We start from the raw sequence: 40,417 nt of genomic DNA on the forward strand, positions 1-40,417 counted from the left end.
GATCTGGCCCGGGCCCACCGGCTCGCCGGGCTGGACCAGTTCGCTGCCGGTGGAGAGCACCACCACGCGGGGCCGTGGCCGGACCCGGACAGTGCCCCGGCCGATGGCGGCCAGCAGGCCGAGCTGGGTCGGGCCGAGCACCGTACCGGCGGAGAGCACGGCGTCCCCGGTCGCGATGTCGCTGCCCCGGCGGCGGATGTGCGCGCCTTCGCCGACCGGACGGAGCACGCGCACCTCCTCGTTCCCGACCGGCGCGGACATGCTGTCGGCGGCCCGGCCCGATCCGGTGCCGCCGTCGGTCCACTCGACCGGGGCGACCGCCTCGGCACCGGGGGGCATCGGGGCGCCGGTCATGATCCGGGCGGCCTGCCCCGGACCGACCTTGGGCAATTCGCCCGCACCGGCCGCGATGTCGCCGACCACGGTGAGCACCGAGGGGTACTGCTCGGTGGCGCCGGTGGTGTCGGCGGTGCGCACGGCGTATCCGTCCATCGAGCTGTTGTCGAAGGGCGGCAGGTCGGTGGCGGCGACCACGTCCTCGGCGAGCGTGCAGCCCTGGGCGTCCAGCAACTGGAGCTCGATCGGGGGAAGCGGAGCCATCTCGCCGAGGATGTCGGCGAGGTGCTCGTCGACCGTCCACATCCGGGGCGAGGCCGGGGCCGGTGCCTCTCCGCAGCAGGGGTTGTCGCTGCTACCCACAGTCCCGGCAGTCATCGCCTCACGCTCGCCTTCTTCGCGGAAATCGCGGATCAGTCGCAGATCATTCGCAGACCGGATGCTGACCGCTGGTGGATCAGCTCTGCATCTCGGTGGCCACGAAGTCCCTGAGCCAGGACCGGAACTCCGGGCCGAGGTCCTCGCGCTCACACGCAAGTCGGACGATAGCGCGAAGGTAGTCCGCACGGTCGCCCGTGTCATAACGGCGGCCCTTGAAGATCACTCCGTGTACGGGACCACCGGTGGACGCGTCCCGGACGGCCAGCCCGCGCAGCGCGTCGGTCAGCTGGATCTCGCCGCCCCGGCCGGGCTTGGTCTCGCGCAGCACGTCGAAGATGGCCGGGTCGAGGATGTACCGGCCGATCACCGCATAGTTCGACGGGGCGTCAGCGGTGTCCGGCTTCTCCACCAGGTCGGTGACCCGGACGACGTCCTCACCGAAGCCGTTGGGCTTCACAGCGGCACAGCCGTACAGATGGATCTGCGAGGGATCCACCTCCATCAACGCGATCACCGAGCCGCCGAGCTCCTGCTGCACCTCGATCATCCGGGAGAGCAGCGGGTCGCGCGGGTCGATCAGGTCATCTCCGAGCAGAACGGCGAACGGCTGTCCCGCGACATGCTGTTCGGCAACCGCGACGGCGTGGCCGAGGCCCTTGGGATCGCCCTGCCGGACGTAGTGCATGTTGGCGAGACGGGCCGACTCCTGGACGCGACGCAGCTTGTCCCTGTCACCCTTGCGAGCGAGCAGCTCCTCCAGCTCGTACGCCCGGTCGAAGTGGTCCTCCAGGGCACGCTTGTTGCGTCCGGTGACCATCAGTATGTCGGAGAGCCCGGCGGCGGCGGCCTCTTCGACGACGTACTGGATGGCCGGCTTGTCGACGACCGGCAGCATCTCCTTCGGGGTCGCCTTGGTGGCCGGCAGGAAGCGGGTCCCCAGCCCGGCGGCAGGCACGACGGCCTTGGTGACGGTCATCCGGGGGTGCGTCTTCGTCATGCGTCGACCTTACTAAGGCAGGTTTCCACCAAGCTGAGATCCGGGTTAATCGACCATGAAACCCCGGACAGCCTTCAGATCCCGTCGTGCGCGGCGGCCACAGCGGCAGTGGCGTGGGCAGCACCGGTGGAGGCCGAGGGATCCGCCTCTCCGGTACAGGGCGACAGATTACCGGTGATTTCCGGTGCTTTATAACGATTCTCGCGATCACCTGCAGGGCTCACGGGCTCCACGGATCTCGTGTGGTCGACGGGGACCTCGTGGTCGAAGGAGCTCAAGTCGCCTGCGAGGCCTGGGAGCTTCGCGGGGCGTGCCGGTCCTGCGGTGCGCCAGCAGTCGCCGCCGGCCGCGCGGGCGCGGGCCAGCGCGCGATCGGCCGCGCGCAACAGGACGGCTGCGTGCGCGCCGTCGCCGGGCAGCACCGCGATGCCGATGGCGGCGGTCAGGCCGTTGCCGCCGACCGGCCGGCGCGGCTCAGGTCCTGCGGGTGACCAGTCCAGCAGCTGGTGGCGCCGCACCGACCAGCACAGCCGCTCGGCGACCTGCGCCGCTCCCTCGGCCCCGGTGTCCGGCAGGACGACCAGGAACTCCTCGCCGCCGTACCGGCCGAGCGTGTCCGAGCGGCGGATCTCCACGCTCAGGCGCTGCGCCAGGTCGCGCAGTATCGCGTTGCCCCGGCCGCGACCGTGCTCGGCGACCACCGTCTCGAAGCCCGCGATCTCCAGCATCAACAGGGCCAGCGGGCGCGGCTGCTCCCCCTCCTCGGCCCGGCGGGCCCGCTCCACCTCGCGGTCCAGGGTGAGTTGGAGGTGGCGGTAGTTCCAGACACCGGTCAACGGATCGCAGGAGGCGGTGCGTTGGAGTGTGTCCCGCTCGGCCTCGAGATCGGCGATCTGCTGCCGCAGCCCGGCCTCGCGGGCCACCGCGCTCGCGGCGGCCCGACGCAGCCTGAGCCCGGACAGCACGGCCGAGGCCAGCGCGGTGGTGCTCAGCCCGGCCAGGGCCTCGACCAGGAGCGGGGGGAACATCCATCGCCTTCCGCATGTCAGGCTCTCAACGCGGACCGACACAGGACAGACCCGTGGTGTCGGCGGGAGCGGAACCCAGGAGGATCCATTGCACAACGAGAAGACCGAGCTCAGGTCACGGTTGCTCGCGGACCGACGTGCGCTGTCGCCCGAATGGCGCGAAAGTGCCGCCGTCGCACTCTCCGGACACGCGGTGGAGCTGGCCGGGCCGGGGCAGACCGTTGCCGCGTACGTCTCGGTCGGCGCGGAGCCCGGGACGCGGCCACTGCTGGAGGCACTGCGGGCCCGGGGTGTCCGGGTCCTGCTGCCCGTACTGCTGCCCGACAACGACCTCGACTGGGCCGAGTACGAGGGCCCGGACCGTCTCGCCCCGGCGGGGCGCGGGCTGCTGGAGCCCACCGGACGGCGACTCGGCCCCGAGGCGGTCTGCGCGGCGGCGCTGGTACTGCTGCCCGGGCTCGCCGTGGACCGGCAGGGCCTGCGGCTCGGCCGGGGCGGCGGCTCGTACGACCGGGTCCTAGCCCGTCTGACCCGTGCTCAGGCCCGGCCCCTGCTGGCCACGCTGCTGTACGACACCGAGCTCCTCGACACGGTCCCCGCCGAGCCCCACGACCACCCGGTCCACGCGGCGGTCACCCCCTCCGCCGTCCACCACCTCAACCCGCGCTAGGGCCTGTCCGGCGGGCCGTTCCGCAATCGGGAAGTTCCTGAGGGGCGCGAGGCCCTGCTTGATCAACTGCGTGCGCGAACAGCCCTCTACGGAGCTGAACGGCCGATCACGAGCCCGAGCAACGGCAAGGGGCCGGCCCAAAAACCCGGGACCAGCCCCATCGAGCCCCCCGCGGGGGGGCTCAGCCCGCGCTCAGGACCAGCTTGTTCTTGGTCGCCTTCTCCACCGCGTCCGCCGACCAGGCCCAGGGCAGGAGTTCACCCTTGGCCCAGAGGTCGGTCTGGTCGTTGTAGTTGGGGTGGAAGGCGTGGCCCGAGGCGCCGCCGACGATGATCCAGCGGGAGGCGTCGAAGTCGCTCAGATCGACGACCATCCGCATCGAGGGGATCCAGTCCACCTTGTACCCCGCCGCCGCGTTCCATCCGGCCGCGTTCACGGCCGCGCTGCCGCCGGAGAGCTGGTACGGGCCGCGGTTGAGCAGCTTGTGGACCAGACCGGAGGCGATGGAGGAGTTGTCCGTGCCGAGCATCTGGTCCTTGAGGGTCAGGGTGTGCAGTCGGCCCCAGTTCCAGGTGGAGATGTCCTTGCCCATCTGGGCCGTGAGGTCCTGGCGGGCGTCCTTCATGGCCTCGGCGAGCAGGTTGTCGAGTCCGTGCTGCGGCAGGTGGTTGGAGTCGATGTAGTCCCACCAGCTGCTCTTGGGGTTGGCGAGCTGCTGCCTGACCACCTCGGTCCACCGGTCGCCGCCGTCGGGCTGGGCGTGGTCGGGGTCGCGGGTGCCGCACTCGGTGACGGCCTGCGGGGTGCCGCCGAGGGCGTCGTCGGGCAGGGTGCTGTCGCGCTTCTGGCGGACCAGCAGGCAGTCCCCCTGGGCCCGGAGGTCGGCCGGGAACTTCTGGCCGAAGGCGAGGGTGAGCAGCTGGCGCCAGACGCCGTTGTAGTACGCGGCGGCGGCGGAGTCCGCGTCCTGGCGGTAGTTCCAGGTCTTGAGCAGGTCCTGGGCCTCGCGGACGTACGGGTCGTTGATCTGGATCTTGAGCAGCATCGGGACGAGCGTCTTGGCCATCACGTTGGTGTTGTCCAGCTGCATCGACTGCATGTCGTCCGGCGAGATCTTGCCGCCGTTCTTGAGCTTGCTCTCGATCAGGTCGGTGATCTCCTTGGCCCGGGTGCCGTACTCCCAGTCCTTGGTGATCAGGTACGGGTACGAGGCGTCGGCCACGGCCTGGTTGGCGGTGACGATGTAGCCGCTCTTGGGGTTGTAGCTGTAGGGCAGGGACTTGAAGGGGACGTAGTCCTTCTTCCAGCCGTAGCTGGAGTCCCAGCCGGGGGCCGGGTAGCTGCCGTCGCCCTTGAGGCGCTGCGGGATCGCGCCGGGGGCCTGGTAGCCGATGTTGCCCTGGGTGTCGGCGTAGATGAGGTTCTGCGCGGGCACGGCGAAGTTGCTGGCGGCGTCCCGGAAGTCGTTCCAGTTGGCGGCGCGGTCGAACTTGAAGATGGCGTCCATGGTGTTGCCCGGGGTGAGGGCGGTCCACTGGAGGGCGACACCGTAGCCCTGGGCCCGGTCCGGGGCGGCGTTGCCCGCGGGGGCGTACTTGCCGACGTTCTGCTGCTCGGAGCTCTGGTCGGAGATCAGCGGGCCGCGGTTGGTGCTGCGGACGGTGATGGTGCGGTCCGCGCCCCCGGCGACCTTGATGGTCTCCTTGCGGGTCTGGAACTTCACGTCCTGGCCGTCGACCAGGTAGGTGTCGGGTCCGGTGACCTTCTCCAGGTAGAGGTCGGTGACGTCGGCGCGGAGGTTGGTGAAGCCCCAGGCGATGTTCTGGTTGTGGCCGATCACCACTCCGGGCATCCCGGCGAAGGTGAAGCCCGAGGTGTCGTACGAGCAGGTGGCGCTGACGGTCCGGCAGTGCAGGCCCATCTGGTACCAGACGGAGGGCAGGCCGGGGCCGAGGTGGGGGTCGTTGGCGAGCAACGGCTTGCCGCTGACGGTGTGGTCGCCGCTGACGACCCAGGAGTTGGAGCCGATCCCCTGGCCCTGCGGGCCGAGCAGCTGCGGCATCGCGGCCATCTTGGTGGAGATGTCGGTGAGCAGCGTGCTGGTGACGGCCCGGGCCTGGGCGGCGGGCGTCTGCGGGCCGACACCGTCGGCGGGCTTGTAGGTGCCGTCCGTCCCGACGGTACCGGTCTTCACGATGGTGCCGTTGCGGTCGTACGGGTACGCCGGGTAGAGCTGGGCGATCTGCTCGGACGTGAAGTCCTGGGAGAGCAGCGAGCGGTCGATCTCCTCCTGCAGGTTGCCGGAGAGGTTCCAGGCCATCGCCTTGAGCCAGGCCACCGAGTCGACCGGGTCCCACTGCTCGGGCTTGTAGCTGCCGTTGACCGTACCGAGCAGGGTGTACTCCAGCGAGGCCTGCTGGCCGCCGGGGTGCCCGGCGAGCCAGGCGTTGACCCCGTCCGAGTATGCCTTGAGGTTCTTCTTGGTGTCGGCGGAGAGCTTGGTGTCGTACTCCTGCTGCGCGACCTGGCGCCAGCCCATGGTGCGCAGGAAGGTGTCGGTCTCGACCTGGCCGGAGCCGAACATCTCGGAGAGCCGGCCGGAGGTGATGTGGCGTCGGACGTCCATTTCCCAGAACCGGTCCTGGGCCTGGACGTAGCCCTGGGCGCGGAACAGGTCCTCGGGCGTGTCGGCGTAGAGCTGCGGGATGCCGTTGGCGTCGCGCTTGACGTCGACGGGCGCGGACATGCCGGGCACGGAGACGCTGCCGGAGACGTCCGGGTAGGACGCACGGACGGCGTTGACCGCCCAGTAGCCGCCGCCGACGACGGCGGCGACGAGTAGCACAACCAGCACGAGCACGATCAGACGGGCGCGCCGGAACTTCTTCGAGCGGGGCATCTGGGTCCTTGGCTGGGGTGCGTTTACGGCCGTGACAGGTCACCACATTAGGGCGACTCAGGTGGCGGACATGCACTGGGGACGTCCACGGTGGGCTGAGGTGGACCCTATCCGGTCTCGATGGACGGAAGCCGACGATCAAAGAGCAGGTAAAATGTTAGACTGAGTAACAAGTCGTCGAACGAGCCATCAGTTCCGCCTTCACCGTGCGTTCTGCCCGCTCGTTCTGCCGTCTCACCGCCCCCGACCGCCCCATTGACGTGCCGAGGTGCCACTGCGTGACTGTCGACCACCTGAACCGCTTCCTGCTCGAGTTCTCCGTGATCCTTCTGGTCGCGGTGGTGGCCGTGCGAATCTCGACCCGATCAGGGCTTCCCAGCCTCCTGATCTACCTGGGTATCGGTGTCGCACTGGGCCAGAACGGCCTCGGCGTCACCTTCAACAACGCCTCGCTCACCCAGGTCCTCGGCTACGCGGCCCTGGTCGTGATCCTCGCCGAGGGTGGCCTGAAGACCAGCTGGGCGACGATAAGACCGGTCATGCCGGCCGCCTCGATGCTGGCCACCCTGGGCGTGGCGGTCAGCGTCTTCGTCACCGCCGCGGGCGCGCACTGGCTGGCCGGCTTCGACTGGCGGGTCTCGCTGCTGCTCGGCGCGATCGTCTCCTCCACCGACGCGGCGGCGGTCTTCTCGGTGCTGCGGATGGTGCCGCTGCCCTCCAGGCTGACCGGCCTGCTGGAGGCCGAGTCCGGCTTCAACGACGCCCCGGTGGTGATCCTGGTGGTCGCCTTCGCCACCACAGGGCCGCTGGACTCCTGGTACGTCCTGGTCGGCACGATCATCGCCGAGCTGGCCATCGGCGCCGCCGTCGGCCTGGCGGTCGGCAAGCTCGGCGCGTACGGGATCAAACACGTCGCGCTGCCCTCCTCCGGCCTCTACCCGATCGCCGTGATGTCGCTGGCCGTGGTGGCGTACGCGGGCGGCGCCCTGCTGCACGGCTCCGGCTTCCTGGCCGTCTACATCGCCTCGGTGATCCTCGGGAACGCCAAACTGCCGCACGGCCCGGCCGTCCGCGGCTTCGCGGACGGGCTGGCCTGGATCGGGCAGATCGGCATGTTCGTGGTGCTCGGCCTGCTCTGCAACCCCGACACCATGGGCTCGGCGATCATCCCCGCGCTGGTGATCGGCGCGGTGCTGGTCTTCCTGGCCAGGCCCGCCTCGGTCTTCGCCGCCCTGACGCCGTTCCGGCTGCCCTGGCGCGAGCAGGCCCTGCTGAGCTGGGCCGGGCTTCGCGGCGCGGTGCCCATCGTGCTGGCGACCATCCCGCTGGTGGCCGAGGTGCCGCAGGCGCAGGAGGTCTTCAACATCGTCTTCATCCTGGTCGTCGTCTTCACCCTGCTCCAGGGCCCGACCCTGCCGCTGGTCGCCCGCAGGCTGCGGATCTCCGAGGGCGCGATGGGCCAGGACCTGGGCATCGAGTCCGCGCCGTTGGAGCACCTGCACGGCCGGCTGCTCTCGGTCTCGCTCTCGGGGACGTCCAGGATGTCCGGCGTCGAGGTGGGCGAGCTGCGGCTGCCCGCCGGGGCGGCCGTCACCCTGGTGGTCCGCGACGGCACCAGCTTCGTCCCCGACAAGGCAACCGTGCTGCGGGCGGGCGACGAACTGCTGGTCGTCACCACCGAGGACGTCAGCGAGACTGCGGAGCGCAGGCTTCGGGCCGTCGACCGGGGCGGAAAGCTTGCCGGATGGCTGTACGGGCGCTAGATTCGTATGTTTTCCGCATCGTTCACCTTGTGTGGACCACGCGGACCGGGTCCGCAGTGCGTACTATGGACCGACATACCTGATTTCATCACCGAAAATCCGCAACATCTGTCTGATGCAGAGTTGGCGCGACCGCTCGGCGGCCGTGGTCCCTCCTCTGTCGGCCCGCTTCCAGTTCCACCGGCCGACGTGGACCCGGTATCTACCCCGGTCAACGCACGAGAGGACGACTCTCGGCGCTGCCGGGGCCACCCCATACCCGGCCGCGCTACCAGACAGCAGGAAGGACCGACCGTGACGGCCCGCCGAACGGTCGCAGAGCCCACTCCTACCCGCGTCGGCTACGGCACGCTGCTCCGCACCCCCGGAGCCTGGACCTTCCTGGTCCCCGCCTTCGCGGCCCGACTCCCCTACGCGATGCTCAGCGCGGCCGTCGTGCTGCTCATCCAGCACGAGTACAACTCGTACGGCACGGCCGGCCTGGTCGTGGCGTTCGCCGCGGCGACCCAGGCGCTGATCGGACCGCAGAGCGGCCGGCTGGCCGACCGGTCCGGCCAGGCCGTCGTGCTGATTCCCACCATCGCGGCGCACGCGGTCTCGGTGGCCGCGCTGATCGCGCTGGCGCTGAACCACGCGCCGGTCTGGACGCTCTACCTGGCAGCCGGCACCGCCGGTGCCAGCGTGCCGCAGATCGGCGCAATGGTCCGAGCCCGCTGGGTCGCCAAGTTCTCCGACTCGCCGCAGAAGCTGAACACCGCGTTCGCCTTCGAGTCCGTGACCGACGAGTTCACCTTCGCGATCGGCCCGGTGCTGGCCTCCGGCATCTCCGCCTTCGCCTCGCCCTCGGCCGCACTGATCACCGAGGCCGCGTTGACCGTGGTCGGCGGCCTCGCCTTCGCCGCGCAGCGCCGTACCGCGCCCGCGCTGCACCCGTACGTGCCCGGCACCAAGCAGGCCTCGGCGCTCTCCTCGCCCGGCGTCCGGCTGCTGGCGGGCTCCTTCCTGGGCGTCGGCTCCGTCTTCGGTGCCATGACGGTCTCGGTGACCGCCTACGCCACGGCCGAGGGCCAGTCCGGCCTCACCGGCGTGGTGTACGGGATCTTCGCAGGCGGCAGCATGCTGGCCGGTGTGCTGTACGGCATGATCTCCTGGCGGCGCTCGGTCAAGCAGCGGATGCTCGGCAGCTACACGCTGCTGGTGCTGGGCTGCTCGACGCTCTGGGCCATGCCCAACCTGACCACGCTGGCGATCGCCGGGCTGTTCTGCGGTCTGGCCATCGCACCGACCCTGATCAGCGGCTACACGCTGGTCGAGACCCTGGTCGCGGACGGCGCCAAGACCGAGGCGTTCACCTGGCTGACCGGGGCCATCGGGCTCGGCCTGGCGGCGGGTTCCATCGTGGCCGGGCTGCTGGTGGACCAGCACGGCGCCTGGGCCGGCTTCGTGGTGCCGGTCTTCGGGGCCGGGCTCGGCCTGATCGCACTGGTGTCGCTGCGGCGGCTGCTGACCGCGCCGAGCGCACCGAGTGTCGTCGTCGCCCACGGCGCGAGCCAGGTCCAGCTGGCCGGTGTGTCCAAGGGCTGAGATTCGAAGAGCAGTGCGCCGGGTGGGGGTATCTCACACGCGGTGGCGCTGGACTGATGCAGCGGAATGCCGCATCATTGACCGTCGTTAGCACTCATCAGGCGAGAGTGCCAGGGGGAAGTGCAGGAGGAAGAACAAGTGCCCACGTACCAGTACCAGTGCACCGAGTGCGGCAACGGCCTGGAGGCGGTGCAGAAGTTCACCGATGAGGCGCTGACCACGTGCCCCGACTGCCAGGGGAAGCTCCGCAAGGTCTTCTCGGCCGTGGGCGTGGTCTTCAAGGGCTCGGGTTTCTACCGCACCGACAGCCGCTCCTCGTCGAGCAGCTCGGTGAGCTCGTCCTCGACGGCGTCCTCGTCCCCGTCGCCCGCCGCGTCGGCTCCGGCCGCTTCGCCGGCTCCGGCGGCCAGCTCCAGCGCTGCGAGCTGACACGGACACTCGTTCGCACCTGTCGGCGCTCTGTTGACTCGTTGCTCTGTCGACTCGTTCGAAAGGCCCGGGTTCGGAAACGAACTCCGGGCCTTTCGCATGACCGCACCGGCCATTCGTATGACTGCACCACTCCCATGGGTGAACGGAGTTATCCACAGGGCCGGTTTATCCACAGGAATTCGCCGGGGGATTCCGTGCACTGCGGGGGCCGCGCACTCTGATGCGCATGACGACGTACCTGGAGCACCAGCCGCTGCACTCCCACTCCGGATCAATCGGCACCACCCCTGCGTCGGCCCCCTCGGCCGTACCGCCCCGGCGGACCGTCCCGGCCTTTCCCCCGATCCGGCGCGGAGGGGGCGGGCGACACCGGCTGCAACAGGCCGTCCGGCACCGACCCGGGATGCTGGCGACGGGGCTGCTGGCCGCCGCCACGGCCCTCACCGCCGGTCCGCTGCGCCCAGGTCCCCCGCCACCCGCCGCCCCCTCGGCGGCGGCCGGCCCGGCCACCACACCGCGCTGCACGGGCACGGCACCGCCCAGTGGATGAGCGCGCGGGAATGCGTCAGTGCGACGGCACGGAATTCAGCCGTGACCGAACGGCTGCACTGTCGTTCAGCGCGACATGAAGGGCTTCAAGGAATTCCTGCTCCGCGGCAATGTCATCGACCTCGCCGTCGCCGTCGTTATCGGCGCGGCCTTCACCAATATCGTCAACGCCTTCGTCAAGGGCGTTATCAATCCGATCATCGGAGTGTTCGGGACCAAGGACCTCGCGGCCTACGCCTCCTGCCTCAAGGGCCCCTGCACCATGGACGGGGCCGGGAATGTCACTTCCGGCATCTACATCCTGTGGGGGTTGGTGCTGGCGGCCCTCGTCCAGTTCCTGATCACGGCCGCCGTGGTCTACTTCGCGCTCATCGTCCCCATGAAGCGCTACATGGCCAGCCGCAAGACGGCTGCGGAGGCCACCGTCGAGGCCGAGGAGAAGGAGGTCGCGCTGCTCACCGAGATCCGCGACGCCCTGGTACGGCAGGGCTAGCGCCCCGGCCGCCAACCGATCCGATCAACCTCCGTGATGCGGCGGCCGCTGGCTCAGGTACCAGTCCAGGCCGCGCCCGCCACCCTCCGCCGCCTCCGGGCGCTCGCCCCAGCCCCGGTCCGTGTCATCGCCGGTCTGCCGTTCCAACGGGTCACCGAAGACCAGCTTCGCCTTCGGCCGGGTCGGCTCTTCCTGCTCGGCCATCTCTCCTGTGCTCCTTGCCAATTCCATCGTCAGCCGCATCAGCTGCATCGCCGACTCCTCCACCCCAGCCTAGGCAAGTCCTGGACCGTTCCGTACGGCCCGGCCACCGGCCCTCCGCTCCCGGACGGCGTCGGACCCCGGAGCGGCCGGTGGCCGGACCAGGGTCCTCGGCGGGGTGCGGGTGTCAGGCGGCCTCGAAGCCGGCGTGGTCGGCGATCTTCTTCAGTTCGGCCAGCGCGTGCTTCTCGATCTGCCGGATCCGCTCCCGGGTGAGCCCGTGCTGCTTGCCGACCTCCGTCAGCGTGCGCTCACGGCCGTCCTCCATGCCGTACCGGGAACGGATGATGGAGGCCGTCCGGTCGTCGAGCCGACCGATCAGATCGTCCAGCTCCTCCCGGCGGAGCATGACCATCACGGCGTCCTCCGGGGAGACCGCGCCCGTGTCCTCGACCAGGTCGCCGAACTGGGTCTCGCCCTCGTCGTCGACCGACATGTTGAGGCTGACCGGGTCACGGGCCCAGTCGAGCACGTCCTTGATCCGGTCCTCGGTGGTGTCCAGCTCGGCCGCGATCTCGGCCGGTTCCGGCTCCCGGCCCAGCTCCTTGGCCTTCTCGCGCTGCACCCGGCGGATCCGGCCCAGCTCCTCGACCAGGTGGACGGGCAGCCGGATGGTGCGCGACTGGTCGGCGATCGAGCGCGTGATCGCCTGGCGGATCCACCACGTCGCATAGGTGGAGAACTTGAACCCCTTCGCATAGTCGAACTTCTCGACCGCCCGGACCAGGCCGGCGTTGCCCTCCTGGATGAGGTCGAGCAGAGGCAGGCCGCTGCGCGGGTACCGCCGGGCGACCGCGACCACCAGACGGAGGTTCGAGCGGATGAAGACGTCCTTGGCGCGCTCGGCGTCCTCGGCTATCGCCTCCAGCTCATCGCGCTTGGTGCCCTTCGGAATGGCGTCATCGTCCAGCAGGTGCTGGGCGTAGACACCCGCCTCGATGCGCAGCGAGAGCTCGACCTCCTCGGCGGCATCGAGCAGAGGCGTCCTGGCGATCTCGTCGAGGTACATACCGACAAGGTCGCGGTCGGCCTCAAGGTTGTTCGGGCGAGCCGAGCGAGTCCGGTCGGCTTTGTCACGAACGACGGCACGAGTGGCCATGCTTGCTCCCTTGCTGCTGGTGCCGGTCTACCTGGTCTTCACCCCCGCCGGGGCGAGCCCGGGGACAAGAAGAAGCGGGCCTCCTGGAGGCTCACACGTAACGATCCAACGCACAGAATTCGGACAACATTCCCAACTCGGCCAGATTCGTCTTCGGATGCAGTATCCTGCGGAATTTTCCCCATGATCGCGCACATTGCGCGATCGAATGGAGACAGACTGTGGCGAAAACGTCCCGTCCGCCCGTTCACCGAATCAACGAACGAGAATCGACATCCGCAGCTTCTCCTCACAAAAGATGCCAAATCGCTATCCGCTCGGCACAGGCTCCGCCACCGCACCTGGGAAGGTGTCAGCCATGCACCTGACCACCGACGGCGTCCACGCCGCTCCCGCCCGGCGCCGCCGCGGCCGACTGCTCGAGTCGGCAGCCCTGGCCCTCGGCTGCGCCGCCCTGCTGGGAGTGCTGCTGGCCCTGGTGCAGGGCGGCTGGGGGCCGCTGTACCGCCTGGACCACGGGTGGATCGACGCGCTGCACGACTTCGCCCGCCGGCACACCGCGTGGACGGCGTCGATGCAGATGCTCGCCGACATCGGCGGCACCGTCACCATGCGCACCCTGCTGGGCCTGGCGGCCGTCTGGCTCTGGGTGATCGGCGCCCGGATGCTGGCCGGCTGGGCGATGGCCCAGATGCTGGTGGGCTGGCTGGTCGGCTGGGCCGGGAAGGCGCTGGTCGGTCGCGCCAGGCCGCTCTTCACGGATCCCGTCTCGCACGCGTCCGGCGCCTCCTTCCCGTCCGGGCACGCGCTGGCCTCCGCGATCACCTGCGCCGCACTGGTGATCCTGGTCTGGCCCCGCGCCAGCCGGGCCGGTCGGGCCACCGCCTGCACCGCCGCCGCACTCACCGTCCTGGCCATCGGCTGGACCAGGATCGCCCTCGGGGTGCACTGGCCCAGCGATGTGCTGGCCGGGTGGCTCACGGCCGGCCTCGTGGTCGGCGGAGTGACGGCCGCGGTCGAGCTGTGGCGGCCGGGCGCACTTAGCCGGGACGTACGCCGGGTCAACTGGCGGACGAGACCGAGAGTGCAGCGTGTCCTGGCGCCAGGCGCCACGGCGGGCGTACCCCGAGAGAGCGGATCCACCTCCGCTCCTGACGATCAGTGACAAAGATCACACCACACAGGAGTGGCCCCGGGGGAGGGATCAGGGCAGTGGCGCACCAGCGGAAGCTCTCCGTACAGGCACCAAAAAACCATTGCAAACTCGGGCATTCGTACCATACTGCCGCCCAGTTGGGCTCCGATCGGGATGGACGGCCACCTCGGAGAGATCTCCGGCACACGGCACCTGGCTCCCCACCGAGTGCCGAGTTAGGGCAGACTTCTCCGGTTGGGTGCACCTGCGCCCAGCCCGGGGGAACCAAGCACGACGGCGCGGACCAGGCCGGTCGTACGAGGCAACACCCGCTCCGTACACCAAGGGACCGCCGGACAGCGGTTGTGGAGGCCCCGCAACCGCACTGCCCAGGCACCGAGTGACGGGGGTCCGATGACCATGCACACGACGGGCGAGCCGTCCGGCTCGTACGGCGGCGACCCGCCCACCATGTCGCTGCGCCAGATTCCCGACCAGCCGTTCATGCCGTCGATGGACGCGCAGCAGCCGCAGTACGACTCGCAGCACGAATCGCCGTACGGTCCTCAGCCGACCATGCAGCTCGGCACCCAGCTGCCGCCGCCGCGTCAGCCGGCGGAGCAGCCTCCGGCGGAGGCCGAGGAGGCTCCGGCCGCCAAGGAGTCCTCGGCCGGCCGCAACGGCCTGATCATGGCCCTGGGCTCGCTCACCTCGCGTGCGCTCGGCTTCGTCCGGGCCGGTGTGATCGCCGCCGCGCTGGGCGTCGGCCCTCTCGCCGACGGCTACGCTGTCGCGACCCTGCTCCCCAACACCGTCTACCTGATGCTGATCGGCGGTGTGCTGAACTCGGTCTTTGTTCCCGAGCTGGTGCGCGCCGCGCAGACCCACAAGGACCGTGGCGTCGCCTACACCAACCGTCTGCTGACGGTCTGCGGCGTGGCGTTGATCGCCATCACCCTCGTCGCCTGGCTCTTCGCGCCACAGATCGTGGACTCCTACACCAACTACTCGCCGGAGCAGCACGTCCAGCGGGCACTGACCATCGCGCTGGCCCGGTACTGTCTGCCCGCCATCCTCTTCTACGGCGTCTTCGGCCTGCTCGGCCAGGTGCTCAACGCCCGCGACCGGTTCGGCGCGATGATGTGGGCGCCGGTGATGAACAACGTCGTGGTGATCGGCGTCTTCGGCCTCTACATCGCGATCTGCAAGCACGCGGAGTCGGCCGACCAGGTGAGCAGCGGCGCCACCATGCTGCTGGGCGCGGGCAGTGCATTCGGCATCCTGCTCCAGGCGCTCTCCCTGCTGCCCTCACTGCGGGCCTCCGGGTTCCGCTACCGGCCGCGCTTCGACTGGAGGGGCGCCGGCCTCACCACTCCGCTGCGGGCGGCGGGTTGGGCCCTGATGCTGGTCGTGGTCACCCAGCTGTCCTTCAACGCGATCACCAACATGGCGACCGGCGCCGGGTCCCAGGCCCACACCCTGGGCCTGAAGGAGGGCCTGGGCTACACCCCCTACAACAACGCCTACCTGCTGTTCGTCGTCCCGCAGGGGATCATCACGGTCTCGATGGTCACCGCGATCCTGCCGAGCATGTCCCGCGCGGTGAGCTCGTCGCGCTTCGAGGAGGTCGGCCGGGAGCTGGCCCAGACGCTCCGCAGCTCGGCGGGGATGATCATCCCCGCCACAGCGATCTTCCTCTCGCTGGCGAGCCCGATCATCGGCCTCGCCTACGGGCACGGCAGCGTCATCAAGGCCGCCGACGTCGAGGTCATGGCCGAGATGCTGATGGCCTTCGCGATCGGCCTGCCGTCCTTCTGCGCTCAGTACGCGCTGGCCCGTGGGTTCTACGCGATGAGCGACGCCAGGACCCCGTTCTGGCTGACCACGGTGATCGCGGGCAGCAATGTCGCGCTCTCCGCCGTCGCGTACTTCACGCTGTCCCCGCGCTGGATCATCGTCGGGATGGGTGTCGCACAGACCGTGGCCACCACCCTCGGCATGGTCATCACCGGGCGGGCCCTCGGGAAGCAGCTGCGGACCAAGGCAGCGGCCGCGCTGCCCTCCGACGCAACCCTGGAGATCGGCGGCGGGCGGCGCTCGCGCGGCCGCAGCGGGCTGGACGGCAGCCGGGTGGTCACCCTGCACCTGGCGCTGGCGCTGGCCTGCGCACCCGGTGCGCTGGCCGCGCACTGGCTGGCCGGGCAGTGCGCCGGTGCGCTCGGCAGTGGCATCGTCGGCAACTTCGTCGGGCTGTCCGCCGGTTCACTGGCCGTGCTGCTCTCGCTGTTCGTGCTGGCCAAGCCACTGGGCGCGGCCGAGGCGGTGGCTCCGCTGGCCCGCAAGCTGCGGATCCCGTACGCCGTCCCGGAGCCGGCCGCCTCCGGCGGCAAGCACCGCCGCTGAAGCACCGCCGCTGGTAGTACTACGGCCTGTCCCGGCCGGTCGCGGGTACGACGTCGGCGCTGCTCGGTCCGGGGTGCGAGTCGGCCGTGCAGGAGAGCGCTTCGGCGCCGGGCCCGGTGACCGGCCGGTCAGCCTGCGTCAGGCCGGCCGGTCACCCGGCGTCAAACCCGACGTCACCCGACGTCACCCGGCGTCACTCGACGTCGCCCGGGTCGAGCACCTCGCGCAGCAGCCCGCGAGGGAAGCCGCGGCGGCCGTACTCCCTCGGGTAGCCGATCGAGACCTCCTCGAAGCGGATGCCGTCGTACACCGTGGTCCGCGGGATGTGCAGATGTCCGTAGACCACGGCGGCGGCACGGAACCTGCGGTGCCAGTCGGCCGTCCGTTCGGTGCCGCACCACTGCGCGAACTCCGGGTAGTGCAGGATCGCGGTGTCCTCGCGGACCAGCGGGAAGTGGTTGACCAGGACGGTAGGCAGCGCCGGGTCCACGGCGGCCAGCCGCTGTTCGGTCAGGGGCACCCTGGCTTCGCACCAGGCCGCGGCGTCCGGGTAGGGGTCGGAGTGCAGCAGGAACTCGTCCGTGCACACCACACCCGACTCGTACGCCCGCTCCATCGCCTCCTTGCGGCTGAGCCCGGGTGCGCGGAACGAGTAGTCGTAGAGCACGAACAGCGGCGCGATCGCCACCGGCCCGCCCGCCCCCCGCCACACCGCGTACGGGTCCTCCGGCGTCAGCACGCCCAGGCTGCGGCAGAGTTCCACGAGATGGCGGTACCGCTCCTCACCGCGCAGCTGGACCGGGTCGCCGGGCGGCGTCCACAGCTCGTGGTTGCCGGGGGCCCAGATGACCTGCGCGAAGCGCTCCTTGAGCAGACCCAGCGCCCACTCGATCTGGCCGACCGTCTCGCTGACGTCACCGGCCACGATCAGCCAGTCGTCCGGCGACTGCGGCAGGAGTCGTTCCTCCAGGATGCGGCGGCTCTCCGCATAGTGGATGTGCAGGTCGGAGACCGCCAGCAGACGGCCGGGCCGTTCGGTGCTCTCGCTCATCGGGCAATCATCTCGCTCAGGGCGCATCGAGAAGTGATCTATCGGCAAACCGAGTTGAGTCGCGGTCGAGTCCTGCCGGGGCCGATCGGGCGTCGGCCCCGGCAGGGCGGTCGGACCAGGTGACTACATGTTGATCATGTGGCCGGCCAGGCCGTGGATGGCTTCCTTGACGGCCTCGCCCAGCGTCGGGTGCGCGTGGACGTTGCGGGCGATCTCGGTGACGGTGAGGTCCCACTGCTGAGCCAGGGTCAGCTCGGGCAGCAGCTCGGTGACCTCGGGGCCGATCATGTGAGCGCCGAGCAGCTCGCCGTACTTGGCGTCGCTGATGATCTTGACGAAGCCGACGGTGTCGCCCAGGCCGTGGGCCTTGCCGTTGGCCATGAAGGGGAACTTCGCGACCTTGACGTCGAAGCCCTGGTTGCGCGCCTGCTCCTCGGTCCAGCCGAAGCTGGCGATCTGGGGCTGGCTGTAGGTGGCACGCGGGATCATCACGTAGTCGAGCTCCATGGTCTCGGCGCCCGCGATGGTCTCGGCGGCGATGACACCCATCGACTCGGCGGCGTGGGCCAGCATCAGCTTGGCGGTCACGTCGCCGATCGCGAAGATGTGCGGCACCGAGGTGCGGCAGCGGCCGTCCACCTCGACGGCGCCGCGCTCGGTCAGCTTCACACCGGTGTTCTCCAGGCCGTAGCCGGTGACCCGGGGGGCGAAGCCGATCGCCTGCAGGACCTTGTCGGCCTCCAGGACGCGCTGCTCGCCGTTGGCGGTGACGGTGACCTTGACCTTCTCGCCCGAGTCGTCGATCGCGTCGACCCGGGTGGAGGTCAGCACCTCGATGCCCAGCCGCTTGTAGCGCTTGAACAGCTCGGCCGAGACCTCGGCGTCCTCCAGCGGCGCCATCCGGTCCAGGAACTCGACGATGGTGACCTTCACACCGTAGTTGTGCATCACGTACGCGAACTCGATGCCGATGGCACCGGCGCCCGCGATGATGACGCTCTCCGGCAGCTGGTCGGCGAGGATCTGCTCCTCGTAGCTCACCACGCGGGGGCTCAGCGAAGTGCCGGGGAGCAGCCGCGGGGTGGCGCCGGAGGCCAGGATGCAGTGGTCGAAGGTGACGGTCTGAACCGCACCGTCGGCGCCGGTCACCTGGAGGGTGTTGGCGTCCACGAACTGGCCCCGGCCCTCGAACTGGGCGATCTTGTTCTTCTTCATCAGGTAGTGGACGCCCTTGACCCGGCCGTCGGCGACCTGACGGCTGCGCTGGAACGCTTCCTTGTAGTCGAAGCTGATCCGGCCCTCGACCTGGATGCCGTAGGTCTTGGTCTCGTGCGTCAGGATGTGCGCGAGCTCGGCATTCCGCAGCAGCGCCTTCGACGGGATGCACCCGACGTTGAGGCACACACCGCCCCAGTAGCGCTCCTCCACGATGCCGACGCTCAGGCCGAGCTGCGCGCTGCGGATGGCAGCGACGTACCCGCCCGGGCCGGCTCCGAGGACAACGACATCAAAGTGGTTGGTCATGTTCGCCTTCGATTCGGTTGGTGACCGTGTCCTTGTGGACAGCCGGCTCCGGAGAGTCCGGCCATCCCCAAGCCTGTCCTATGCGGGCGCGGGCGGCATCGCAGCCCCCCGGTATCGCGGCCGCACCCGCCGCCCGACACCCGGACGGCAGGGGATCGGTGCAGGTCAGACGGCCACCGGTAGGGGTGTGCTCGGGCTGGTCCTCGGCCATCGGGTTGCCGAAGCTCAGCGGCCCCGACAGCACGTCCCGCCGGTAGTCGGGGCCCGCGTTGGACTGGTGGCGGGCCAGCCGGTGGTCTGCAGGCCGTCGCGGACCTCCCGATGGCCGGTGAGCAGCCAGGCGGCGGCGCCACTGGGTGTGCGGATCCGGTGGATCGGCGCGAGCGCGTTCAGTCCGGCGTACGCGCGGTAGGGGTCGGCGTGGAAGTCGTCGTCGAAGGGTGCCAGGAGGTTCTTCCCCTCCCGCTGCTCGGCCATCAGGAGCCTCTCGGGTGCCGGGGCAGGGCATCGTCGACCCCAGTCTGGGAAGGGCGCGTATCACCGGGGTATCCGAGGAGTGGTCGCGGCCGTTTCCCCCGTGGGAGATCTCACCGGGCACCCGACCGCGAGGCACCCGACCGCGAGGCACCCGACCGCGAGGCACCCGACCGCGAGGCACCCGGCCACAAGCTGCCCGGCCGCAGGGCATCTGACAGAGAAGTAGGAAGACCCTCGCCCGTCCCGTCCGCCCGTGGTCGGCTTGGGCCCGCCGCGCGAGGGCACCCGGCATCGGCCTTCCCGCCAGGGGGCACATCAGGGGGCACAGGGTGACGGCTGTCCAGTACCGCGTTCTCGGGGCACTGGAGGTCTCCTACCTGTCGGTCCTGATGAGCCGCGGCGAGCTGGACGTCCTGTCGGCGGGCGCGAAGTCCCCCACGGCTGCGCGCCGTTCCCATCGCTGTGTGCGGACACAGCACCAGTACGCGAGGTAGCGGGTGGCCCTGCGCTGCCGCCGAACAGGACACCCCCGGCACCGTGGCGCGGGGTGTAATTAAAAACTTGACCATGATGCATTAGTGCCGGGGCCGGTCCCGGCGGGCATCATGGAGCCATGAGCAGCCCCACGGCATCGGCGGTAGACGACCTGCCCCTCACCGGTGAGTCCCTCGCACTCGACCTGGTGAACACCACGTTCATCCGGGGCGGCGCCCGCGGTGTCCTGGTCGATGCCCTGCACGAACCGGCCGACCTGGACCGCTGGTTGCGGACCCGGCTGGCCGACTTCGGCGAGCCGCTTCGCCGGCTGCTCGACGGGCCGAGCGGCGTCGAGGCCACCCAGGGCCATCTGGACCGCTACCGGGAGCTGCGCGCCGCCCTGCGCGACCTCGCCGCCACCACCGTCGACGGCACGGCCCCGCAGCCCGCCACCGTGGCCGCCGTCAACGCGGCCGCCCGGCTGTCGGCCGGCTGGCTCGAACTCGACCCCGACCGGCCCGGCAGCTCTGTCCCGCGCTGGACCGAACCGGACCTGCGCCTGGCGGCCCTCGGCGAGATCGCGGCGGCTGCCGTCGCCCTGTTCGCCGGGCCGTCGGCCGCGCAGGTCCGCGCCTGCCCGGCGCCCGGCTGCATCCTGTACTTCGTCAAGAGCCACTCACGCCGCGAGTGGTGCACCAGCATCTGCGGCAACCGGGTCCGGGTCGCCCGGCACACCCGCCGCCACCGCGAACCGGCCCCCGGACAGGTCGGGGCCTAGGCCCTCGCGACGGATCCTTCAGACGGATCTCCCCACAGGGGCCTCATCCAACGGGGGGCCTCAGTGCTCGGCGCCGCCGAAGCGGTGGCGCAGGTTGGGGTCGTCCAGCCACCACGGGCGCATGCCCTGCGATTCGTCCTCCTCTGCGGCCTGCGGCCCTTCGGTGGTCCGCGCCCCCTCGGTGGTCCGCGCAGCAGCCGGGACGGCTTCTCGGGCAGCCGCCCGGGATGCCTCTGCCGCCGCGTACTCGGCGTCCAGCGCGGCATCCACCGCAGCCGTCTCGGCCCGACCGGTGACGATCATGCGGCGGATCAGCGCGCAGAGGAAGGGCAGACCGATCAGGTCGCCCAGGACCCAGAGCACATTGCCGCCCCAGACCTGGTCCTGCAGCAGGGTCGGCCCCCAGGTTCGGCCGAGGTCGGCGTAGTACGGCTCGGAGATCAGGTGGTGGCCGTAGATGAGGATCAGCCCGAGACCCGCGTCGAAGATCACCTCGGCGAAGGTGACGAACAGGCTGACCAGCAGCGGGTACTCGTACGCGACGGGGTCGAGCTGGAGCCTGGGCCAGTAGTACGCCAGGCCGAGGGCGACCAGCGTCAGGTGCAGGCCAATGTTCCAGGCACCGCTGGTCAGGGTCTTCTCGTACCAGGGCGTGAAGTAGAACAGCCACGGCGGCAGCATCAGCAGCACCGTGGAGACCGCCGGGAACATCAGCAGCCGGGAGGGGCGGCTGCGCAGCACGCGCATGATCCGCTCGCGCCGCGCCTCGGGCGAGGTCTCGACCAGCAGCGAGACCGGCGCGCCGAGGACCAGCAGGAACGGGACGAGCATCAGCAGCAGGACCACCTGGACCGCGCGGTCGGTGAACAGGATCCGCTCGTACACGCCGATGCCCGAGCAGGTCACCCAGACCCAGACCAGCAGCCCGCCTAGGAAGGCGGCCGTGCGGTGCAGCGGCCAGCTTCCGCCACCGCGGTGCATGGCGCGGACGCCCAGCAGATAGGCGCCGCCGAGCAGCACGGCGAGGGTCAGGACGGCGGGCTCGGCGGTCCAGCTGGTGGCCAGGTCGGCCCAGTGCCAGGGCGGCGGACCGTCGTGGCCGACGGCCAGTGCTGAGATCGGCATCCGGTGGTTCTCCTCTTTTCTTTCCGCCCGCTGAGTTTCCGCCCGCCGCGTCGCTTCCCGCTGCGTCCGTGGCCGCCGCGTCTCTGCTCGCTGCGCTGCTGGTCACTGCGTTCCTGCCTGCCGCGCCGCGGAGCTTGCGGCTCCCTGGACATGATGGCCGACACTGGAACGATCACCGGAGCTGGGTCCGGAACCCCCTGAGGTCTCACCGACGTCCATGTCGTGCGAGGATGCGTCGTCTACTACATGGCTGTCGAAGGTGTCGAGGTGGGAATCCGGTGAGAGACAGCTCGCGGAGCGAAGGGCGACGGCTGGCCGCCCGCCGTCGCAACCTCGAACTTGCCCTGCTGGCGATGGCCGTCGTGGTCTGCCTGGCCGGCTACGTGACCGCCAACCTGGCGCTCAACCACACGCTGCCCAAGGGCCTGCCGCTCTACGGCACCACCCTGCCGCTGCTGGCCGGGGCGCTGCACATGGTGGTGCGGCGCTTCGCGCCGTACGCGGACCCGCTGATCCTGCCGCTCGCGGTGTTCCTGAGCGGGTTCGGGCTGGTCCTGCTCAACCGGCTCGACCAGTCGTACGCGCTCTTCCACGCCGCCAAGGGCGACTACCAGAAGCTGCCGTCGGCGCCGAACCAGGTGATGTGGGTGGTGATCGCCTCGGTGGTGGCCGCCGGGGTGATCATCGTGATCAAGCACCACCGGATATTCCAGCGCTACGTCTACCTGATCATGGCCGGGGCACTGATCCTGCTGGCCGCACCCGCCTTCTTCCCCGGCGACGACTTCGGCGCCAAGCGCTGGATCAAGCTCCCCGGAGTCACCCTCGAACCGGACGAGTTCGTCAAGGTCGCCATCACCGTCTTCTTCGCCGGCTATCTGATGGCCAGCCGGGACGCGCTCGCGCTGACCGGGCGGAAGGTCTGGGGCATGAACCTGCCGCGCGGGCGCAACGTCGGCCCGGTGCTCGCCATCTGGGTGGTCAGCCTGCTGGTGCTGATCTTCGAGCGCGACCTCGGCACCTCGCTGATCTTCTTCGGCGTCTTCATCGTGATGCTCTACGTGGCGACCGAACGGACCGGCTGGGTGGTGCTCGGCCTGCTGATGGCCGTCGGCGGCGCCACCGTGGTCGGCAGCATCGAGCCGCACGTGCACGGCCGGGTGGAAGCCTGGCTGCACCCGCTGGACATCTACCAGCCCAACCACAACCCGGCGCTGATCTCCGACCAGCCGGCCCAGGCGCTGTTCAGCTTCGGCACCGGGCACCTGGTGGGCACCGGCCTCGGCCAGGGACGGCCGTATCTGATCGGCTTCGCCGGGCGCAGCGACTTCATCTTCACCACCATCGGTGAGGAGTTGGGCCTGGCCGGGGTCATCGCCTTCCTGCTGATCTACACCCTCTTCATCCAGCGCGGGCTGCGCACCGCCATCGCACTGACCGACCCCTTCGGCAAGCTGCTCGCGACCGGGCTCTCGGCGGCCGTGGCGCTCCAGGTCTTCGTGGTGATCGGCGGCGTGAGCGGGCTGATCCCGCTGACCGGCAAGGCGCTGCCGTTCCTCGCCGCCGGTGGGTCCTCGCTGCTCGCCAACTGGCTGCTGACCGCCGTACTGATCAAACTCTCCGACGCCGCCGGGCGCACCGAGTTGGAGCCGAACCCCGAACCGGCCCCGATCCCGCCCGTGCAGCCGACCTTGACCATGCCCGGCTCGGCCGCCCCTGCCGCGTCCTGACCTTTCACGCACCGACGGCCACCGGCGCTCTCTGCCGGTGGCCGTCGGGCGTTACAACCGGCGGGCGATCAGCCGCCGTTGATCAGGTCCGCCGAGGACCAGCGCGGCACTGGCCGCCAGCGGCGGGATCAGCACGGCCTGGTGCAGCAATGCACCGACCCCCACCAGGGCCAGCAGCGCCATCGCCGAACCGGCCGACGGCCCCGGCGCCGAGGGCATCAAGGGCTTCACCGCACTCGGGCGCTACGCCGCCCCCGAGGAGATCGCCGCCGTGGTCGCCCAGCTCGCGACCGACGTCTCCGGCTACCTCACCGGGGCCGTCCTCCACGTGGACGGCGGCTTCACCGTCTGAGCCACCGGCCCTCGGCCTTCGGCCTTCGCGGGCCGGCGCAACGTCACCCCTTGGGGCCCAGCACCGCCTCGACGCCGGCCACGACGACGGCGAGGCCGCGCTCGAAGCGCTCCTCGTAACCACTGAAGAGCCCGGCCCCGGCAGCCGCCGCCAGCGGGAAGTCGGGGCCGATGAGGGCCGCGCGTTCGTCCTCGTCGTAGCCGGGAGCGCGCTGCCCCGGGAGTGGCTCGACCGCCTGCTCCTCGATCACGAAGCCGACGGTGAACGCGTACGAGGCGAAGTACGCCTCGACGGCGTCCGGGAAGGCGAACCCCGCCCGGACGAGGGCGCCCAGCAGTCCGTCCATCCGCTCGGCGTGGACGGTCTCCGTGAGGCGGGTGCCACTGAAGACCTTCGCGCCGTCGCGGCAGGAGAGCAGGATGCTGCGCAGCGCGCGGCTCGTGGCGGTGATCCATTCCTGCCAGGGCGCGTCGGGTCCGGGGGACGCGGTGGTGGCGATCATCCTGCGGAGCATCTCGGTGGCGAGTTCGTCCAGCAGGGCCTGCTTGTTGGCGAAGTGCCAGTACAACGCGGGCGCCTTGCAGTCGAGTTCGGTCGCGATACGCCGCAGGGTCAGACCCTCCAGACCGGTCTCGTTGAGCAGCCGGAGAGCGGTTTCGACCACCTGTGCGCGATCCAGTTTCTGTGCCACGTCAGTGATTCTCTCCTTCCTGTCCGTCCGACCTGCCCCCTTGACAATTTAACACCGTTAAGGAGACGCTCATGGGGCAGCTACTTAACAGCGTTAAGGAGAGTCGGATGCACACCTTCCAGACGGACACCGTCCCGCCCCACACCGAGGTCCTGATCGTCGGCGCCGGTCCGACCGGCCTGACCCTGGCCTGCGACCTCGCCCGGCGCGGCGTGCGGGCCCTGCTGGTCGAGAAGGCCGACCGCCTCTTCCCGGGCTCACGCGGCAAGGGCCTGCAGCCGCGCACCCTGGAGGTCTTCGACGATCTCGGGGTGATCGACGCGATCCTGGCGGCCGGCGCCCGCTACCCGCTCATGGCCTCGTGGAAGGGCGCCGTCAAGGGCGCCGAGTGGGACCTGATCGACCACAGGCCCGCCACCACCGGCGTACCGTACCCGGACTCCTGGATGGTCCCGCAGTGGCGGACCCAGGAGATCCTGCACGCCCGCCTGCTCGAACTCGGCGGCCGCGTCGAGTTCGGCACCGCTCTGACCCGGCTGGAGCAGAGCGCCGAACGGGTCGAGGCCGTCCTCGAACGGGCCGACGGCAGCGTCCGCCGCATCACCGCCGACTACCTGGTCGCCGCCGACGGCGGACGCAGCACCGTCCGGCGGGCCGTCGGCATCCCGATGACCGGCCAGGTCATCGACTCCCGCCCGGCGCTGGTGGCCGACCTCCGCCTGGAGGGCCTCGACCGCGACAACTGGCACGTCTGGCGCAAGGCCCCCGGCGGGATGGCCCTCCTCTGCCCGCTGCCGCACATCGGGCAGTTCCAGCTCTTCGCGAGCTTCGAACTCGGCACGCCGGACACCACCCCCGAAGGCGTCCGCCGCACCGTCGCCGAGCGCACCCACCTGCCCGCCGAGGCGGTCACCGAGGTGCTCTGGGCCTCGGAGTTCCGCGCGCGAGCCGCCCTGGCCGAACGGCTGCGCGAGGGACGGGTCCTGCTGGCGGGCGACGCCGCACACATCCACTCCCCCGCCGGCGGACAAGGGTTGAACACCGGCGTCCAGGACGCGTACAACCTCGGCTGGCGGCTGGGCCAGGTCATCGGGCACGGCGCCGCACCGGAACTGCTGGACGGCTACGAGCAGGAACGGCTGCCGATCGCCGCCCACGTCCTCGACCTCAGCACCCGGCTCCACCACGCCACCGGGGCCGGCCGCACCGGCGACCAGCCCACCGTCCGACGCGGCGCCGCCACCGACCAGTTGAGCGTCGGCTACCGAGGCGGACCGCTGAGCGTCGAGCGACGCGGCCCGCTCCCCTCCGACACCCTCCAGGCCGGTGACCGGGCCCCGGACGCGATCTGCACCCGACCCGACGGCTCGGCCTACCGCCTCTTCGACATCCTGCGCGGCCCCCACTTCACCCTGGTCTCCGCCGGCAGCGAGCCCCCCGCCGTCCCTCCGGCCGTCCGCACCCACCGCGCCGACACCTACGGCGAGGGCCTCTTCCTCATCCGCCCGGACGGCCATATCGCCCTGGCCACCCACGACCCGGCCGACATCACCGCCCTCCTGCCCACCCTCGGCCTCGACCACCCCGCCCTCCAGGCAACGGCCCGTCGTTGACTCCCACCGCCACAGCCCGGTGCCCGGACAACGTTCCGTACCTGCGGGCGCGATCCGCTTCCCTCCTCATCCACCGTGATCAGGACGGCCCATCCGCTACGGTGCAGCGCGGGCAGGCCAGCACCTGGACGTGATCCTCCGTCGGCAGCGCGACCGCCTGCGCGGCAGGTGAGCCGGGCGGCAGGTCGAGCGCGTAGTGCAACTCCATGCCGCACCAGGGACAGTGCTCGCCCGATTCGCCGGCCGAGGCAAACCGGCCGCCAGGTGCCGCGTCCGGCCGGCTGAGGCATGAGCCGGTGCGCCGAGCTGCGCAGCGCCCGAACCCGTGGAGCAAGCTCAAGCCGCCACCAGGACGGCGGTCTCGGGGTAGTCCTTGACCGGCACGGCGTTGGCCGCGCCCGAAGCCATCCTGCTGAAGAAGCCTGCCATCAGCCGCAGCGAGAGCAGCTTGTAGACGCGGTTGCGCCGACGGATCTTCTTCTCCGTCCGGGGGGCCAGGAAGGGCCCTGCACCCTTGGCCTGCTTCTGGCCCACCTTGGCCCCCGGCCGCAACTGCTCCTCGTAGCGGGCGAACGCGACGCGGTGGTCGCCGCGCGCGGCGGCGAGCTCGCCGGCCAGGATGTACGCGCCGATCATCGCCAGGCCGGTGCCCGAGCCGCCGGGCCCGGCGCACCAGGCGGAGTCGCCGAGCAGCACCGTCCGGCCCTGGGACCAGCGGTCCATGTGGATCTGGCTGAGCGTGTCGAAGTACAGGTCCTCGGTGTCCTGCATCAGATCGACCAACTCTCCCGTCCGCCAGCCGGCTTCGGCGAAGGCGTCGGCGACGATCCGCTTCTGCTGCGCCTGGTCGTGCCGGTCGTACGTCAACTCCGGTGCGGCGAAGATGAATCCGACGCCCGCCCTGGAGCTGTCGCGGGAGCTGCCGACCAGCACTCCCCGGCCGGGGACGTTGTAGATCACGCCACTGTGGTCCAGCCCGAGGTGGTTCGGGGCGGTGAACCCGGCGTAGCAGTAGCCCATGTCCTTGCGGAAGCCGGACTCGTCGCCGAAGGCGAGCCGTCGCACCACCGAGTGCATGCCGTCGGCGCCGACCACCAGGTCGAAGGTGCGCGGAGCACCGTGCCGGAAGGTGACGTCCACACCGTCGGCGGTCTCGGTCAGCGAGGTGATGGTGTCGCCGAAGACGTACTCGGTGGTGTCCTCGGTCAGGTCGTAGAGGATGCGGGCGAGATCGCCCCGCTCGATCTCGACCTCGCCGCTGAAGAACTCGGACGGCAGGCTGACCAGCGGCCGGCCGTCGGCGTCGATGACGACCTCGGCGCCCATCCCGGTCTCACTGGCCCGCACGGCCTCCAGGATGCCCATCCGCTTCAGCACCTCGAGCTGGACGCCGCGGAAGTCGACCGCGCCGCCGCTGTCCCGCAGCCCGGGCGCCTGCTCCACCACCGTCGGGACGAATCCGCGGCACCGGAGCCAGTAGGCCAGTGACGGACCGGCGATGCCTGCGCCGGAGATCAGCACGGTGGTGCTGCTGTTCATGATGCCCCCTCATGTCGCCCTTGCGGGCCCCTGCCTCTCGGCCTGCACCTCAACAGTAGGGCCGCTTTATCCATACGATCAATCCACTTGGATAAAACGCTTGGCTGAACCAGTTGGATGACTCCTGCGCTAGGATTCCGGACATGGGAAACCGCGAGGATCTGCTGACAGGCGCCGTGAAGTGCCTGAAGGACAAGGGGTGGTCGCGCACCACCGTTCGCGACATCGCCGCCGCCGCCGGAGTGAACCACGCGGCCATCGGCTACCACTTCGGCTCCCGCGAGGCGCTGCTGACCGCCGCCTTCGTTCAGGCGATGGACGAGTGGGGGACGAAGATCGGCCAAGCCGTGGCCGCGTCACTCGACCCGCAGGCCACTCGTCAGCAGCAGTACCAGGCCATGTGGCGGGAGATGATCAAGTCGTTCACCGCCGACCGGCCGCTCTGGCTCGCCTCCCTCGAGGCGTTCGTCCAGGCCGAACACAACCCGAAGCTGCGCGAACTGCTCGTCGCCGCCCAGCGGGAGGGCCGACGCGGCATGGCCGCGATGCTGGAGGGAGTCGAGGAGGACGCCGTGGACGAGGCGTCCGAGCGCAGCCTCGGCGGCATCCAGACCGCCCTGCTCAGCGGTGTGATGACCCAGTGGCTCCTCGACCCGGAGCACGCTCCCACCGAACACGACCTGACCATCGGCCTGCGCGCCCTCGGCGCCCGCGTCGGGCCCGAGACGCCGCCCGAAGCCTAGAAGTTCCGGCCGGCGTTGCCGAGGCCACGGAGAAGCGTCCTCGCCGGGCTCGGGCGATCAGCCGCAGCCGAGCGCGGGCCGTCTCGTCGTGGGCTCGGCCCACGGCGCGGGCAGGGGTTCCGGGAGCAGCACCTGGTCGGCTCGTCCTTCGCCGGCATCGAGGCCGCCTCCCATGCGGCCCCGCCCGACCCCTGTGCGCCGAACGTGCACCGAGATGCCGAGGATCGCCCCGCGCCCCTGCGGGCTGGAGTCGGCCATGTGCCGGCCGTCCTCGCGCCAGCCGTCCGGGCGCGAGAGGAGGTCCGTGAGCAGGCCGCGGGCGGTGTAGCTCAGCCGCCGGTCCTGCAGCAGGCCGTTGGGCAGCACAGTGAAATGACGTACGTGTTCTGTACGATGGACGCGCATCGGGAGTTATGGCTCCTGTTGCCGGACCCCGGGGTGTTACCAGCACCGCCGGGGTCGCCTATTTTCTGTTGGGATCAAGGAACTTAGCACACGCACGGTTCGGAGATCGACGCCGTCGGCGAGCGGCCTGATCACATTCCAGGGTGTCAATTGGGCTGCCCGTCACACCGGTTGAGCTCGGCAGTGGATCGCAACTTGGCCGCCAGAAGCTTCGGGCCGAGTTCTGCCAGCGCCCACAATGCCGTCACGCGGCTTCCCAGTTCCCATATGCCGTCCTGGGGTGTGCTGAATGGGATCACCGCGACTCCCTGCGAGGTGAAGGGCGCGCGGTCGATGTAACGCATACCTCCAGGCCCGCACAGGTAGTTGGTCGAGCCGGTTGCCACGGTGAGGTCGGCAAGGCGCTCGGAGCGCCCAGTGCGCGCCGGTAGCCCCCGGCTGTAGAAGATCTGCCCAGGCCAGTCGAGGACGGCAAGCAGAGCCCGGGTGGACGCTTCGGCGACCACGGCTGTCCGCGCTGTCTCCGCGAGGACCGCGAGGACCGGCGCGAGCACGGCCTCGACAGCGGGCCAGTGTGGGCTGCGGCGGTAGGCATGGTGGATCATCCCCGTCATGCGGCGGATGCTCAGCTCGGGGTCGGCGAGACGGGCCTCGTGGATGAGGGTGGAACGCCCGGTCGGCAGGTGGGTCGGCAGGGACAGCCACCGCCACCGCTGCGCGTCGCCGAGATCGGCGAGGCGCGTGCGGTGCTGATAGTCGCGGCGGGCGAACTGGACATCGTCCAGCACCACCCACACGTCCGCCGCAAACACCTTGGCAAGCGTGCTCAGCCGAGGCAACAGATTCGGCTGGTGGACCGCGCACACCCAGTCAAGCGGCGGAAGACAGTCAGGACTTGAGGAGACGTGTGTCGAACCCGGCGCGGCAGAGCCGGTCGTAAGCGGCATGGACTTCCTCCGGGACCTCCTGCTCGACGGCGAACCCGAGCTTCGGGTACTCGATCACCCGCTGCATGTCCCCAACGAGCATGTCGATGACGTGTTTTTCGCTCCCGATGACCTTCACGTAGTCGTTGAACTCCAGTGGCGCCGAGGCGCACACCACCTCGACGTCCGGCCACACCTTGCGGCACGTGGCGAACGCGCGCCTCTCCATGTACGGCATCGCGATCAGCATCACCGACCGGACCTCACGGCCGGCCGAGGCCAGCACCTCCCGCGAGAGGCCGATGTTCTGCCCGGTGTTCGTGGCGTTCGGCTCCAGCAGGATCGCGGACTCCGGGACGCCGAGTTCAAGGGCGTGCTCGCGGAAGTGCACCGCCTCGCCCCGCGGGAACCGCTCGGGGTGAGTGGGATTGGGACCGCCGGTGAAGACCAGGGTCCGGAAAAGGCCGTCGTGGTACAGCTCGGCTGCGTAGGCCGGCACGCCGAGATCGTGGCTGCCCAGGCCGATCGCCGCATCGCACGGCCGCACCTCGTGGTGCATCTGGTGGTAGTCCCAGATCGCCTGGGCGTCCCGCCACTGCTCATCCGTGATCACAAGCTGAATGTCCGTCACCCGCATACTCCTTGATCACCGGCGTCCCAGAGCAGGCTGGCGGCCGTAGTCCCGCCGGATGCCATCGATGCTCTGCAATTGGTGACTCATACCGTACTTGGCGGCCCGTTCGGCGGCCGTCGCGAGAAACGGCCAGCCCGTCGGCGGCGGTAGCCCGATCGGACAGGAGGATGTGCCCGTGCGCAGTGTCGAGACGGACCCGTTGCATCGGCGAGTCGAGCACGCTCGTTGAGCGGGCGATGTCGATGAAGTGCAGTGCTGCGGACAGGTCACCGGCACCGCGGTAGGCGAGCGCGAGCTTCTGCTGGGCAATCGACCAGTCCTCGACCTCGGACAGGTCCTCGAACTCCCGGCTGGCGGCCTGCATGACCGAGGCGGCGTAGTCGTGGTTCCCGTTCTTGCTGAGCGCGGTCCCGACCCACAGACGTGCTCTGGCTCGATCCCGGCGGCTGAGCCGGTCATCGGTGGCCAGCTGCTCGTACCGGCCGGCCGCGCTGTCGTGCTGCCCCGACATCTCGATGACCACCGCGAGCGACAGTTCGATCTGGGCGATGCGGCGGGGAATGTCGAGCTGGGCGAACATCGTCCGCGCGGCGGAGTACGAGTGGTGGGCCGAGGCCGATCCGAGCAGCACGCCCTGGTCTCGCCGCAGGTCTCCCAGCAGCGCCGTCGAGCGGGCGAACAGGTAAAGGCCCCTGTCGTCCAGGTCCCGCGCCGGCCACCGGGTCAGCCACCTGCCGAGCAGATCCCCCGCCATGCCGAAGTTCTGCCTGCTCAGGGCCACGACCGCCCGCTCGATGTCCTCCGCCCAGGACTCGTAGTCCCACAGGCGGGGCCCCGTCCGCATGACGCGGACAACCGCACCGGTGTGCGGCGGGCCGGACAGCTCAGTCTCGAACCGCAGGTGCACGGCGGCGTCTGCCTGGGCGAGCGCGGTGTCGAGGATCGCCTGCGTATCGGGGCGCGGTCGCGTTGCAGCCCCCAGGGCTTCCCACTTGGAGATCGTTCGCTCAGCCACGCCCAAGCGCCGGGCGAAGCCGCGCACGCTCAACCGGAGAGCCTTGCGTAAGGCGGTGGCCTCCAGCCCTGTCCACACGTGCACGCTCGCCATGCCTGCGGCCCTCCTCTCTGGAGCAGCCATCGAAGCACGCCCCACTGACTCGGTGCGGGGAAAGTGCAGCGGAAGTGCGACACGACGTCATTCCAGAGGCTGGTGACGAACCGTCACTCTGAAGTCACTAGTCGGTGGCGGACAGTTGCGCCGGCCACCGGTCCCCGATGCCCTGGATGGTCGTGATCATGGAGTCCCTGACAGAACACCGTGACGTCCCCGGCCCGCTGGTTTACGGCTACCTTCGGCTGATCGGCACCGGGCACGAGCGACTGTCCGCGCTCCAGGCAGCGCTGCTGGAGTACTGCCGCCAGCACGAGCTGCACCTGTCGGGCGTCTTCACCGAACGTGAGAACCTCGGCAGCCGTCAGAGTGCCGCGTTCACCGGACTCCTGGACGCCCTGGCGCTGCCCGACACCTACGGCGCCGTCGTACCCGCCGCAGCCCACCTGGGACCGCGACCGGTCGCGGCCGAGCGGCACCGGCAGATAGCCGCCCTTGGACGGCGGCTGCTGGTCATCCGCCCTGAAGCCGGGCACCGCCGTACTCGCCCTTTCATCCCCACCGACCACCGGGAGTTCATCGCCATGGCCGACCGCGCCCCGAGCCGCCCGCCCACGGCCAAGACCCGACAGGCCATCGTCGACGCTCCGTCCGCGCACGCCCGCATGGTCCTGGACCAGCACCGCGCCGAGAACGGCCAGTGCGTCCGCGGCTGCGGCCCCTGGCCCTGCGAGCAGGCCACGGACGCCGCCCTCGGGGCCATCTGAGCCCGCAAACGGCCAGCCACCACGCCAACGAGCACCCGGGCCACCACCTCACCTCTCCTGATCCCCCGGAGACCATGCCATGCCCCAGACCATCACGCCGCCCGCGCACACCGCAGTCCTCGACCGCGCCGCCGAACACCGTCCTCACTCCGCTGCCTCCAGTCGGCCGGACCCGCACCAGTGGGGACACTGGGAACCCGCTGAGGTCGGCGGCGAGGTCTTCATCGAGAATGCGGCCCGCGCCCGACGCCGCTCTCATGTGCTGCGGCAGCTCGCCGAGGGCCGCTGCCGCAGGCTCGCCCTGTTCGGGCCGACCCGATGAACGCCCAGAGCACCCCACCCGGGCGGGCACCAGGCGAGCGCCTGCTGCCATGGGAGACCCCCGAGGCGACCTGGACGATCGAGCCGGACCCGGCCAGCGTCGCACCAGCGCGCCGCCGCGCGGTCGCCGCTGTCCGCTCCTGGTGCCCGGAAGAGCTGCCGGATCACACGGTGGCGGCGATCGAGCGGGTCGTCTCCGAGCTCGTCACCAACGCCATCCGGCACGCCGGTGACGCCGGACCGATCACCGCCCACCTGTGGCCGACCCCGCGCGGGAACATCGCCGTGGTGGTGCGGGACGGCTCACCGACCCCGCCCACACGCCGCGATCCGTACAACGACGGCACGTCCGGCTACGGCCTGGCGGTGGTCGCCTCGGAGACCATCGCGTGGGGCTGGCGGCCCCATGGGGAGGGCAAGGCCGTCTACGCCACCATCGCGCTGCCCGGCCCCCGGACGATCGGAGCACGCGCCGCCGCCCTCGCCCAGCGTGTACGGGACACCGCACCGCGCCCGGCAGTCGGCACCATCACACCCCGTCAGGCCACCGTCAGCATCGCCTGACCAGCAGTCTCCGCCCCGGCGTCGCCTTCCCCCGTGGCGCAGCTGGCCAGGGCGGACCCCCGGTGCCGGCCGCCCGTGGGTGGCGTCCCCGCAGCGGCCGGCACCTCCCGCAGCGCGATTCGACCCGCTCCACCACACCTGCCTGGAGTGCGTGATGAACCTTCTCAGCGTCACGAGCGTTCAGCCCTCACCCGAGCTGAGCATGACCGCCCTGCGCAACTTCGCGGCCCTACGTGGACAACTGCGCGTCTCGCTCACCCCCGACTGCAACATCGGGTGCCTGTTCTGCCACAACGAAGGCGACGTTCCCCCGGGCACCACCCGGGCGGACAGCTCGCAGCAGCCCCGCACCGGCGTCCTGTGCGCCGAGCACTACATCATGGTCATCGGCTCGCTGATCCGTGCCGGCCTCAAGCGCGTCTACTTCACCGGCGGCGAGCCCCTCATGTCCGCCAACGCCCGGCCGGTGCTGGAGGGCATGCACCAATTCGCCGCTCCGGACGTTACCTTCAGCCTGATCACAAACGGCGTCCTGCTGGCCCGGCACCTGCCGTGGCTCCGCAGGACGGCGCTCGACAAGATCAAGGTCTCGCTGCACTACTTCAGCGACGACACGTTCCGCGAGATCGCCCGGACCCGACTCCCGGTCTCCACCGTCCTCGGCGGCATCGACGCCGCCCGCGACGCCTTCGAGCAGGTGGAGCTGAATACCCTGCTTCAGCAGCAGAACCAGCACGAGATCCCGAAGATCCTCCACTACGCGTTTGAACGCCGCCTGCCAGTGCAGTTCATCGAACTGGTGGACACCGACTTCAACGCCGACACCGGAGCGACCTCCATCCGCGCCGACGACCTCGTTGCGCTGCTGCGGACGATGACCCGCGACGAGCGCACGGAGATCGCCGGGGTGGGCCAGGGGCGGCGGATCTTCACCATCGACGGCCTGGAGATCGAGGTCATCCACCGCCAGCTCGGCCGGCACCACGTCGGCCAGTGCGGCAGTTGCCCCCTGCGGCCCAAGTGCGTCGAGGGGTTCTGGGCTCTGCGCCTGGACCACGCGGGCGGCCTGATGCCCTGCCTGCTGAGGGAAGACCTGCGGCTCGACCTCGCGCCGATCCTGTCCACCCCCGACGCCGCCACCACCGTCGCGGCGACCGTCGCCCAGCACGTCGCGGCATTCACGGAGGGAACCCTGTGACCATCGAACTGCCCGCCTGCTACCAGCCGCCCCTCACCGGCCGCAACGGCGCACTGCTCGTGCTGGAAGGCATCAGCGGCTCCGGGAAATCCACCCTGACCGCCTTGCTGGCCGAGCGCCTCGGCGCCGAGACCCTGCACGTCATCCCGCAGCCGCTCAGCACGCTCATCGGCTACATCAACGACCACGGCGGTGCGCTCACCCAGTTCGCCTTCCACCTCGCCGGAGCCCTGGACGCGGCCGACTACGCCCGCCACCGGCTCGTCAGCGGCAACCTCATAGCGGACCGGTGGATCGGCTCCGTCGTCGTCAACCACGCCGCCATCAACAATCTCGACCTGGACGTGGTCCTCACCGCGTTCAGCCCCTACCTCGCATACCTGCCCCGCCCCGATCTGACGGTGTACCTGGAGACCTCCGAGAAGGAGATCCGCCACCGCATGGAGATCCGCCCCCGCCGGGCCCCTCAGGACCGCTTCCTCAACCGCAGGCTCAGCCTGCTGCCCCACGTGCAGGAGCTGTACCGGCTGTTCGCCGCCACCGACCCCACCGCCGTGCAGATCACCACCGACGGCCGCAACCCGGAAGAACTCGCAGACGAGATCCACACACGCCTGGAGGCCAGCCGTGCTCAATCCCGTTGACCTCGCGGTTGTCTTCGCCCACGACCGCGTCCACGGCACGGTGCCCGACGAGATCCACCCCGCCGTCGCCTGGTGGGTCGGCTCCTGCCTCGTCCTGACCACCCGCGCCCACGGCGTCGCCCTGGTCCACGACGGCACGGCGCTGGCGAAGGAGTTCACCGACCGGTTCTGCCGCGGGGCGATCAACTGCGCGCACTACGGCGCCACTGTCTCGGTCGTCGGCGAAGGCGGAGACGACCTGCTCGCCTACGCCATCCGCACGCTCCAGGTCCCCGGCGCGCTCATCACCACCGCAGGCCGCCACGTCACCATCCGCCTGTTCGCCGCCAGTGGCGCCCCCATCACCGAGGACACCGGCCTGGAACGGATCTGCGACCTCATCGCCCGCGACAAGGTGCCCATCCCCGTCAACGACACCGCCCGGGGCCGCATCGTGCACCGCCGCGACCTCGCCCAGCACTACGCCGCCGCCGAAGGGTGAAGCCGTGATCGACGCCGCACAGATCATCCAATCCGGAACGAGCATCCTGTTCGTCACCCTGGACTCGCTGCGATACGACGTCGCACGGGCCGCACTGCACGCCGGACAGACGCCCTGCCTTGCCGAGATCCTGCCGGGCGGCCAGTGGGAGGAGCGACGCACCCCTGGCACATTCACACTGCCCGCGCACATGGCGTTCTTCTCCGGATTCCTCCCCAAGCCCCCACAGCCCACGCAACCGCCCCGCCTGTGGGAGTGTCGGCCGCCCGCCTTCAAGGGGGTCGATCCACGCACGTTCGTCTTCGACGCCCCCAGCCTCCTCACCGGTCTTGAGCAGCACGGCTACCGCACCGTGTGCATCGGCGGCGTCACCTACTTCTCCCGCGAGACCCCGCTCGGGTCGGTCCTGCCGGCCATGTTCCAGGAGGACCACTGGCGGCCGGAGTTCTGCTCAACGGCAATCGACTCCACCCGCCACCAGGTCGATCACGCCCTAACGATCGCCCAGCGGTACGAGGACCGGCCGCTGTTCCTGTTCGTCAACGTCTCCGCCACCCATGTCCCCCACGGTCACTACCTCGGCGAGAGCACCGACACCTGGCAGTCGCAGTGCGCGGCCCTCGCCTACGCCGACGTCCACCTCGGACACCTGGTCACGACCCTGACCACCAAGAGGCGCTGGCTCGTCATCATGTGCGCAGACCACGGCGACGCCTTCGGGGAAGACGGCTACCACGGCCGCGGGATCATCCACCCCACGGTGACGAACGTCCCGTTCGCCTGCGCCATCCGATAGACCCACCTACGCTCCACCCATGACCGACGATTCCCGGACACCAGCCCGAGACGCATGCGTGGTCGTCGCCCGCGACGACCACGGCCTCGTCGCGCTGCTGAGTGCGTGGTTCCCCCTCCACGACGGCGAGTACCTGTTCCTCCCCGGAGGACGGCAGGAGGACGGCGAGACGCTGGAGGACTGCGCGCGACGCGAGCTGCGGGAGGAGGCCGGAATCACCGCCGAGAAGTGGTGGCTTCTCGGCTCCTACGCGATCACCCCCGCCACTACCGCCCGCGTCCACCTCTACGAAGCCCGGAAGCTGGTTCTCGGCCCGCAACAACTCGCGCCCGGCGAGGAGGGGTTCAAGCTGATGTGGTGGCCGATGGCCGATGCCATCGCCGCTGCGATGGATGGCCGGTTCCTCCTTCAAGGAGGACCGCTCGCACTGCTTCTCGCAGACCGGACCAGCTCGCGGATATCCTCCGGCGGCTCCCGGTCATCGAGAATGAAGAGTCGGCCGCCGACATAGTTCGTTACGACCTTCCATCCGAGCGCTCGCCCCGCCGTATGCGCGGCTCGACGGATTTCTTTCGGGTCGCCCAGCTCCTCGACCGCCTCCACCCCGAGCACGAGCTGCCCGTAGTAGCCGCCGTACTCGGGCTTCAGGGAGGCCCTCATCAGGGCATCGACGCGGCGCACGAGGTTCTGGAAGCGGCGCTTGGCCAGCTCGTCCTTCGAGGCCATAGAGGCCGCCTCCCAAGCAGCCCCGCCCGGCCCATGTGTACTGAATGTGCACTGGAACGCCGCAGGCCCTCCGGCCCGGATGGGCGGAAGGGCCTGTGACCTGCAGGTTTACTGTGCCCCAGGCAGGATTCGAACCTGCGACACCGGCTTTAGGAGAGCCGTGCTCTATCCCCTGAGCTACTGAGGCGGGGGTCGTCCGGCCCGTAGGTGATGGCCGCGCAACCTCCGACAGGGTACCGGATCAGACCCGTGGAGATCTCCTCTGTTGACGGATGGGCGAGGTGTGATGTGTACGCTGAGGCGCCGATGGAGCCGGGATCGGGGGATCAATGACCATCAGGAGTGGGCTGACGGCCGCTCAGCTGATCGGGCTGGTGGCCGATCCGGGGAGTTTCGACTGCTGGGACGGCCCGGTCGCGGGTGCCCCCGCCGACGAGGCGTACGAGGCGGCCCTGGCCAGGGCTCGGGCACGGACGGGGCTGGACGAGGCGGTCACCACCGGGCGGGGCCTGGTGGGCGGGCGGCCGGTGGCGCTGGTGGTGTCGGAGTTCGGGTTCCTGGGCGGTTCGATCGGGGTAGCCACGGCCGAGCGGATCACGCGGGCGGTGGAGCGGGCCACGGCCGAGCGGCTGCCGCTGCTGGCCCTGCCGGTCTCCGGCGGGACGCGGATGCAGGAGGGTTCGGCCGCCTTCCTCTGCATGGTCCGGATCACTGCGGCCGTACAGGCCCATCAGGCGGCCGCGCTGCCCTACCTGACATATCTGCGCAGTCCCACCATGGGCGGGGTGTTCGCCTCCTGGGGCACGCTCGGGCAGCTGGTGCTGGCCGAGCCCGGTGCGCGGCTCGGGTTCCTCGGGCCCCGGGTGTACGAGGAGTTGCGCGGGGTCCGGCTGCCGGAGGAGGTGCAGCGGGCCGAGACGCTGGCCGCGCAGGGGCTGATCGACGCCGTGCTGCCGCCGACCGGGCTGCCCGGCTTCCTGGGCCGGGTGCTGGCACTGCTGGACCGCCGGGCACCGCAGTCACAGTCGCCGTCACAGTCGCCGTCACAGTCGCGGTCACAGTCGCGGTCACCGGCAGGCGCACCCACCGCGACCGGCCCGGCACAGGTCGATACGCAGGCCGATACGCGGGCCGACGCATGGGAATCGGTACGGCTGACCCGGCGCCCCGGCCGCCCCGGCGCACGTGAGCTGCTCGCGCGGACGGCCGAGGGCGCGCTGCCCCTGACCGCCCCCGGCGGCCGGCACGACGGCCAGGACGACGGCCGGGGCGGCGCGTTGGTGCGTGCGCTGGCCGAGTTCGGGGGCCGGGCGGCCGTGGTGGTCGGCCAGCAGCGGCAGGATCCCGGCACGGAGCGCCCGTTCACCGCCGCCGACCTCCGGTGCGTCCAGCGGACCGCACGGCTCGCCGAGCAGCTCGGCCTGCCGCTGGTGACAGTGGTGGACACCGCCGGGGCCGAGCTGTCCACCCGGGCCGAACTGGAGGGCGTGGCACTGGAGATCGCGCACTGCCTGAACACGCTGATCGCACTGCGCACCCCCGTGCTGGCGGTACTGCTCGGCCAGGGCTCCGGCGGCGGTGCCCTCGCGCTGCTCCCGGCTGACCGGGTACTGGCGGCCGAACACGCCTGGCTGGCACCGCTGCCGCCCGAGGGAGCCTCGGCGATCGTCCACCGGGACGGCGAGCACGCGGCCGAGCTGGCCCGGGCCCAGGGCATCGGCGCGTACGACCTTGCGGCCGCCGGACTGGTGGACGAGGTCCTGCCCGAACACCCGGACGCCGCCGAGGAATCGGATGCTTTCTGCGACCGCGTCGGACGGGCGATCGGCCGTGCCCTGGCCGAACTGGCGGCGCAGTCGGAGGCCACCCGTACGACCGCCCGAGCCCGCCGCAACCGACGCCTCGGGTCTGTCCAGTAGCCGGGCCGCCGAGCGGTTCCACGCGTCCCGAGCAGATCCCCGCGCCCCCGCGCCCCCGCGCAGGCCCCCGCGCCCCCGAGGTATCGCGCGGTTGACCGCGGCACTCCCGCACTCGCCGCTCTCCCGTATTCTGGCCCGGCCCACACCGAACCTGACGATCAGTCAGGAAAACCGATGACGATCGCCTGAACCCTCGATGAGCATCGAAGCACCACGCCACCTCTTCCGCGCCCTCCGCAGCGTGTGGCTCTGGCCCGCCCTGGCAACCCTGCTGCTCGGCCTCTACCGGATCGGCACGCCGGAGTTGTGGCGCGACGAGATCTCCAGTTGGAGTGCGGCGACCCGGGCCCTGACCCGACTCGCCGGGATACTCGGCAATGTCGACGCCAGCAACGGCGCCTACTACCTGATGCTGCACGCCTGGACGGACCTGTTCGGCGACTCCGTGCCGAGTCTGCGCCTGCCGTCCGCACTCGCGATGTCGGGTGCCGCAGCGTTCACGGCCCTGGCCGCCCTGCGGTGGTTCGGGAGCCGGATGGCTGCGGTCGCGGCGGGACTGCTGCTGGCAGCCCTGCCGAACGTCTCGGCGTACGCCCAGGAGGCCCGCTCGTACGCGATCGTCACGTGTGCGGTGGCGGCCGCCACCTGGTGCCTGCTGCGGGCGCTGGAGCGTCCCGGCCTCGGGCGCTGGGCCTGGTACGGGCTGTGCATGGCGCTCGCCGGGGTGTTCCATCTGGTGTCGCTGGCCGGCCTGGCCGGGCAGTTCGTGGTGGTGGCCGTGCACTTCTGGTCGGTACGGGACCGGCGGGTGCTGTGGCAGTTCCCGGCGGCGGCGCTGACGGCCCTGCTGCCGGCCCTGCCGGTGATGCTGCTGGGGCGGCGGCAGTCGGGCCGCCAACTGGAGTGGATCACCCCCGCGACCCGGTACAAACTGCGGATGTTCTGGCCGGAGTTCCTCGGTTCCTTCGGGGTGCTGTACGCGTTCCTGGCGCTGGCGGTGGCGGCCCTGCTGTGGCGCGGGCACCGTACCGCGGCCGTCCAGGCGGCGGCGCTGGCCGTACTGCCGGTGCTCGGGGTCTGGCTGGTCTCGCAGGGCCGCAGCTCCTACTTCGTGGACCGCTATCTGCTCTTCACCCTGCCCGCCTGGGCCGCCCTTGCCGGTGGCGGCGTCGGCGCGCTGGACGCCGCCCTGCGCCGGATCGCACCTCGGCGGACGGCGGCCGTGGCGGCCCTCGCGGCGGTGGCCGTCCCCGCACTGCTCGGGATGGACCAGCAGCGCGTCCTGCGGCAGGTGACCGCACGCACCGCGACCGACTACCGGGGCGCGGCGGCGGCGGTGGCCGCCGGGTACCGGCCCGGGGACGGGATCGTCGCGGCGGGCGGGAGGAAGGCCTGGATGATGGTGGGCCCCGGCGTGGCCTACCACCTGCCGGGCGACGTCCGCCCGCGTCCGCTGTTCGTCGCGCGGACGGCCGTGCGCGCGGACGACCTGTTTCCGGTCGAGTGCCCGGTGCCCGCCGCCTGCATCGGTGACGTCAGCCGTACCTGGGTCGTTACCATCGGCACTGGCGACGACCCGTACCAGGGGCTCCCGGCCGGCCAGGCCAAGGCGCTGCAGGCGGTCTTCACCCCGGCCGAGGTCCGGCATGTCCGGGGACTGACGGTGTCGCTGCTGGTGCGCGCAACACAGCACGCGTAACGGCTCGCTGTTTGTTCCAGCTGCTTCGAAAGGCACAGACGTGACTGCCCCTGAGGAGAGCACCTTCGCCGATCTCGGCAGGGTGCTGGTGATCAT

At 70.5% G+C, this 40,417-nt stretch carries 40 protein-coding genes, 1 tRNA gene and 1 pseudogene (1 of these 42 running past the window's edge); 24 read left to right on the forward strand and 18 right to left on the reverse strand.

Going from position 1 to position 40,417, the window contains the following annotated elements:
- The 3 genes from glp to P3T39_RS24300 form a co-directional block, all read right to left on the reverse strand.
- Positions 1 to 642 carry the 5' portion of a gephyrin-like molybdotransferase Glp gene (gene glp / locus P3T39_RS24290; RefSeq protein ID WP_280701077.1) on the reverse strand. The gene continues 627 nt to the left of window position 1, outside the view, so 642 of the gene's 1,269 nt are visible here — the first part of the coding sequence; it begins with the start codon at positions 640 to 642; the stop codon falls past the left edge of the window.
- Between the two features lie 151 nt (positions 643 to 793).
- Positions 794 to 1,714 carry a UTP--glucose-1-phosphate uridylyltransferase GalU gene (gene galU, locus P3T39_RS24295; RefSeq protein ID WP_280700992.1) on the reverse strand — a complete coding sequence of 307 codons (921 nt, stop codon included), beginning with the start codon at positions 1,712 to 1,714 and terminating at the stop codon, positions 794 to 796.
- Between the two features lie 74 nt (positions 1,715 to 1,788).
- Positions 1,789 to 2,742: a GGDEF domain-containing protein gene (locus tag P3T39_RS24300; protein ID WP_280700994.1), complete on the reverse strand. Its 954-nt coding sequence runs from the start codon at positions 2,740 to 2,742 to the stop codon at positions 1,789 to 1,791.
- Positions 2,743 to 2,830: 88 nt separating this feature from the next.
- On the opposite strand from P3T39_RS24300, the gene P3T39_RS24305 reads away from it, so the two are divergent.
- The gene (locus P3T39_RS24305) at positions 2,831 to 3,412 is read left to right on the forward strand and encodes a 5-formyltetrahydrofolate cyclo-ligase (RefSeq protein WP_280700995.1); all 582 of its coding nucleotides are present in this window, start codon (positions 2,831 to 2,833) and stop codon (positions 3,410 to 3,412) included.
- Between the two features lie 181 nt (positions 3,413 to 3,593).
- Here the strand turns inward: P3T39_RS24305 and P3T39_RS24310 are convergent, their stop codons facing one another.
- Positions 3,594 to 6,311 (reverse strand): penicillin acylase family protein, encoded by a 2,718-nt coding sequence (locus P3T39_RS24310; protein ID WP_280700997.1) that lies wholly within the window; start codon positions 6,309 to 6,311, stop codon positions 3,594 to 3,596.
- Positions 6,312 to 6,589: 278 nt separating this feature from the next.
- On the opposite strand from P3T39_RS24310, the gene P3T39_RS24315 reads away from it, so the two are divergent.
- From P3T39_RS24315 to mscL, 5 genes are all read left to right on the forward strand, one after another.
- Positions 6,590 to 8,074 carry a potassium/proton antiporter gene (locus tag P3T39_RS24315; RefSeq protein WP_280700999.1) on the forward strand — a complete coding sequence of 495 codons (1,485 nt, stop codon included), beginning with the start codon at positions 6,590 to 6,592 and terminating at the stop codon, positions 8,072 to 8,074.
- 294 nt (positions 8,075 to 8,368) lie between these two features.
- Positions 8,369 to 9,658, forward strand: a complete 1,290-nt coding sequence (locus tag P3T39_RS24320) for an MFS transporter (protein WP_280701000.1) — start codon at positions 8,369 to 8,371, stop codon at positions 9,656 to 9,658.
- 138 nt (positions 9,659 to 9,796) lie between these two features.
- A complete protein-coding gene (locus P3T39_RS24325) occupies positions 9,797 to 10,087 on the forward strand; it encodes an FmdB family zinc ribbon protein (RefSeq protein WP_280701002.1) in 291 nt (96 codons plus the stop codon).
- A gap of 229 nt (positions 10,088 to 10,316) precedes the next feature.
- Positions 10,317 to 10,640 carry a hypothetical protein gene (locus tag P3T39_RS24330; protein ID WP_280701004.1) on the forward strand — a complete coding sequence of 108 codons (324 nt, stop codon included), beginning with the start codon at positions 10,317 to 10,319 and terminating at the stop codon, positions 10,638 to 10,640.
- 75 nt (positions 10,641 to 10,715) lie between these two features.
- Positions 10,716 to 11,132 (forward strand): large conductance mechanosensitive channel protein MscL, encoded by a 417-nt coding sequence (gene mscL, locus P3T39_RS24335; RefSeq protein WP_280701006.1) that lies wholly within the window; start codon positions 10,716 to 10,718, stop codon positions 11,130 to 11,132.
- A gap of 24 nt (positions 11,133 to 11,156) precedes the next feature.
- On the opposite strand, the gene P3T39_RS24340 is transcribed toward mscL, so the two are convergent.
- Together P3T39_RS24340 and P3T39_RS24345 are read right to left on the reverse strand one after the other, a co-directional pair.
- The gene (locus tag P3T39_RS24340; RefSeq protein ID WP_280701008.1) at positions 11,157 to 11,336 is read right to left on the reverse strand and encodes a hypothetical protein; all 180 of its coding nucleotides are present in this window, start codon (positions 11,334 to 11,336) and stop codon (positions 11,157 to 11,159) included.
- Positions 11,337 to 11,520: 184 nt separating this feature from the next.
- Positions 11,521 to 12,492 carry a sigma-70 family RNA polymerase sigma factor gene (locus tag P3T39_RS24345; RefSeq protein WP_280701013.1) on the reverse strand — a complete coding sequence of 324 codons (972 nt, stop codon included), beginning with the start codon at positions 12,490 to 12,492 and terminating at the stop codon, positions 11,521 to 11,523.
- Between the two features lie 358 nt (positions 12,493 to 12,850).
- Between P3T39_RS24345 and P3T39_RS24350 the strand changes: the two genes are divergently transcribed.
- Both P3T39_RS24350 and murJ read left to right on the forward strand, forming a co-directional pair.
- Complete coding sequence (locus P3T39_RS24350; RefSeq protein WP_280701015.1) at positions 12,851 to 13,657, forward strand: phosphatase PAP2 family protein; 807 nt, start codon at positions 12,851 to 12,853, stop codon at positions 13,655 to 13,657.
- A gap of 384 nt (positions 13,658 to 14,041) precedes the next feature.
- Entirely contained in the window at positions 14,042 to 16,030 is a 1,989-nt protein-coding gene (murJ, locus tag P3T39_RS24355) for a murein biosynthesis integral membrane protein MurJ (protein WP_280701017.1), read from the forward strand.
- A gap of 193 nt (positions 16,031 to 16,223) precedes the next feature.
- Here the strand turns inward: murJ and P3T39_RS24360 are convergent, their stop codons facing one another.
- The 3 genes from P3T39_RS24360 to P3T39_RS24370 form a co-directional block, all read right to left on the reverse strand.
- Positions 16,224 to 17,081, reverse strand: coding sequence for a metallophosphoesterase (locus P3T39_RS24360; RefSeq protein ID WP_280701019.1), 858 nt, complete (start codon positions 17,079 to 17,081; stop codon positions 16,224 to 16,226).
- A gap of 123 nt (positions 17,082 to 17,204) precedes the next feature.
- Positions 17,205 to 18,605 (reverse strand): dihydrolipoyl dehydrogenase, encoded by a 1,401-nt coding sequence (gene lpdA / locus P3T39_RS24365; RefSeq protein WP_280701021.1) that lies wholly within the window; start codon positions 18,603 to 18,605, stop codon positions 17,205 to 17,207.
- Positions 18,606 to 18,830: 225 nt separating this feature from the next.
- Positions 18,831 to 19,082 (reverse strand): hypothetical protein, encoded by a 252-nt coding sequence (locus tag P3T39_RS24370; protein ID WP_280701023.1) that lies wholly within the window; start codon positions 19,080 to 19,082, stop codon positions 18,831 to 18,833.
- Between the two features lie 329 nt (positions 19,083 to 19,411).
- Here P3T39_RS24370 and P3T39_RS24375 point away from each other — a divergent pair, with 329 nt between their 5' ends.
- A complete protein-coding gene (locus P3T39_RS24375) occupies positions 19,412 to 19,576 on the forward strand; it encodes a hypothetical protein (protein WP_280701025.1) in 165 nt (54 codons plus the stop codon).
- 119 nt (positions 19,577 to 19,695) lie between these two features.
- Entirely contained in the window at positions 19,696 to 20,337 is a 642-nt protein-coding gene (locus P3T39_RS24380; RefSeq protein WP_280701027.1) for an ABATE domain-containing protein, read from the forward strand.
- A gap of 60 nt (positions 20,338 to 20,397) precedes the next feature.
- Here P3T39_RS24380 and P3T39_RS24385 read toward each other — a convergent pair whose 3' ends face one another.
- Positions 20,398 to 21,462: a cytochrome c oxidase assembly protein gene (locus tag P3T39_RS24385; RefSeq protein ID WP_280701029.1), complete on the reverse strand. Its 1,065-nt coding sequence runs from the start codon at positions 21,460 to 21,462 to the stop codon at positions 20,398 to 20,400.
- 353 nt (positions 21,463 to 21,815) lie between these two features.
- On the opposite strand from P3T39_RS24385, the gene P3T39_RS24390 reads away from it, so the two are divergent.
- Together P3T39_RS24390 and P3T39_RS24395 are read left to right on the forward strand one after the other, a co-directional pair.
- Complete coding sequence (locus P3T39_RS24390; RefSeq protein WP_280701078.1) at positions 21,816 to 23,192, forward strand: FtsW/RodA/SpoVE family cell cycle protein; 1,377 nt, start codon at positions 21,816 to 21,818, stop codon at positions 23,190 to 23,192.
- Positions 23,193 to 23,319: 127 nt separating this feature from the next.
- A complete protein-coding gene (locus P3T39_RS24395; RefSeq protein WP_280701079.1) occupies positions 23,320 to 23,544 on the forward strand; it encodes an SDR family oxidoreductase in 225 nt (74 codons plus the stop codon).
- 43 nt (positions 23,545 to 23,587) lie between these two features.
- Here the strand turns inward: P3T39_RS24395 and P3T39_RS24400 are convergent, their stop codons facing one another.
- Positions 23,588 to 24,235 (reverse strand): TetR/AcrR family transcriptional regulator C-terminal domain-containing protein, encoded by a 648-nt coding sequence (locus P3T39_RS24400; RefSeq protein WP_280701030.1) that lies wholly within the window; start codon positions 24,233 to 24,235, stop codon positions 23,588 to 23,590.
- A gap of 107 nt (positions 24,236 to 24,342) precedes the next feature.
- On the opposite strand from P3T39_RS24400, the gene P3T39_RS24405 reads away from it, so the two are divergent.
- Positions 24,343 to 25,848, forward strand: a complete 1,506-nt coding sequence (locus P3T39_RS24405; RefSeq protein ID WP_280701032.1) for an FAD-dependent monooxygenase — start codon at positions 24,343 to 24,345, stop codon at positions 25,846 to 25,848.
- A 79-nt stretch (positions 25,849 to 25,927) separates the two neighbouring features.
- Here the strand turns inward: P3T39_RS24405 and P3T39_RS24410 are convergent, their stop codons facing one another.
- Together P3T39_RS24410 and P3T39_RS24415 are read right to left on the reverse strand one after the other, a co-directional pair.
- A complete protein-coding gene (locus P3T39_RS24410; RefSeq protein WP_280701034.1) occupies positions 25,928 to 26,056 on the reverse strand; it encodes a hypothetical protein in 129 nt (42 codons plus the stop codon).
- Positions 26,057 to 26,184: 128 nt separating this feature from the next.
- Positions 26,185 to 27,387, reverse strand: coding sequence for an FAD-dependent monooxygenase (locus P3T39_RS24415; protein ID WP_280701036.1), 1,203 nt, complete (start codon positions 27,385 to 27,387; stop codon positions 26,185 to 26,187).
- 143 nt (positions 27,388 to 27,530) lie between these two features.
- On the opposite strand from P3T39_RS24415, the gene P3T39_RS24420 reads away from it, so the two are divergent.
- Entirely contained in the window at positions 27,531 to 28,130 is a 600-nt protein-coding gene (locus tag P3T39_RS24420) for a TetR/AcrR family transcriptional regulator (protein WP_280701038.1), read from the forward strand.
- A gap of 57 nt (positions 28,131 to 28,187) precedes the next feature.
- On the opposite strand, the gene P3T39_RS24425 is transcribed toward P3T39_RS24420, so the two are convergent.
- The 4 genes and pseudogenes from P3T39_RS24425 to P3T39_RS24440 all read right to left on the reverse strand — a co-directional run bounded on the left by P3T39_RS24425 (position 28,188) and on the right by P3T39_RS24440 (position 31,203).
- The gene (locus P3T39_RS24425; protein WP_280701040.1) at positions 28,188 to 28,535 is read right to left on the reverse strand and encodes a hypothetical protein; all 348 of its coding nucleotides are present in this window, start codon (positions 28,533 to 28,535) and stop codon (positions 28,188 to 28,190) included.
- A 146-nt stretch (positions 28,536 to 28,681) separates the two neighbouring features.
- Positions 28,682 to 29,401 carry a WbqC family protein gene (locus P3T39_RS24430; protein WP_280701042.1) on the reverse strand — a complete coding sequence of 240 codons (720 nt, stop codon included), beginning with the start codon at positions 29,399 to 29,401 and terminating at the stop codon, positions 28,682 to 28,684.
- A gap of 22 nt (positions 29,402 to 29,423) precedes the next feature.
- Complete coding sequence (locus P3T39_RS24435; protein WP_280701044.1) at positions 29,424 to 30,092, reverse strand: YdcF family protein; 669 nt, start codon at positions 30,090 to 30,092, stop codon at positions 29,424 to 29,426.
- A 15-nt stretch (positions 30,093 to 30,107) separates the two neighbouring features.
- Positions 30,108 to 31,203: pseudogene (locus P3T39_RS24440) on the reverse strand (hypothetical protein).
- A gap of 188 nt (positions 31,204 to 31,391) precedes the next feature.
- Between P3T39_RS24440 and P3T39_RS24445 the strand changes: the two are divergent.
- The 8 genes from P3T39_RS24445 to P3T39_RS24480 all read left to right on the forward strand — a co-directional run bounded on the left by P3T39_RS24445 (position 31,392) and on the right by P3T39_RS24480 (position 36,488).
- Positions 31,392 to 31,973, forward strand: a complete 582-nt coding sequence (locus P3T39_RS24445; RefSeq protein ID WP_280701046.1) for a hypothetical protein — start codon at positions 31,392 to 31,394, stop codon at positions 31,971 to 31,973.
- A 79-nt stretch (positions 31,974 to 32,052) separates the two neighbouring features.
- Positions 32,053 to 32,295: a hypothetical protein gene (locus tag P3T39_RS24450; protein WP_280701050.1), complete on the forward strand. Its 243-nt coding sequence runs from the start codon at positions 32,053 to 32,055 to the stop codon at positions 32,293 to 32,295.
- The gene (locus P3T39_RS24455) at positions 32,292 to 32,858 is read left to right on the forward strand and encodes an ATP-binding protein (protein WP_280701055.1); all 567 of its coding nucleotides are present in this window, start codon (positions 32,292 to 32,294) and stop codon (positions 32,856 to 32,858) included. Before P3T39_RS24450 ends, P3T39_RS24455 begins: the two co-directional genes overlap by 4 nt.
- A gap of 154 nt (positions 32,859 to 33,012) precedes the next feature.
- The gene (locus tag P3T39_RS24460; protein WP_280701057.1) at positions 33,013 to 34,056 is read left to right on the forward strand and encodes a radical SAM protein; all 1,044 of its coding nucleotides are present in this window, start codon (positions 33,013 to 33,015) and stop codon (positions 34,054 to 34,056) included.
- A complete protein-coding gene (locus P3T39_RS24465) occupies positions 34,053 to 34,700 on the forward strand; it encodes a deoxynucleoside kinase (protein WP_280701060.1) in 648 nt (215 codons plus the stop codon). Before P3T39_RS24460 ends, P3T39_RS24465 begins: the two co-directional genes overlap by 4 nt.
- Positions 34,684 to 35,181: a hypothetical protein gene (locus P3T39_RS24470; protein ID WP_280701061.1), complete on the forward strand. Its 498-nt coding sequence runs from the start codon at positions 34,684 to 34,686 to the stop codon at positions 35,179 to 35,181. Before P3T39_RS24465 ends, P3T39_RS24470 begins: the two co-directional genes overlap by 17 nt.
- A gap of 4 nt (positions 35,182 to 35,185) precedes the next feature.
- A complete protein-coding gene (locus P3T39_RS24475; protein WP_280701062.1) occupies positions 35,186 to 35,977 on the forward strand; it encodes an STM4013/SEN3800 family hydrolase in 792 nt (263 codons plus the stop codon).
- A gap of 19 nt (positions 35,978 to 35,996) precedes the next feature.
- Positions 35,997 to 36,488 carry an NUDIX hydrolase gene (locus tag P3T39_RS24480; protein WP_280701064.1) on the forward strand — a complete coding sequence of 164 codons (492 nt, stop codon included), beginning with the start codon at positions 35,997 to 35,999 and terminating at the stop codon, positions 36,486 to 36,488.
- Positions 36,489 to 36,817: 329 nt separating this feature from the next.
- On the opposite strand, the gene P3T39_RS24485 is transcribed toward P3T39_RS24480, so the two are convergent.
- Positions 36,818 to 36,890 (reverse strand) — tRNA-Arg (locus P3T39_RS24485).
- A 142-nt stretch (positions 36,891 to 37,032) separates the two neighbouring features.
- Between P3T39_RS24485 and P3T39_RS24490 the strand changes: the two genes are divergently transcribed.
- Both P3T39_RS24490 and P3T39_RS24495 read left to right on the forward strand, forming a co-directional pair.
- Complete coding sequence (locus tag P3T39_RS24490) at positions 37,033 to 38,622, forward strand: carboxyl transferase domain-containing protein (protein WP_280701068.1); 1,590 nt, start codon at positions 37,033 to 37,035, stop codon at positions 38,620 to 38,622.
- 196 nt (positions 38,623 to 38,818) lie between these two features.
- Positions 38,819 to 40,321: a glycosyltransferase family 39 protein gene (locus P3T39_RS24495; protein ID WP_280701070.1), complete on the forward strand. Its 1,503-nt coding sequence runs from the start codon at positions 38,819 to 38,821 to the stop codon at positions 40,319 to 40,321.
- The last annotated feature ends 96 nt before the right edge of the window (positions 40,322 to 40,417 follow it).

The sequence above is a fragment of the Kitasatospora sp. GP82 genome (assembly GCF_029892105.1).
GTDB lineage: Bacteria > Actinomycetota > Actinomycetes > Streptomycetales > Streptomycetaceae > Kitasatospora.

What these genes read in the sequence shown, in the direction of transcription:
- galU (WP_280700992.1), bottom strand. Translation starts at nt 1,714, where the DNA reads ATGACGAAGACGCACCCCCGGATGACCGTCACCAAGGCCGTCGTGCCT.
- P3T39_RS24300 (WP_280700994.1), bottom strand. Translation starts at nt 2,742, where the DNA reads ATGTTCCCCCCGCTCCTGGTCGAGGCCCTGGCCGGGCTGAGCACCACC.
- P3T39_RS24310 (WP_280700997.1), bottom strand. Translation starts at nt 6,311, where the DNA reads ATGCCCCGCTCGAAGAAGTTCCGGCGCGCCCGTCTGATCGTGCTCGTG.
- P3T39_RS24330 (WP_280701004.1), top strand. Translation starts at nt 10,317, where the DNA reads ATGACGACGTACCTGGAGCACCAGCCGCTGCACTCCCACTCCGGATCA.
- mscL (WP_280701006.1), top strand. Translation starts at nt 10,716, where the DNA reads ATGAAGGGCTTCAAGGAATTCCTGCTCCGCGGCAATGTCATCGACCTC.
- P3T39_RS24340 (WP_280701008.1), bottom strand. Translation starts at nt 11,336, where the DNA reads ATGGCCGAGCAGGAAGAGCCGACCCGGCCGAAGGCGAAGCTGGTCTTC.
- P3T39_RS24345 (WP_280701013.1), bottom strand. Translation starts at nt 12,492, where the DNA reads ATGGCCACTCGTGCCGTCGTTCGTGACAAAGCCGACCGGACTCGCTCG.
- P3T39_RS24350 (WP_280701015.1), top strand. Translation starts at nt 12,851, where the DNA reads ATGCACCTGACCACCGACGGCGTCCACGCCGCTCCCGCCCGGCGCCGC.
- murJ (WP_280701017.1), top strand. Translation starts at nt 14,042, where the DNA reads ATGACCATGCACACGACGGGCGAGCCGTCCGGCTCGTACGGCGGCGAC.
- P3T39_RS24360 (WP_280701019.1), bottom strand. Translation starts at nt 17,081, where the DNA reads ATGAGCGAGAGCACCGAACGGCCCGGCCGTCTGCTGGCGGTCTCCGAC.
- lpdA (WP_280701021.1), bottom strand. Translation starts at nt 18,605, where the DNA reads ATGACCAACCACTTTGATGTCGTTGTCCTCGGAGCCGGCCCGGGCGGG.
- P3T39_RS24370 (WP_280701023.1), bottom strand. Translation starts at nt 19,082, where the DNA reads ATGGCCGAGCAGCGGGAGGGGAAGAACCTCCTGGCACCCTTCGACGAC.
- P3T39_RS24380 (WP_280701027.1), top strand. Translation starts at nt 19,696, where the DNA reads ATGAGCAGCCCCACGGCATCGGCGGTAGACGACCTGCCCCTCACCGGT.
- P3T39_RS24385 (WP_280701029.1), bottom strand. Translation starts at nt 21,462, where the DNA reads ATGCCGATCTCAGCACTGGCCGTCGGCCACGACGGTCCGCCGCCCTGG.
- P3T39_RS24390 (WP_280701078.1), top strand. Translation starts at nt 21,816, where the DNA reads ATGGCCGTCGTGGTCTGCCTGGCCGGCTACGTGACCGCCAACCTGGCG.
- P3T39_RS24405 (WP_280701032.1), top strand. Translation starts at nt 24,343, where the DNA reads ATGCACACCTTCCAGACGGACACCGTCCCGCCCCACACCGAGGTCCTG.
- P3T39_RS24410 (WP_280701034.1), bottom strand. Translation starts at nt 26,056, where the DNA reads ATGGAGTTGCACTACGCGCTCGACCTGCCGCCCGGCTCACCTGCCGCG.
- P3T39_RS24415 (WP_280701036.1), bottom strand. Translation starts at nt 27,387, where the DNA reads ATGAACAGCAGCACCACCGTGCTGATCTCCGGCGCAGGCATCGCCGGT.
- P3T39_RS24420 (WP_280701038.1), top strand. Translation starts at nt 27,531, where the DNA reads ATGGGAAACCGCGAGGATCTGCTGACAGGCGCCGTGAAGTGCCTGAAG.
- P3T39_RS24425 (WP_280701040.1), bottom strand. Translation starts at nt 28,535, where the DNA reads ATGCGCGTCCATCGTACAGAACACGTACGTCATTTCACTGTGCTGCCC.
- P3T39_RS24445 (WP_280701046.1), top strand. Translation starts at nt 31,392, where the DNA reads ATGGAGTCCCTGACAGAACACCGTGACGTCCCCGGCCCGCTGGTTTAC.
- P3T39_RS24450 (WP_280701050.1), top strand. Translation starts at nt 32,053, where the DNA reads ATGCCCCAGACCATCACGCCGCCCGCGCACACCGCAGTCCTCGACCGC.
- P3T39_RS24455 (WP_280701055.1), top strand. Translation starts at nt 32,292, where the DNA reads ATGAACGCCCAGAGCACCCCACCCGGGCGGGCACCAGGCGAGCGCCTG.
- P3T39_RS24460 (WP_280701057.1), top strand. Translation starts at nt 33,013, where the DNA reads ATGAACCTTCTCAGCGTCACGAGCGTTCAGCCCTCACCCGAGCTGAGC.
- P3T39_RS24480 (WP_280701064.1), top strand. Translation starts at nt 35,997, where the DNA reads ATGACCGACGATTCCCGGACACCAGCCCGAGACGCATGCGTGGTCGTC.
- P3T39_RS24490 (WP_280701068.1), top strand. Translation starts at nt 37,033, where the DNA reads ATGACCATCAGGAGTGGGCTGACGGCCGCTCAGCTGATCGGGCTGGTG.
- P3T39_RS24495 (WP_280701070.1), top strand. Translation starts at nt 38,819, where the DNA reads ATGAGCATCGAAGCACCACGCCACCTCTTCCGCGCCCTCCGCAGCGTG.